We start from the raw sequence: 43,765 nt of genomic DNA, 5'->3' as shown, positions 1-43,765 counted from the left end.
GTGTAAGAAGTCAGTGATACATAGTCTTCAGCTTTCAGTCCGAGTGATTCAGCGAAAGTTTTCGGAGTATATTCCTTACCGTTGTAAGTGAAGTTTTCCGGGCATGCTCCCAGATAAGTATCGTAGATAGCGCTAAGACCTTTTTTCCATACCGGAGTCAGCTTAGTGAGTTTACCTTTGGCGATAGCGTTGATGTAACCTTCTGCTACGGCATCCAGTTCGTTGTGTACCGGCAGTGAATCACCGTACATGATACCCGGCATTGCTTCCTGCGGAACAAGACCGTAGTTCTTCATACAGTAAATAATGTCATAGAAACTTCCACCGGGAGAGAAAGAACTGTCGCCATGATAGCGTACGTAGTTTGCTCCACGGTCTTCCATTGTTTTGTGTACAACAAACATTTCCGAAAGGTCATATTCGCCTTTACCTAAACGAAGTAGTTCTGATTCCAGAAATCCCAAAGCAGAGAAGCTCCAGCAGGTGCTCGAACGGTTCTGGTTTTTGATGGAGGTAATCGGATTTTCTTTCACTGTTGTGAAAACGAAGCCCTCTTCGGGTTTTGCGTCTTGTGCCATTGCGCTCAGGCTGAACAAGCCTAAGGCAGCGATAAGGATACTCTTTTTCATTCTGATGAAATTAATATTAAATTGTTTTGGCTACAAATATACGGATTCCTCTCTTGAAATCCGTCTTTTTGTACTCAAATTGCATAAAAAAAGAATGAATATTACTGTATCTTAGCGCGATAGGTCCGTTCGGAGAAGGTGATATTTAAGAACAAAGAGAAGCTGTTTTCTTTTTGCATACCGTTAGGGACCTTCATCTGACCTTTGTATTTCAGGCCGAAAGAGAGTACATTATTATTGCGTAATCCGAAATTTAGTCCGGTGCTGATGTAATAATCGGTCGCTTTCTTCTTTTGGATAACGATGTATGAATTGCTGATTCCCGTTCCCAGTAACAGGCTGACCGGGTTACGGTACACATTGCCCGGCGTATATTTTCCTCCCAGGGATAGCCGGTGCTGGTTCTGAAAACTGACGTTGGACTGCGAAGACTCCATCCGGCTCCAGTCAATGTATTTATAGTCGATGGTTGCCATCCAGCGCAGACAGTTGTAGGATGCTCCTACACCGAAAAATTGTGGAAGGCACTGACGGTACCGTTTCAGGCTGCTTTCAATATCTTCTCCTCCTGAACTGCTGCTGACGTAGAGGTTATTCTCTTGCCTGAAGTTCTGTGAGTATCCGTATACGGCTCCGGCAACGAAGAAACGTTCGCGGTCGATTGCCCATTTGTACTGAATACCAAAATCGGCATAAAAGGTATGTTTGTAAGAACTGGTTTCTTCGGTGGCGTTGCCTTGTGTTTCAGTTTGAGTGATCGTTCCTGTGACATAAGAAAGGTTGGTGCCGACGGAAAGACCTTTGTCAAACAGGTACGCCGTGCTGACTCCCATCTTGGAAAGCCCTCCTTCTCCTTGAAAAAGAGAGGAAACGGTGCTTCCATTAGTGCCTGCTATTTCTTCATCCAGTGTGATGGCATATCCTACACTGCTCACGGGCGCCAAAAAAACGGCTCCATACCAGCGGGGGATAATCCGGCAACCAATACTTAGATTGTTCAGGTTTCCTGTGACGGAATGATTGCTGGCTCCCCGTTGTGTATAGTTCTGGTAAGATCCCATAATACCGGCATCTATCTGAAACCGCTGTTCGGTAAGTTCGGTGAGTGATGCGGGATTGGCGGTGTTCAGAAAATTGCTTCCACGCAGGGCGATGCCTGCGCCTCCCAAACCTGCATATTGTCCGCCTTCACCGGTAGAGATTTCTCCCAAGCCGAACATGGAGGTAGGTGAATTGGTGGTATTTTGAGCGATCAGTATGGAGACAGGGCTGTAAAGAGCCAAAATGCAAAACAAAATCTTTTTCATTTTTGATAGGTTTTGTAAAGTATGATAAGTTTGGTGGTTTCTCGGTTGGTCGTGTTATCTCCGTCACCGAAAATGACACCTTGCAGAGTCGTGAAAAACAGATTGTCCGGAAGGATTAGTTGCAGCTTTTGTCGGTTGTAACCGGTCGTTCCCAGATTTGTTTGCAGGAAAGAGGTGAGATCGAATGAGTAATAAGTCTTTTCGTAGGTCACTTCATCGACGACGAGATTTCCGGTTTGTACGGAGTTTCCTGTAAGGTCCGTGATAACTCCCTGCGTCACATTGTCTTTGTTGGCGGTATAAAGTGACAGTGTTTGGGGAAGCGGATACATTCCTCCATAAGTCCCTTTTACCGGATATAATTGTAAGGTGGCACTTTCGATGGTCACCAGGTCACCTTCCATACAAAGATTGTTGAGATGGGGAAAATCAATGGAGATGTACATGCCCGTCATTCCCTGCATATATGCCTGGTGGTTGCTCAGAGAGGTGGATAACGCGTTGTCGTCTCCGCTTTGCAGATCCTCTAGCGGTGTGCCGTTCCGGTCGTACTCTATTTTATTAAAGGTAAGCGTAGTGCTTGCATTGAATACCAGTTCCTTTTCAGTGATGACCTCCGTCAGCGAATGGTAATAGAGCGTGATGCAGAAGCTGGAATCATTCACCTGAAATCCATTGACGCATGCGGCGTTCATATCCGGAATGAAGGCGATACCTTTGAAATAATTCTGAAAAAAGGTTTGTGACTCCATTACCCGGTTGTCTTCCAGCAGCAGGTTGAACCATTCCTTGCCCCATTCGTCGGGCAGGCGGACTTCCAGTTCCTTGCTCCGTCGTCCGGGAGTGGGAGTGAAGCTGAAAGAACTCAGTGGGTTCTGGCTGTCATAAGCTATATTGCTGGTACTATATAAATAATTCGCATCGTCCAGTTGGATATTTTCTGTCAGGGGATACATCGAAATCCGCTGGGTGACCAATGTGTCTCCCAGATAGTCGCCCGAAGAATAAAGGCGGATCGTAATGGAATCGAACAGGTAATCGATACTTTCGTCAAAAGAGACGGAAGGTACTTCATACTCCGCATAAAAGGAAGCGGTGATTTCTCCCCACAACGCGTCCTTGCGGTGTCCTATCTGGCATACAGTATCTCCGGAAGTGGCAAGCGAATCGCTCAGGAGTGTACTGAGCAATACCGTACACGTATCTGTCTGTACATTCCGGAACGAACTTTCCACCCATTTTCCTCCTACTAAAGACGCATCGTTCTGGCAGGCGAAAAAGGAGAAGAATATCAAAATAAAAAGAAGTGTTATCAATGATTTCATGAACAATAATTCAATTGGTTTTGTGGCGGCAAAAGAAGGACATTTAGGGAGGTTCCCCAAAAACTATCGACTAAGTCTGTCTATTTATCGACTTCAATTTTGTTGGTAGACAGAATGTTTCTGTTTGTCGATAGTTTTTTTATTCATAGCCGTTGCCCCCTACATTTGCGGCTGTATTTAACGACAAATTTTAATGAATAAAAAAATGAATAGATTACTTTGGATGCTGGTTGCACTATTGTCGCTGGCTGCATGTACGGAAGATACGGAGTATACAGCCGGAGTTTGGTATCGTCGTTCGGATTTTGACGGAGTGGCGCGTATGGATGCCGCCGGATTTACTATTGGCAATAAAGGCTATCTCTGCGGTGGGTACCGGGGGAGCAAGAAGGAACGCCTGAAGGACCTTTGGGAATACCATATTGACAATGACTGGTGGACACAGTGTGAAGATATGCCCGATGAGGCTATCGCACGGAATGCCGCTACAGGATTTGCTGTAGGTACCAAAGGATATATTGTCGGTGGATATGACAAAGATGCCAATGACTATCTGGATGATTGTTGGGAATACGACCCGGCGACGGGAAACTGGAAACAGATGGACCCCTTCGGGGGAGGTGCCCGTATGTATGCACTGGGATTTGGTATAGGAAATTATGGTTATGTCGGTACGGGGTATAACGATAATTACCTGAAAGATTTTTATCAGTTTGATCCTTCGGCTGCTTCCGGTTCGCAGTGGACAATCATTAATGGGTTCGGCGGACAGAAACGTCAGGGAGGGATGGTCTTTGTCATTGATGATATAGCCTACATCTGCGGAGGCGAAAATAATAATGCGGACGTTTATGATTTCTGGTGTTTCGACCCTTCACAAAGCACGCCCTGGAAACAGTTACGGGATATCAAAGATTCAAGCGACGATGATTACGATGATGATTATACCTCGATTGTACGCTGTTATGGCTGTGCTTTTGTGATTGATGGCAAAGGATATATCGCTTTGGGACAAACATCCTCATCGAGCCTTCGTTCTAATTACTGGATATATGATCCGGCAACGGACTTGTGGGATGGAGAAGACCTGACGGATTTTGAAGGCAGTTCGCGTGTGAAAGCGGTTTGTTTTTCGACAGGTAAACGGGGAATTGTCGCTACCGGTGGCACCGGAACTTCCTCCTCTTCATTCTATGATGATACTTGGGAATTGAAGCCTTATGAATATGAAGAGAAATAAAAAGTGGATAGGTATTGGTCTTATTGTTCTGCTGTTGGGCGGAGGAATTACTTGCTATAAGAAGGTGAACCTCTCTGACCCATATCATTTGGAAGTGATACAAGGTGAAGATAGTATCGGATATGGCTATCAGATTTATAAAGGAGAACGTGTGATTATTGCCCAGCCTTTTATTCCGGCTGTCACCGGGAGAAAGACTTTCCGGACAGAACAGGATGCCCGGCATGTAGGAGACTTAGTACTGGAACGGATCAGAACGGGACAGGATTTTACCGTGTCGAAAGAAGATTTGAAAGGTTTGGGCATTACACATTAGTGCCGCCTTATTGGCACAAGATTATATCTAAAGTGCGGATAATTAGAATTCTATGAAATGAAATTCACGTGATTCTTATTATCCGCACTGATATAATACCTTGGATTTATTCCCCCTTCCTTTGATTTATTATTCTGTCTTGGGTGTCACTACATAGTCCTCTTTTATAAACTCATCATATACCCGTTTCGGATGGTCGAATGCTGCGGTTCCGTTCCTCTGTTCATTGAAGTTCTCCCGGCGGAATTGTTTCAGCTTCAGATTATCTTCGGCATATTCTCTCAATTTTTTATGTTCACGACCATAGAGTGAACTCTCCGTAACATCAGAATCAAGCAGGCTTTCTTTAGGAGTAATGGTTGGTAAGAGCACTTGTTCCAGTAATCCACGATAGGCACCATTATATTCACACCAGACGAGATCGTTGGCTGTAAATATACGGTAGAAGTACTTTGACCAGGCGGTTTTGATTTCTATTGACTGAGCATAAATCTCAATGGTTGCTTCTGAACCATACGCTTGATCACGAATTACCACGGTCGTCCGACCGCTGATTTCTTCCTTCACGGAAGTTTGCCATTTGTCGGAATGTAGAATTTCCTGAATAATTTCCGGCAACTTTTCTTTAATTTCAAACTGTATTCTCATAGTGCTTGCCTGCGGGCAGGACTTTTTTTGAATTTTCCTACTTAAACAATTAAGCTAGCCTAAAGTTACATAGATTGAAGCAAAAAAACAAGATATTGTTTGAATATTTATTATTTTTGCCAAACTATCTGCCTTTTTCGTTTGTTTTTATTATAATTATGCAACAAATAGCAAAAAACAAGTTTATGCCGAATAAAGCCCGGAAGAATTACATCATCTATGTACTTATGCTCCTTCTGTTTGGAGGGCTGATTTATGTTGCTATTGAAGAAGGCGACAGGTTTTCACATCACGCGGCAAATACGTTAAACATGGTACAGGAGGGTCCTTTTGCCATGTTTCTTCAATTTATGCAAGATAATCTGCATCATCCGCTGACGACATTGCTTATCCAGATTATTGCCGTATTATTAATGGTACGTCTTTTCGGCTATTTGTTTAGTCTCATCGGACAGCCGGGGGTGATTGGGGAAATCGTAGCCGGCATTGTCTTGGGGCCTTCTGTCCTGGGATTTTTTTTCCCGGAAGCTTTTCACTTTCTGTTCCCTGTCCACTCGCTGACCAATCTTGAACTGCTGAGCCAGGTCGGATTGATCCTTTTTATGTTCGTTATCGGCATGGAACTGGATTTCAGTGTGCTGAAAAATAAGATTAATGAAACGCTGGTGATCAGTCATGCCGGGATTTTGGTACCTTTCTTTCTCGGTATCCTGTCCTCTTACTGGATTTATGAAACGTATGCCGCCGATCATACGCCCTTTTTACCTTTTGCCTTGTTTATAGGTATCTCCATGAGTATTACTGCTTTCCCTGTGCTGGCGCGTATCATTCAGGAACGAAATATGACCAAAACTCCCTTGGGGACTCTTGCGATTGCTTCTGCTGCCAATGATGATGTAACTGCCTGGTGTTTGCTGGCTGTGGTTATTGCTATCTCAAAGGCGGGTAGCTTTGCCAGTGCACTTTATTCCGTAGGGTTGGCCGTAGTCTATATTGCAGTAATGTTTCTGGTGGTCCGTCCGTTTCTGAAAAAGGTGGGGGAGGTATATGCCAATAAGGAGGCAATCAATAAAACGTTTGTGGCATTTATCCTGTTGATTCTTATCATTTCTTCCTGCCTGACCGAGATTATCGGTATTCATGCTTTGTTTGGAGCTTTTATGGCGGGGGTGGTGATGCCCTCGAATCTGGGTTTCCGCAAGGTGATGATGGAAAAGGTGGAAGATATTTCTTTGGTCTTTTTCCTGCCGTTGTTCTTTGCGTTTACGGGGTTGCGTACGGAGATAGGTCTGATCAACAGTCCGGAACTGTGGATGGTGTGTTTGCTGTTGGTGACAGTGGCTATCGTCGGCAAACTTGGAGGTTGTGCCATAGCTGCCCGTCTGGTGGGTGAGTCGTGGAAAGACAGTCTGACGGTCGGCACCTTGATGAATACACGCGGATTGATGGAATTGGTTGCATTGAATATCGGTTATGAAATGGGAGTACTACCTCCGTCTATTTTCGTAATTTTGGTCATTATGGCGCTAGTTACAACCTTTATGACTACTCCGCTGCTACATTTGGTCGGACGTTTCTTTGTACATCGGGAAGAAAAGTTATCTTTGAAGCGCAAACTTATATTTTGCTTTGGTCGTCCGGAATCCGGACGTAGTCTGCTTTCCATTTATGATTTATTGTTTGGGAAGCAGTTGAAGAAAGAACATGTGATTGCAGCGCATTATACGGTGGGTACGGATTTGAATCCGTTAGATGCCGAACATTATGAAAGCGAAAGTTTTGCTTTGCTCAATCAAAGAGCTGCCGAACTGAATATTCAGGTGGACAATCATTATCGGGTGACGGATAAACTGGTGCAGGAAATGATTCACTTTATCCGCAAAGAACATCCTGATATGTTGCTTTTGGGAGCCGGAAGCCATTACCGTCCCGAAATGCCGGGAACTCCGGGAGCTATTTTGTGGCTGACGCTTTTCCGTGATAAGATTGATGACATAATGGAACAGGTGAAGTGTCCTGTTGCCGTATTTGTGAATCGCGGTTATCGGGAGGGAGCGCTGGTTAGCTTTGTTTTGGGAGGAATGATCGATATATTCTTGCTTTCGTATATTAGTATAATGTTGCAAAACGGTCATTCGGTGCGTCTTTTTCTTTTTGATACGGACGATGAGGAGTTCTGTCGGTGCATGAATGACTTGCAGGCTCGTTATTCCGGTCAGATAACGATAGTACGGTTTGCAGGAGTAGAAGAGTTAGTAACCAGGGAGAAAGATGGATTGTTGGTAATGAGCCATCTTTCGTATACAAAATTATCCGAGGATGAGCTTGTGATGCGGGAATTGTCATCTTTGCTGGTCATCCGCAGGAATAAGAATAAGGGAGAAAAAAATGAAAGACTTGAAATTGGATGAGCATACAGGGTTAGTACTTGAAGGGGGAGGAATGCGGGGAGTATTCACCTGCGGTGTACTCGACTATTTAATGGATCATAATATTCGTTTTCCTTATGCGATCGGGGTGTCGGCAGGAGCTTGCAATGGTTTGTCGTATGCATCCCGCCAGCGTGGGCGTGCTAAGTTCAGCAATATCGACTTGTTGGAGAAGTACAATTATATCGGTTTGAAACATTTGTTCAGGAAACGTAACATCCTTGACTTCGATTTGCTTTTCAATGAATTTCCCGAACATATTCTTCCCTATGATTATGATACATACTTTGCTTCTCCCGAACGTTTCGTGATGGTAACAACGAATTGTGTGACGGGCGAAGCCAACTATTTCGAAGAGAAACGGGATAAAAGCCGCGTGATTGATATTGTACGGGCGTCCAGTAGCCTGCCTTTTGTTTGTCCTATTACTTATGTGGATGATGTTCCGATGCTCGATGGGGGGATTGTAGACTCTATTCCTTTGCAGCGGGCTATTGCTGACGGTTGCACCCGTAATGTGGTTGTACTTACCCGTAATCGCGGTTATCGGAAAGATACCAAAGATATCCGTATTCCATCCTTTGTTTACCGGAAATATCCGAAGTTGCGCGAAGCGTTGAGCCGTCGGTGTGCTGTTTACAATGAGCAGCTGGAAATGGTGGAACAAATGGAGGATGAAGGAAAGATTATCGTCATTCGTCCGCTGAAGCCGGTTATGGTGGACCGGATTGAACGGGATGTGCAGAAACTGACGGAATTTTATGAAGAAGGATACGACTGCGCAAGAAACCTGTTCGAAGTTTAAGTAAATAATAAATGACCTGATTTGTTTGTAGTCCGCATGAGAAATGCGGACTACAAACTGTGATATTTATATATTTCTGTATAATATTTCTACAAATACTCTTCTTTTGCCTCAATTAATTCGATTTTAAGTCATTATTAATTGGTTTTTGTGGTATTTATTAAGGGATGCCCCTTTACTTTGCTGAAAAATAATTTTTGGCAGACTTAATAACATAACATGAAAAATAAAAAAATAACATGGTAAAAAGGTTTGATTGGTTGTTGGTGTATTTATTGTTTTCAATAGGGGTGATGGCACAATCCGGTGGGAAACAGTATAATTCTTACAAAGGATTGGTCATGGCAGGTTATCAGGGGTGGTTCAACACCCCTGGTGACGGCTCGGGCCGTGGTTGGCATCATTATAATGGACGCAACGGGTTCCGTCCGGGCTCATGTTCGGTGGATCTTTGGCCGGAAGTGTCGGAGTATAAGAAACTCTATAAGACCGAATTTTCCTTTGCTGACGGCAAACCGGCTTATGTGTTTTCTTCTCATGATGAATCTACCGTAGATGTCCATTTCAGATGGATGAAGGAGTATGGACTGGATGGTGTCTTCATGCAGCGTTTTATCACAGAAATACGAAATGAAAGCGGATTGAAACACTTTAATAAGGTGTTGAACTCAGCGATGAAGTCTGCTAATAAATACGAACGGGCTATCTGTGTGATGTACGACCTGAGCGGCATGCAGCCGGGAGAAGAGCGGTTATTGCTGAAAGACATCGCAGAAATATCAGAACGCTATTCATTAAAAGACCATGCAAAGAATCCGTCTTATTTGTATCACAACGGTAAACCGCTGGTTACGGTTTGGGGAGTCGGATTTAATGATAATCGCCGTTACGGACTGAAAGAAGTTGCTCATATTATTGATGGCTTGAAATCACAAGGATTCAGTGTGATGCTTGGAGTACCTACTCAGTGGCGTGTGCTGGAAGGAGATACGGAGCCGGACCCCCGACTGCATGAACTCATCCGCAAATGCGATATTATGATGCCTTGGTTTGTAGGGCGTTATAATGAAACGACTTATCCCAAGTACCAGAAATTGGTGGAAGAAGATATTCAGTGGGCAAAGAAGAATCAGGTGGATTACGCTCCGTTGGTTTTCCCCGGTTTCTCATGGGGAAATCTGAAAGGAAAAGATCATAACTCGTTTATTCCCCGCAATAAAGGTTCTTTCCTTTGGACGCAATTGACGGGAGCCATTCGTGCAGGTGCCGAAATGATTTATGTAGCTATGTTTGATGAAATAGATGAAGGGACTGCCATCTTTAAATGCGCCCAAAAGGTCCCTGTAGGGAAAAGTACATTTGTACCTATTGAAGAAGGAGTAGAAAGCGATCATTATTTGAAATTGGTGGGGGAAGCTGCTAAGATTCTGAGAAAGGAAAAAGCGATAGCATATAATACCAGACTGAATCCGGCTGGTCCGAATCCTTTTATCCGGCACATGTACACTGCTGACCCGTCAGCACATGTCTGGAAAGATGGCAGATTGTATGTGTATGCTTCGCATGATATTGCTCCTCCGCGTGGATGCGACTTGATGGACCGGTATCATGTGTTCTCCACCGATGACATGATCAATTGGACGGATCATGGAGAAATCCTGAGTTCTGAGCAAGTGCCGTGGGGACGGAAAGAAGGAGGTTTCATGTGGGCCCCGGATTGTGCTTACAGAAATGGTACCTACTATTTTTATTTCCCTCATCCCAGTGAAACGGATTGGAATGACAGCTGGAAGATTGGTGTGGCTACCAGCAATAAACCCGCAGAAGGATTTAAAGTGCAGGGATATATTGAAGGAATGGACCCGATGATTGATCCTTGTGTATTTGTGGATGATGACGGACAAGCTTACATTTATAATGGCGGTGGTGGCATCTGCAAAGGAGGGAAGCTGAAAGATAATATGATAGAACTGGATGGTACCATGCGGACTATGGAAGGGCTGGTAGATTTCCATGAGGCTACTTGGATACATAAGCATAACGGAAAATATTATTTGTCTTATTCGGACAATCATGACGACGGGGAAAAACACAACCGGATGTGTTATGCAATCAGCGATTCGCCTTTGGGTCCCTGGGAATACAAGGGAATTTATATGGAACCTACCGACAGTTATACCAATCATGGTTCTATTGTCGAGTTCAAAGGACAATGGTATTCTTTCTATCACAACAGTGCACTGTCCGGTCAGGATTGGTTGCGTTCCATTTGTGTGGACAAGCTGTACTACAATCCGGATGGTACTATAAAAATGGTAAAGCAAACTAAATAACAGATACACCGGACCTTCTATTTTTGCTTGTGAATTAAAAATCTGATAGTATGAATATAAAAAGAGACTTGTTAACTATCCTTGCATGCAGTATGAGCCTGCATCTTTTGGCACAGGAAAAGTTTCCGTTCAGAGATCCGCAACTTCCTGTCGAACAACGTGTGGAAGATCTGGTTTCTCGCCTGACGCTGGAAGAAAAAGTAAAGCAAATGCTGAATAGCACACCTCCTGTTGAACGGCTGGGAATCCCTGCCTATAACTGGTGGAATGAATGTCTGCATGGCATCGGACGCACTAAATATCATGTAACCGTATTCCCACAGGCTATCGGAATGGCTGCGGCCTGGAATGACGCTTTGATTAAGGAAGTCGCTTCTTCCATAGCCGACGAAGGACGTGCCATCTATAACGACACACAACGAAAAGAAGACTACAGCCAATATCACGCATTAACTTACTGGACGCCTAATATAAATATATTCCGTGATCCCCGTTGGGGACGCGGGCAGGAAACCTATGGCGAAGATCCTTATCTGACCGCCAGAATAGGTGAAGCCTTTGTTCAGGGACTTCAAGGGGACAATCCCCGGTATCTGAAAGCCTCCGCCTGCGCCAAACACTACGCAGTACATAGCGGGCCGGAGAAAAACCGGCATAGTTTCAATTCGGATGTAAGCACCTACGACTTATGGGATACGTATCTGCCGGCTTTCCGTACATTGGTAGTCGATGCGAAAGTTTCCGGCGTAATGTGTGCGTACAATGCTTTTCAAGGCCAGCCGTGTTGTGGAAATGATTTGTTGATGCAGTCTATTCTGCGTGACAAATGGAACTTTATGGGATACGTCACTTCCGATTGTGGAGCTATTGATGATATTTTCAATCATCACAAAACACATCCGGACGCAGCGACGGCGGCTGCCGATGCCGTATTCCACGGAACTGATCTGGATTGCGGACACAGTGCTTACCTGGCTTTGGTGAAAGCGGTGAAAGATGGAATTATCACAGAAAAACAGTTGGATGTTTCTGTCAAGCGTTTGTTCACCATCCGTTTCCGCCTGGGATTGTTTGATCCGGTCGAACTGGTAGATTATGCGCGTATTCCCATTTCTATATTGGAATGCCGAAAACATCAGGACTTGGCAAAACAACTGGCACGTGAGTCAATGGTGCTTCTTAAAAACGACCAGTTACTTCCGCTCCAAAAGAATAAACTGAAAAAGGTGGTAGTGATGGGCCCGAATGCAGACAGCAGAGAATCTTTGCTTGGAAACTATAATGGAAATCCTTCCCGCATGTTAACACCTTTGCAGGCTATTCGTGAGCGTCTGGGCGGATGGACGGAAGTCGAATACATAAAAGGAGTGGATTATGTGAACACTATTTCGGCAGATGACCTGAAACAATATGTGAATCGGGCAAAAGGTGCAGATGCGGTGATCTTTATAGGCGGTATCAGCCCGCGGCTGGAAGGTGAAGAAATGCCGGTCAGTAAAGACGGGTTCGACGGAGGAGACCGCACCACAATCGCTCTGCCTGCCGTTCAGACTCAGATGATGAAAGCATTGGTTGCCGAACATATTCCGACTGTATTTGTGATGATGACAGGAAGTGCATTGGCTATACCTTGGGAAGCGCAAAATGTGCCGGCGATATTGAATGCCTGGTATGGCGGACAATACGGAGGGGAAGCTATTGCCGATGTATTGTTCGGAGACTATAATCCTTCCGGAAAACTTCCGGTGACTTTTTATGCGCAGGACAGTGATTTACCTGATTTTGAATCGTATGATATGCAGGGACGTACCTATCGTTATTTTAATGGGAAGGCTTTATATCCCTTTGGTTACGGATTGAGCTATACCAGTTTTGCTTATTCTTCATTGAAATTACCTAAAGTGTGTCGCACCACAGACAAAGAAATAGAGGTAACGGTTACAGTGAAAAACACGGGGCATACCGAAGGGGAAGAGGTAGTGCAACTCTATGTATCTCATCCCGATAAAAAGATACTGGTTCCGTTGACAGCATTGAAAGGTTTTAAGCGGATACAGCTAAAAGCCGGTGAAGCTCAACGGGTTACTTTCTCTTTGTCTTCGGAAGATCTGTCCTGTGTTGACGAAAATGGTATTCGTAAAGTATGGGCGGGTACGGTTAAGATACAGGTTGGCGGCTCTTCACCCGTAGCTACTTTGGCTGCTCCTTTCAAGGGGGTAGGAGCTACGTTAAAGATTACAGGAAATACACACACGATAGATAAACAATGATTTAATAATAGTTGAAAAACAAATATTGTATGAAAAACAAAATGAAATGGATGTTGGCAGCAGGGCTATTGTCATGTTCAGTAGCTATGGCTCAGCAACAAAGCGATATATTATCGGTATCGGCTTCTGCCAATGCAGAAAATGCCGCTTTAGCTTTTGACAAGAATGTAAAAACGATGTGGACATTACCCTCTCAGGCGTTGAAGGCTGAACAGTGGCTGATGTTTACCATTCAGCAGCCCGGGGATGTCTGTGAACTGGACCTTCAGATGCAGGGTGTCGGTAAGAATGAACTGAAAGAGGTGCTGGATATCTTTGTCACTTACGACCCTATGAATTTGGGAACTCCCGTAAACTATCGGATCGAGGGGAATGACAAACAGATGAAAGTCAAGTTTACTCCTAAATATGGTGCCCATGTGAAGTTGAATTTCAAGTCAGGAAGACTGGATAAACCTTTCTCTTTAAAAGAGATTTCTGTACTTGTGGCAGAGAAAGTACTGACAGACAGCAAAGGAGAAGTAACCGACCGTCGCTATATGGATGTATCGCTTCCGGTAGAAGAGCGTGTAGAGAGCCTGCTGGCTGTGATGACACCGGAAGATAAAATGGAACTGATTCGTGAAGGATGGGGTATTCCCGGTATTCCTCATTTGTATGTGCCGCCTATTACAAAGGTAGAGGCCGTACATGGCTTTTCTTACGGTAGTGGCGCCACTATTTTTCCTCAAGCTCTGGCGATGGGAGCTACCTGGAACAAGAAACTGACGGAAGAAGTAGCAATGGTGATCGGTGACGAGACAGTGGCTGCCAATACAAAACAGGCATGGTCGCCGGTGCTGGATGTGGCGCAAGATGCACGCTGGGGACGTTGCGAAGAAACCTTCGGTGAAGACCCTGTCTTGGTTTCACAGATGGGAGGTGCATGGATCAAAGGTTATCAATCCAGAGGACTGTTTACTACACCCAAACATTTTGGCGGACATGGTGCTCCGTTAGGTGGGCGCGATTCACATGACATAGGACTGTCTGAACGTGAAATGAGAGAGATTCATCTGGTTCCGTTCCGCCATGCAATCCGCAATTATGATTGCCAGTCTTTGATGATGGCTTATTCTGATTATATGGGTGTTCCGGTTGCTAAAAGCAAAGAACTGCTGCAACAGATTCTGCGTCAGGAATGGGGATTCAATGGATTCATCGTTAGTGACTGCGGTGCTATCGGAAATCTGACAGCCCGCAAACATTACACGGCAAAAGATAAGATTGAAGCTGCCAATCAGGCACTGGCTGCCGGTATTGCAACCAACTGTGGAGATACCTACAATAATAAAGAAGTGATTCAGGCTGCAAAAGACGGACGTATCAATATGGAAGATCTGGACAATGTATGCCGTACGATGTTGAGTACTATGTTCCGTAATGAGCTCTTTGAGAAGAATCCTTGCAAACCGCTGGACTGGAAGAAGATATATCCGGGATGGAACTCGGACAGCCATAAAGAAATGGCACGTCAGGCAGCACGTGAGTCTATTGTAATGTTAGAAAACAAAGAGAATCTTCTTCCTTTGTCCAAGACACTGCGTACGATTGCGGTAGTAGGTCCCGGTGCAGATGATCTTCAACCGGGCGATTATACGCCGAAGCTGTTGCCGGGACAATTGAAATCGGTTCTGACCGGTATTAAAAGTGCGGTGGGCAAGCAGACAAAAGTGCTTTATGAACAGGGATGCGACTTTACGAATCCGGACGCTACGAATATTCCTAAAGCCGTGAAGACAGCTTCCCAGTCGGATGTTGTAATCATGGTACTGGGCGATTGCTCTACCAGTGAAGCGACCAATGATGTCCGCAAGACATGTGGGGAAAATAATGACTGGGCGACTTTAATCCTGCCGGGCAAACAGCAGGAATTGCTGGAAGCAGTTTGTGCAACCGGAAAACCGGTGATACTGATTCTTCAGGCAGGGCGTCCTTATGATATCCTGAAAGCGTCTGAAATGTGTAAAGCTATTCTAGTAAACTGGTTGCCGGGACAGGAAGGTGGTCCGGCAATGGCAGATGTACTGTTCGGTGACTATAATCCTGCCGGTCGCTTGCCGATGACATTCCCACGTCACGTAGGACAGCTTCCGCTGTATTATAACTTCAAGACTTCCGGACGCCGTTACGAATATGTAGATATGGAATATTATCCTCTTTATCGCTTCGGATTCGGACTCAGTTACACTTCATTCGAATATTCTAATCTGAAAATACAGGAAAAGGCGAATGGAAATGTAGAAGTGCAGGCTACAGTGAAGAACGTAGGAAGCTGTGCCGGTGATGAAGTTGCCCAGCTGTATGTGACAGATATGTATGCCAGTGTGAAAACCCGTGTTATGGAGTTGAAAGACTTCACCCGTATTCATTTGCAGCCGGGAGAGTCGAAGACGGTTTCTTTTGAAATGACTCCTTATGACATATCATTGCTCAATGACCGGATGGACAGAGTCGTGGAAAAGGGTGAGTTCAAAATCATGATAGGAGGAATGAGTCCTGATTATGTAGCTAAGAATGAAATCAAACATAGTGTAGGCTATAGTGATAACAAAAAGGGAGTCACAGGGATGCTCAATTATACGCATGAATTTGGGGCTAATTTTGATCTTACTGTGTCTAAAGTAGAAGAAAATCTTGTAAAGAATCAAAAGACTGTGTGGGTAAGTGTAAAAAACACAGGCACTTTGATGGATATAGGTAAAGTGGAAATGTTTGTTGGTGGTAAAAAGACAGGAGACGCAGTTCATTATGAGTTGGGGGCGGGCGAAGAAAAACTGATTCCGTTCAAGCTGGCGAAAGAGAATAAGGAGCCTGTAGCGTTTACTACCAAATATAAGATGGTATCTTTATAAGTTTTAGAGGGTCGTAAATTGATGATAATTTAGACGAGATAAACGATTATGTATCGTATTTGTTTGGGATTGTTACTGATTATTGCCGGTTTCTATGTAAAAGCAACTGAACCGGTTCATGACGGACTGGTTAAGCTACGAATCAGCAATTTTAAAGATGACAAGGCTGGTGCTGTAAGTTATACGTTCGATGATGGATTGCGCAATCAGTATCTGATTGCCGCTCCCATCATGGAGAAGCTACAGATACCGGGAACATTCTTTATTATTCCCGGACAGGTTTCGGCTACTTTACAGGAAGCCGAAGCTAAAAAGCCGGGAGCATGGGGAGGTGTTACCTGGGATGAGATACGCACATTGGTAGCTAAAGGTTTTGAAATCGGCAATCATGGATATAATCATAAGAATCTGGTGACTCAGGTAAAAGAGCCGGAGGAACTTGAAAATGAGATAGAAAATAGTGCTGATATTATCCGGAGGGAAACGGGAATTTTCCCTGTTTCTTTTTGCTATCCTTATAACAGCTTCAATGAGCAAGTTGGAAAGATTGTAGAAAGGCGTCATATGGTGGCCCGTATTTTTCAGCAAGGTATTGGAGCCCGGGATACCACGGCAAAGAATATTAATCAATGGATGGATAAACTGATTAGCCGGAGAGAATGGGGAGTAGCTATGATTCATGGTCTGACAGATGGATTTGATCCGCTTCGTCCTGATGTTTTCGAATCTCATCTGACTTACGCGAAGAAGCATGAAAAAGATCTTTGGATCGATACTTTCGGTAATATCGGCAGCTACATAAAGCAACGTGACGCGACCACTATAAAAGAGATTGAAATCGGAACCAATTCAGTGTCTTTTACTCTGGACTGCAAGTTAAGCAAAAAACAGGTGAAGGTTCCGTTGACGCTCGTGATCTTAACGGAAAATAAAGTAACTGAAGCGAAGGCAACACAAGGGAGAGAATCTCTGCCCGTAACGATCAGTAATAAACAAATAATGATTGATTGTGTCCCTGATTCCGGACGAGTCACAGTTGAATGGAAATTTAGTGATGTATATATAGACTGATAAATAAAATGAAACGACTTCTTTTAATATCATGGATATTTTTGTTATCCATAAGCTTTGGACTGACAAAAGCAAAAGCCGATGTACGGATGCCGCTGATCTTCGGTGATCACATGGTTTTGCAGCAAGACACAAAGATTGCCATATGGGGATGGGCTGATGCCGGAGAAAACATAGAGGTAGCCTTTGCCGGACAGAAAGTGAGAACGACTGCTCATAGTGACGGGACATGGAAAGTAAACCTGAAACCAATAAAAACGAAGAAAGATGGGCAGACACTGACGATTACCGGAAAGAATAAACTAGCTTATTCGGATGTACTGGTAGGTGACGTATGGGTTGCTTCCGGACAATCGAATATGGAATGGGGAATTAAAGTAAGAAAGGAATATGCTGACGATATAGCCGGTTCGGAAGATCCTTTATTGCGTTTGTTCTTTGTTCCCAAGAATACAGCATTGCAGCCGTTGACTGATATAGAAGTTCCTCAGGGAACGGCTAGTCCCGAGCGGGCTGCCAGATGGGTACTTTGTACACCGGAAATGCTGGCAAAGATCAATGGACAGGGTTTTTCGGCAACGGCTTATTACTTTGCGCGCGACATGCGTGCTGCTAACGGACGTCCGTTAGGAGTTATCCAGTCCGCTTGGGGAGGTACGCGTGCTGAGGCCTGGACCAGTCTGTCCGGACTGAAGCAAGAACCTGCTTTGGCTCACTATGTTACTGCTTATGAGAAGAATGTGAAAGATAATCCGGAAATACTTGCCACTTATCCCCGAAAACAGAAAGAATTTGATGAAGCGGTAAGAGAATGGGATAAGACAGTAGGAAAAGAATGGAATCAGGCGCAAAAAGAATGGGCGATAGCTGTGAAAGCTGCACAGGCAGATGGAAAGCCGGCTCCACCCAAACCGCAGCCCAGAGTACCCCGTCCACCTAATCCACGTAAACCGCATGGAGGAAATAATGGTCCGTCCAACCTGTTTAATGCCATGATCTCTCCTTTGATCCCTTTGAGCATAAAAGGAGTTATCTGGTATCAGGGAGAATTTAATTCCGGTGGTTCTGCAAAGGAATATGCCACTCTGTTCTCGCGAATGATTATGGATTGGAGAGAGAAATGGGGAATCGGTGATTTTCCTTTTGTATACGTGCAGCTTCCTAATTTTGAGCCTGTAGACCAACAACCGTCTGTTGAAGGAAATGGTTGGCGCTGGGTGCGGGAAGGACAGTTGAAAGCCTTGAACCTGCCTAATACGGCAATGGCTGTAACGATTGATGTGGGAGATCCTTTCGATTTACATCCGGTAGATAAATACGATGTCGGACACCGGCTGGCCCTTGCTGCCCGAAGGTTGGCGTATGGGGAGAAGGTAGTCGGTATGGGACCTCTTTATAAAAAAATGTCAGTGAAAGGAAATAAAATCATTCTGGAGTTTACCAATCAGGGTAAAAAGCTGATGATGGGTACTTCTCCGTATATACCGGCAGGAGAACCGCCTCATCCGAAACCGACGAAGTTAACGGGCTTCGGCATTGCGGGTGCCGACCGTAAGTTTGTATGGGCAGACGCAGTGATTGAAGGCAATAAGGTGATTGTGTCCAGCAGCGAAGTTGCTGTTCCTGTGGCTGTACGTTACGGCTTTTCCAATAGTCCTCGTTGTAACTTGTATAATGAGAAGGGTTTGCCGGCATCCCCTTTCCGCACAGACAATTGGGATAAATAACACGGACCGGAAAACAAATAAATGGCGGGCGGCTCAAACGGGAAAAAGGGAGAACAGTTTTCGCACCGCATCCTCCGGTAGTTTATCAATTCTTTATCGAGGGATCGGTAGATGGAAAGATATGAGTGAATCTGACAATCAATATGAAGCACGCTACTTTAACCGGGGATTCGGAATATTATTTCTCAATAACGGCATTTAATGAGAATGGTAATTAAATAATGAAAGGTTGATAATCATGGAAGACGGAAAAAAGATACGAAGAATGATTTCACAAGGTGTTAGATACTGCTTGTTGGCTTGGGCCGGAATATTTTCCGGAACGATGGTTGCACAAACTCAGAAAGTCGTGTTTTCCCGTGATTTTTCTCCGGCGGAAGGTTTGGTCATCCCGCAGGAAAAACCATATCGGGATGAAGTCTGCCTCAACGGACTTTGGGATTTACAATGCGTTGCTGTTCCCGCTTCGTGGAAAAGTGGTTCCGGGATAGCGCCTGAACTAGCTGCTCCTCAACCGGATCAATGGGAAAAGGTAAAGATAAAAATCCCTTCTGCTATCAGTGTAAACGATTGGGGGAGAGGTAGTAAGGTTGGAGAAGGAACACAGCGACCGTATACTCCAAGTTCCGTTTACTTTCCCAGTTATCCGGAACACTGGGTACGTGCCCGTATGGGATGGTTATGCCGTAATTTTCGTATTCCTGCCGATTGGGAACAAAAACGCGTTTTGCTTCATTTTGAGGCAGTGGCAGGTGATTGTGTGATATGGGTGAATGGAAAAGAAGTTTGTCATAATTTTGATGCCCATCTTCCTTTTGAGGCAGATGTGACCGAGTATGTGAATCGTGACGGTGAAAATGAGTTGTTGGTAGGAGTGAGGGATACGAAGCTATTCGATCAGTCGCATCCCGTTTATAAAAAGATGGGGGCAACTTATCCCACAGGTTCCAATACCGATTATTTGCTTGGCATTTGGCAGGATGTGTATTTGTTTGCAGTGCCCGAAATACGGATAACAGACGTGTTTGTACAATCCTGGCTGGATAAGAATGAATTAAAAGTAGAGGTAGAGTTGACGAATTTATCTTCGAAAAAGGCAAATATTACATTGAACGGAGAAGTCAGGGAATGGATCAACCAGGCAGGAAAGGACATTCTGACCGCTCCTGAGATCAAATGGACATTGGGAAATACGGCACTGACCATGCCTGTTACTACGGTTGTGCTTCAAAAAGGAGAGAAAAAGAAAGTCATTATCACTCAGAAACCGGATGATAAGTTAAAGTACTGGACTCCTGATACTCCCGAACTATACACTCTGCTGCTGACTGTAAACGGGAAGAAGCAGATATATGACTGCAAAGCTACCCGTTTCGGATGGAGACAATTTAAAATTGTAGGAGATGAGTTTCAGTTGAACGGAAAGAAAATACAATGCTTCGGGGATATTCAGCATCCTTTCAGTGCTTATATCTGTTCGAGACGTTTTGCTTATGCATGGTATCAGATGATTAAGGATTTTGGAGGAAATGCCGTTCGTCCGCATGCACAACCCTGGCCTCGTGTTTACTATGATCTGGCGGATGAAATGGGCTTGATGGTACTGGATGAGACAGCTTTGTTCGGTAGTTCCATTCGTTTGAATTTGGAAGAAGATATAACCTGGGAGCGTTCGCACCAACATTTGGAACGATTGATCATGCGTGACCGCAATCATCCTTCTGTTATAGGGTGGAGTGTCGGTAATGAGATGTTTGCTATTGCTTTGCTGAACAAACCGGCAAAGGAAGTAGCTGCCGTTTGGGATGATAAATTGGTGGAACTGACATTGAGCGCAAAGAAATATGATCCTACCCGTGACTTCCTTACCTTGGATGGAGACCGTGATATGGACGGACGTCTCCCCGTGTGGAGCAAGCACTTTTCCCATGGTCTGAAACTGGAAGATTTACCCAAGGGATTGAACAAGCCTTTGATTGTAGGTGAGTCCGGAGCGACTTATTACGGACGTCCTCACCAGTTATATCCTTTTGTCGGAGAAAAAGCTTATCTGTCTTATAAAGGGCGGAGTGAGGCACTGGCAATCGATGTTTATCAGAATGTGAAACAGATGGCCATTCCTTATCTTGCATACTATTCCCCTTCGGAAGTATGTTGGTTCGGATTGGAACACATGAACTTGGGATATCACGATTTTAGTCGTCTGCCGAATCTTTCGGATGGTGTATTTGCCGGTAAAGCCTATGAAGAAGGCAAGCCGGGATATCAATATGAACGCATTCCTCCCTATGTCACTACCTTTAATCCGGGGTTAGATACTACACTTCCTCTATATAAGCCGTTGCCTATGTTTAATGCGCTGAAAGCTGCTTTCGGTGGTGGTGAATGGGCACCGTTTAAGGAAGTGAAACATCCGGTAAAGCCAGCCTGTCCGGCTCCGGTTTATACGGTTGCATATTTATTGGGGGAGGCTCATCCGGACTTAATCGATTTTATCACTCAGGCCGGAATCTCATTGACCACCCATCCGAAGAAAGCTGACTTATGGATTGTAGATGCCGAATTAGTGTCTGCATCAGATTTACAACAGATGCAACCGGCATTGAAGAAATGGAAGAAGGAAGGAGGAATGGTACTGGCATTGAGTACCGGACAAAAACTGAGTAATGACTTTGCCCGTTGGTTGCCGGAAGAAGTAAGGCTGACAAATCGCAAAGCCACTGCTTTAGAGATAGACAGTACTTCTTCCTGGAGAAAATATTTTGAACTGCCTGACTTGTACTTTGGCGAAATGGAAGGTGACCGTTACATACTGAAACAAGGTTTGACAGGGGCATTAACTGAGAAGGGGAATGTTATATTAAAAGCTTCCCGCACAGACTGGAATCTGTTTAATACCTCTCCCGAACATTGGAAATGCGCTCAGGTCGTATTGTATGAGGCTCTACAAAAGCCTGAAGGGGCAGCTTTGGTCACATATCCGTTGCAAGATAACACAGACTTGGTTTTGTCGGTCATAGATTATCGTTTGCGGACGAAAGAGGTAACTGCCTTTTGGAACTCGATGTTTCATGTAATGGGCATTGCGACAGACGGGGGTGGTTTCAAATCTCACGATGTGAAGGAGAAGAAACATGACTTGCTGATGGATGGTCCTGTAGATTAATAAAAATAGAAAATAAGGTAGAATGATAATGATGAAGAGGTATAAAAAGATTTTGTTGACAGGTGCTTTGTCTGTGATGTCTTGTTCGTTTATACACGCGCAGGAGTTGTATAAGAATGAAAATGCCCCTGTGCATGAACGGGTAATGGATTTGATTTCACGCTTAACGGTGGAAGAGAAAATAAGTTTGCTTCGTGCAACATCTCCCGGTATTCCCCGTTTGGGTATTGATAAATACTATCATGGGAATGAAGCGCTACATGGAGTTGTCCGTCCCGGACGTTTTACCGTATTTCCACAAGCCATCGGACTGGCAGCTACCTGGAATCCGGAGTTGCAGAGACGGGTAGCCACAGTCATTTCGGATGAGGCGCGTGCCCGCTGGAACGAGCTGGATCAGGGAAGAGCACAGAAAGAACAATTCAGCGATGTGCTGACTTTTTGGTCACCTACTGTGAACATGGCACGTGATCCTCGTTGGGGGCGCACACCGGAAACGTATGGTGAAGACCCTTTTCTGAGTGGAGTGATGGGAACAGCCTTCGTGAAAGGATTGCAAGGAGATGATCCGCATTATTTAAAAATCGTTTCTACTCCCAAGCATTTTGCCGCCAACAATGAAGAGCACAATCGTTTCGTCTGCAATCCTCAGATATCGGAGAAACAACTGCGTGAATATTATTTCCCTGCTTTCGAAATGTGTGTAAAGGAAGGAAAGGCCGCTTCCATCATGTCCGCTTACAATGCACTGAACGATGTGCCTTGTACGCTGAATGCATGGTTATTGCAAAAGGTGCTGCGGAAGGATTGGGGATTTCAGGGATATGTTGTTTCTGACTGTGGGGGCCCTGCTTTGCTGGTAAATGCTCATAAGTATCTGAAGACGAAGGAAGCGGCAGCCACCTTGTCTCTTAAGGCAGGGCTTGACCTTGAATGTGGTGACGATGTTTATGACGGACCTTTGTTGAATGCTTACAAACAATATATGGTATCGGATGCCGATATTGACTCTGCAGCCTATCATGTACTGACGGCCCGTATGAAACTGGGGCTGTTTGATGGTGTGGAGCGAAATCCATATACTAAAATATCTCCATCAGTGATCGGTTCGAAGGAGCATCAGCAAATTGCTTTGGATGCTGCCCGTCAATGTATCGTTCTATTGAAGAATCAGAAGAATATGCTCCCGTTGAATGCCAGCAAACTGAAATCCATCGCAGTAGTCGGTATCAATGCCGGTAAGTGTGAGTTTGGCGATTATAGTGGTGCTCCGGTAGTAGAACCGGTTTCCATACTGCAAGGCATCAGAAACAGGGTAGGCGATCAGGTGAAAGTCGTCTATGCTCCTTGGAAGTCTGCCGCCGACGGTTTGGAACTTATTCAGGGAGAGAACTTTCCGGAAGGATTGCAGGCAGAATATTTTGATAATACCCGTCTGGAAGGTACGCCGAAAGTGCGCAAAGAAAACTGGATCAATTTTGAGCCTGCCAATCAGGCTCCCGACCCGTTCCTTCCCAAATCTCCGCTTTCTGTCCGTTGGACAGGAAAGTTAAAGCCGACCATCTCCGGTCGCTATACTTTCAGCTTTACATCAGATGACGGTTGCCGTCTGAGCATTGATAATCAGATGTTGATTGATGCATGGCAAGCGCATGCCGTGTCTACGGATTCCGCTTCTATTTATCTCGAAGCCGGAAAAGAGTATCAGTTGAAAGCGGAATATTACGATAATCGGGATTATGCTATTGCAAAACTACAATGGAAAGTTCCGCAGATAGGAAAAGCAACCCGTCTCGATTTGTACGGAGAAGCCGGAAAAGCAGTTCGCGAATGTGAAACGGTAATTGCTGTTATGGGTATCAATAAATCGATAGAGCGTGAGGGGCAAGACCGCTACGACATTCAGCTCCCGGCAGACCAGAGAGAGTTCTTGCAGGAAATCTATAAAGTAAATTCCAATATGATCGTTATTCTGGTGGCAGGCAGTTCATTAGCCATCAATTGGATGGATGAGCATGTTCCTGCGATTGTGAATGCCTGGTATCCGGGCGAACAAGGAGGAACTGCCGTTGCCGAGGTACTGTTTGGTGATTATAATCCTGCCGGACGTTTACCGCTCACTTATTACAAATCCTTGGATGAGTTGCCTCCGTTTGACGATTATGATATTACCAAAGGACGTACTTATAAATACTTCAAAGGAGAAGTCCTTTATCCATTTGGCTACGGATTGAGTTATTCTTCTTTTAAATATAGCGATTTGAGAGTAAAAGACGAAGCAGATGAAGTAGCTGTTTCTTTCCGGTTAAAGAATACCGGTAAGAGAAACGGTGATGAAGTTACTCAGGTTTATGTGCGAATACCGGAGACCGGAGGTATTGTTCCTGTCAAAGAACTGAAAGGATTCCGGCGTGTTCCTTTAAAATCAGGAGAAAGCCGTCGGGTAGAGATCAGGTTGAATAAAGAGCAACTTCGTTATTGGGATGTAGGAAAAGGTCAGTTTGTAGTACCGAAAGGCACATTTGACATTATGGTTGGTGCTTCTTCCAAAGATATTCGCCTGCAAACAGTCATTGATTTATAAACTTTATTTAAATTTGAACCAGAAAAAACTAAGAGTCACATGAACTGAAGTGATGCTTTCTGATTGATCAGTCTGTGCCACCTTGTTGGCACAGTTGTGCCATCGCATTGGCACGGTTATGCCAACGAGGTGGCACAGTTGTGCCAATAGGGTGGCACAAGCATGACGCAGTATGGGATTATCTAAGGATATGCTTATTAAAAAATAATATTATGAGAAACAGGTACTTACGGCTTACAGATGTATTACTTCTATTCTGCTTTGTGGCAGGAACTACGATGACGGCTTGCTCCGGGCAGTTTCATCAACCTGCCTTGAAGGCAACTTATAATAAGCCTGCTAAAAACTGGGAAAGTGAGGCTCTGCCTATCGGTAACGGTTATATGGGAGCTATGATCTTTGGTGGGGTCTATGTGGATGTCATTCAGACGAATGAACACACTTTGTGGTCGGGAGGTCCCGGTGAAGATCCCTCTTATAACGGAGGACATCTGAGAACTCCGGAAGTTAACAAGGACTATCTTCACAAAGCACGGGTGATGTTGCAACAGAAGATGAATGACTTTACAACAAACCGTTCTGCTTATATCGACGAGACCGGAAAACTGATTACCCATAATTATGATGGAGACGGTGACGGCACAGAATTACGGAATCTGATTGACAATCTGGCTGGAACGAAGGAGCATTTCGGTTCTTTCCAGACATTGAGTAATATCATTGTAGAGGCCGTTAATCCGCCTATCCCTGTCTTGATAAAAGAAGAAGTACAGACCAATTATGATAATACAAAAAATCAGAGTCAGTCCATCGGCAGTCTTTTCGATCAGAGTACTACCAGCAAATGGTTTGCCGATAATGAACAGTTTTCCGGTGCAGGGAGTTTGCCATGTGTAATCAAGTGGGCATATACCCATGCTCCCAAAGCTGTTTCCTATAGCTTGACCTCTGCCAATGACATGCCTGGCAGAGACCCGAAATCGTGGAAACTTTATGGTTCGGCAGATGGCAAATCCTATGACTTGCTGGATAATCAGTCCGGTGTTTTCTGGGCTGATGGCAATGACGGAAAAAGCGGTCGCAATAAGACGCTGTCATTCCCGTTGAAAACGGATAAATATACATTCTTCAAACTCGAAATAACGGAATTAATAGACAACAGGCAGAAGCCGCAATTAGCGGAGCTCTCGATAGACGCTTCTCTCGAGCTTCCTTATTCCGACTATGCCCGTACACTCGACATAGATAATGCTATTCATACGGTGACATATAAAGAAGGTGGAATCACCTTTAAACGTGAATATTTTATGAGTTATCCGGATCATGTAATGGTGATGCGTCTCACGTCAGATGCGAATGAAGGGAAACTTTCGCGCATCATTTCTCTTGAATCGCTGCACACCGATAAAGTCATTGCAGCAGACGGCAATACGATTACCATGACCGGGTACCCGACTCCGGTTAGCGGGGACAAGCGGGTAGGGGATGCCTGGAAGAATGGACTGAGATATGCGCAGCAATTGGTTGTGAAGAATAAAGGCGGAAAGATTTCAGTAGTGGACGGAGCGAAGCTGAAAGTAGAGGATGCGGATGAGATTATTGTTCTGATGTCTGCCGCGACTAACTATGTACAGTGCATGGATGATTCCTACTGTTATTTTTCAGAAGAAGATCCATTGGATAAGGTGCGGGCTACCCTGCATAAAGTAGCGGATAAGAAGTATACCTCCTTGTTGGCTGCCCATCAGAAGGATTATCATTCGTTGTATGATAGAATGCAACTAAATCTTGGTGAACAGTTGGAAGCACCTGCTGCCACCACCGACAGTTTGCTGAAAGGAATGGATGCGAATACCAATTCGGAACAGGACAATCAATATCTGGAAATGTTGTATTTCCAGTTCGGACGTTATCTTCTGATCTCTTCTTCAAGAGAAGGTTCTTTACCTGCTAATCTGCAAGGAGTGTGGGGGGAAAGGCTTGCTAATCCATGGAATGCCGATTATCATACCAATATCAATGTACAGATGAATTATTGGCCGACACAGCCTACCAATCTTAGTCCGTGCCATCTGCCTATGGTAGAATATGTCAAGAGTCTGGTACCTCGTGGAAAGTATACGGCACAACAATATTATTGTAAACCTGATGGCGGCAATGTTCGTGGATGGGTGACACATCATGAGAATAATATTTGGGGGAATACGGCTCCGGCCAAGAAAAGTACGCCCCATCACTTCCCGGCAGGGGCTATCTGGATGTGTCAGGATATCTGGGAGTATTACCAGTTCAACCTTGATAAAGACTTCCTGAAAAAGTATTATGATACGATGCTTGACGCTGCCCTTTTCTGGGTAGACAATCTTTGGACAGATGAACGGGATGGTACACTGGTAGCGAATCCCTCCCATTCTCCTGAACATGGCGAGTTTTCACTAGGTTGTTCAACTTCACAGGCTATGATTTGTGAAATGTTCGGCATGATGATTAAGGCCAGCAAAGAGCTGGGAAGGGAAAAAGATCCGGAAATCGCAGAGATAGCAACAGCCATGAGCAAACTCTCCGGACCGAAAATCGGCCTGGGCGGTCAATTTATGGAATGGAAAGATGAAGTGACAAAAGACGTGACCGGAGATGGCGGCCACAGACATACGAATCATCTTTTCTGGCTGCATCCGGGTTCGCAGATTGTAATTGGAAGGAGCGAACAGGACGATAAATATGCAGATGCCATGAAAGTGACATTGAATACGCGCGGCGACGAAGGTACCGGATGGAGCAAAGCGTGGAAACTGAACTTCTGGGCACGTCTGCACGACGGAAACCGCTCTCATAAGTTATTGAGAAGTGCCATGAAACTGACTGTTCCCGGAAGTCATGTAGGCGGAGTATATACCAACTTGTTTGATGCGCATCCGCCTTTCCAGATCGACGGTAACTTTGGTTGTACAGCCGGAATCGCAGAAATGCTGATGCAGAGCCAGGGAGGATATATCGAATTGCTTCCCGCTTTGCCCGATGCGTGGAAAGACGGTGCATTTAAAGGGATGAAGGCGCGAGGAAACTTTGAAGTGGACGCTGCCTGGAAAGAAGGGAAAATTACTTCAATAGAAATTCTTTCTAATTCCGGTGCAGAGTGTATTATAAAATATCCGGGTGCAAAGAATCTGAAAGTTTCCGGTGTTAAAGTCAACGTTCTTGATGATAATAGGATTTCTTTCGCGACTGTCAAAGGCAAAAGATATACGATCAGATGATATTTCTTTTATAAGTCTTTCATAACTTAATAACGGCTGTGAAACGGCTGAGGTTGGCATAAAGATTCATTGGAATATGCTATGGGTGAACCAATAAATATCTGTTGACGGTTATTGGATAAATCTTCCGCTTTGATACATCATGAAGAGTAGATTTCACTTTCCAGTGGAATTTGCTCTTCATTTTTTGTTTATCTTGTTTTGTCAGCTAACAATTTAGAGTTTTGCTAAAGTAAGGTTTGACGGTCAAAATAGAAGTATGCCATATCTACTCCATCGTTAAGGAAAAGAAGCCCGACTACATAAGTTTATGCAATTGATTACACTGTTATAATGGAAAGAAAATCCAAAAGAAAGGAGTGGCAATCTTCTGCTACTGTTTACACCCGGAATAAAAAAAGAAGGCAACTAACTTATTGTAAGCTAGCTGCCTTCTTTGGGGAATTTAATAGAACGAATGGAAGATCCATTCTAATATATCAATTACATACCTATTTCAATAATTCGTTCACCATGTTTGCCAACAATTTTCCTGCTATCGGATCAGTCGTTGCTTTTTCCGTGCAGAGTGTCGAAACAAGAGATTTTCCTTTATTGTCGGCTATTTGCAGTAATGTCAATCCACGCATAGACTCGATACGTGCTATACGTTCTTCCGGTTTACCGCCGTCGATGTATGCGTGAATCTTCATCTGGGCAGCAAGTTCCTTCACATTTTCGTGGCGGACAGCTTTCAAGGTGGCAGTGCAGGCTAGTGGAATTTCACGCTTGTTATTATTGAAATAGCGTAATTCCAGTACACCGATTCCGTCGAATACAGAGGCATCGTCATGTTCCATCACCACAATGTCTCCTTCCGTGGGAATGATCCATCCGGTGATGTATTCAGGATAGATTTTTTGTGCAGCCTCTTTGCTGTTCAGAAGGAGCAGGCGACCGCCTTTAGCCTGATATTCACGTAGCAATTTTGCTTCTTCATCCGTACATTCTTTCAGTCCCGATAGGATGCAGAGATTCGCTTTCTGCTTGCTGTTCAGGAGTTCCTTGATGGACGGTACTGTCTGGCAAGCGATGTTCAGGAAGTCAAGGGTGGCTTTCATATTGTCTTTATCCAGTAGAAGGATTTTTTTGTTTTCGGCTACCTGACCGATGTTCCATTCCTTGCGTGCCAATAGTAATCCATATTCATTTTTTGATAAAGTCACGCCGTTTTCTGTAAGTGTGAGTTTCAGTTTTGCATTTACTTTGTCGGCAGGTAGATTGGAAGGCATGTGAATGTTTGGCTCAATATATTTACGGCCATAGTATTCCACAGCCGGGAATTGTTCTGTACCGGATGCCAGTACTTTATCCGTTTCGTCTACAATACTCCAGATTAATGACATTGGTTTCAGGTCACGTCCTTCTTCGTTGTCATTTACTACATAAATACGTGTATGCAATTTCTCACCTGCATAAAGGTTACGTCCCCATAATTCCGCACTGACAAGTACAGGTTGCATAGCACGCTGCATAGCGTAGTATGTGGGATACGGTTGAATATGACGGTAGTCATAGCATTGGCGAAACCAAGTCATATAGGCAAAGTGCATGATACCCGAAGCCTGTTCGTTGGTACGACGGAGCGTTTCGGCCAACTCTCCCGTGATGAACGATTGTGTATTCAGAAAACCTTTGGGATCGGCCCAGTCATAAGCTTCGTATCCGATTAATGAATAAGGATTCTGATGAATCAGCTGATAGGAACGGGTAGGGTGACCGGTTTCGGCATTCGGATAACCCGTACTCATCTCCTGACTGATCAAAGGACGTCCGGGTGTTTTGAATTGTTTCTGAAATTCTCCGTTGAAGAAGCGGAATACCGAATAGTCGTACCAATTATAATAAGCATGGTTGTCATCAATATCTCCGTCATCAACTGTTTTTAGAAAATCTTCGCCGAACCGTTTGCTGGCTTTGTTGTGAAGATAGTTGGAGTCGAAGCATACAGGGCGTGTAGGATCGGTCTTTCTCATATTCTTCACTACATCGGATACAATGCGGAATTTCTCTTTGGCACGTTCCGTATCGGCATCCAAGTCGTAGAATTTCATCTCATTGTTGACTGTCCAGAAGAATACAGAAGGATGATTCCGGTATTTTTTCATCACCCGCAGCCATTCACTGCTCCAAAGATCAAGCACGCCCTTGTCCGGTATCGGGGTAGAGTGTATCATGAGCCATGACCAAGTACCCTCAAAGCTGATCGAGATGCCATTGCGGTCTGCTGCCGATACCCAGAGTTCGTTCCAAGGAGTGGTATGTGTTCGGGTAGACTGTACATTACCTTCCTTCATCAGTTTCATAAATTTGTCTGCCAGAAGAGAATCATTGGGACAGAGAGCGAAAGGAATGTGATTGCCTCCGCGTAGCCAGTGTTTGCGGCCATTCAGGTACAGGAATCCGTCTTTGCTTTCAAAAGTACGGAAGCCGGAAGTTACGGTGATACAGTCCGTCACTTTATTTTTTCCTTCCGTGAGGCTTACGCGAAAGTCATAAAGATTAGGGCTGGCAGGTTCCCAGAGTTTGGGTTTCAGCCCTTTAATATCACAGGTAAATGTTTCTTGTGTACTTGTCGCTAACGAGAGTTTGCTACGTACGGGGGCACCGTAGAGTGTTTCTCCGGTGTGTTTGTCTATGATGTCTACACGGATGTCGAAGTTTCTCTTTTTAGGAGCATAGTTTTTTATGGTGACGTCTATGGATGCACCGTCCAAAGCCGGTTTGATGAAAATATCTTCTACTTTAAGCGGATTGCTGACTACGAGTTTGACAGGCTGCCATATACCGGCAGGGTTGTCACCATAAAATCCGTGAGGAATATCGGTTAATACGGCTTTGTTGGCTTGTTGGTCGTTTTGGTTGTCTTCCACTTCCTTGCGCACCGATGAATAGTAGTTTTCCATGGCATCACTGGTTTGCGCAACTTTCCCGTTGATGTCACGTGTCACTTTCACAGCAATCAGATTGCGGCCCGGGTGTAGAAATCGGGTGGCATCTATCTGGAAATCACCGAACATACCAATGTTCGAACCAGCCGGTTCACCGTTGATGTAAACTTCCGCCATTTTTGATACAGCGTCAAATGAGAGGGTCAGTTGTTTCCCTTTCACGTCAGCCGGTAGTTCCAGCCATTGACGATACCAGGCAGCACCAGTCTTGCGATAGTTGAAAGTATAGTTCTCGCAACGGTCGGTTTCTTGCTGGTAGTAGGTATCTGATACCCCTTTATGTTGCGGGCCGGTAGGCGATGGCATCGTTTCGCCATGTAGCCAGATGCGGATAGGATTCCAGAAAGCAGGGACAGACATCAGATGCCAGTCGTTGTCATCCGTCTGCATGGAGATTGCCTTAGCTTTATCGTTCAGTTGGTATTCAGGCATGAAGAGCCAGTTTCCGTCCAATGATAACTCTGTCCGGTTGTCAGTCAGTTTATCCAGTTTGACGGCAGTGTATTGTGCTCGTTCCTTGCGGCGTTTTTCCTCCTTTTCCTGTGTTGAGAGTGCTATGCGGTACTCTTGTACCTTAACGCCTTTTAGAGCATCTTCTGCTAATGGTATGACAGTGAGATCATCAAATTCCGTGTCTATCCATCCGCCACCCAATGCAACTTCACCGGTAGGAGAGAGATTACTGTTTTTGTCCTCCAAATCGATGTGAGGAAGTTTTTCGTCGTTTACAAAAACCCGGATACGGTTTCCACATACTTCTACTTTCACTTTGTACCATTCTCCCGGCACGGGATGAAAGCCAAGTGGGCGAACGCCTAAGAATTCGTCTGTACCCATATATCCGGTACGCATCAAATAGATATCGTCTTGCAGTCCGCCTTTGATACCCACCACATAGCGGTCAAAACGGTTGTGTGTACGGAACCCTGCCCATATCTGTACTTGTTCGGCGTCTTTCGGGGCACGTGCCTTGAAAGACAAGCTATAATCTTTCCATTCGGGATTACCGAAGAGGGCATAAGCACTGCGCGAATGTAATACTCCGTCGTTAACCCGACAGGCGCCACGTCCCACAATATTCAGTGGTTGGGAGTCATTGGAGAAATCATTGCTCCATACGGTGTGATCTTGGGCTTGTGTCACCAAGCCGGACAGGCTGCAGGCGCAAGCTAAAAATACTTTGCTAATTTGATTCATGATATTATTCTGTAGTTTAAAAGTTCATTGTATTTCAGTTTATGATTTGACAGACTGTAATTCACGGTTTGAGAGCGATAAAATGGTGTGGCAAATATAAAGACAGGAAGTTAAGTGAAAGCTTAATTTTCGCTTAATTGCTTATTAAATATCCCTTAAATGTGGAATTTAAGCAAATAAGTGGGTTCAGGGGATATAAATCTTATCTCCCGGTTATAAATAATCTCGTTACACCTTATTATATATAGAGTGAAGGAAACGTACAATTGAAAGATGGTATCGTAAGAAGCATTTTTGAAAATCAGTAGTGAATGTCGCAATCATAATACTGGAATACATTTTTTATATAATCAGTCAGGTTAATAATTGGATATCTCTTAATTTGTGTTATGTTTGTATATCCTTGTATGGGTTGGTTGGGGCATTACTTTGGCAACCCCGACCGATATAAGAGATAATAGTTGCCTTATTTACCTTTTTAACCTCTTTACTTGAAATTTGCTTCTTTTGCAGGAAGTAACTACTCATTTAGATGAAGAAACAGGGTATGTATCGCATATCACAAAATATAAACTTCCCCCTTTTATAGAAATTAATGCCCAAGTTTGCGGAAAATTAAAAGAAAATAGTATTAGTTTTAAAATTAATTAGAAATTAATCTGAGTTTAATCGTATTTTATAAAAAAACTTAAGCCGTCTCCTGTTACTTTGCATCAGAACTCAAAAATAACCTTAAATATTAAGTTTGTTCAGTCGACGCTTTCTTAAATAATGAATAAAAAGGGTGTTTTCGAGGTGTAACAAACAAGAAATGTATAATTAAAAAAAGAGACCGTGAAGAATTATTTGAAAATCACGATGGGGCTTGTTTTAGCTTCCATGATTGTTAGCTGTTCTGATGAGGACAATAATATTGTTCCCGATATTAATCCGGACCCGGTGCCACCGACAGAAGGGACGTTCATACTCCCTGCTCCTGCGGTAGAGAGTAACATTCCTGAACATGATTTTTTGATGGGGGCATTGTTCAGTTTCCAGAAGAACCTTCGGAATGGGGAGGATGCTGCCAGCGGCGGGACAAATTCTACTACCTTTTATAATAAGCCGCTTTTCGAAGTGAAGGCTTTTGGTGCTACGGAAGCAGAGTGGTGGGATAACCTGGTGGAAGAGATGGTGTATAGTGGGTTGGATTATGTAGCTCCCAACTGCCGTGGACGTTTACCGAAGGCAGATACCGACCCTGCTTATGAAAGAGATCATGGTGACCCTGTTCATATAAAGGAATTCATCGCTGCTTTACAACGCCGGAATGAAGAAAGTCTGAAGATTGCCATCTTCGATGACTGTCCGGCTTCCTGGGCTGCCGCCCGTAATTTTGACTTGTATCAGACTTACGCTACAGTCATCAGTGCCGAGACTCAGCAAAATAAGGGGCTGACGGATGAAGAGGTCATGTATCCGTTAGACAACTTGGACGATATATATAAGTATATATGGGATTACAATATAAAATTGGCTTTCGATCACTTTTATGGCGAGAATAAAGCCAATAACAAGTATCTTCTTCGTATCGATGGCAAGCCTGTACTGTTCCTGTGGAGTATCAACGGTTTCCTTAATGTAGACTATGCCGCATTAGGCAACAAGAAAATAGATTGCAAGGGTAAACTAAAAGCCATCCTGGACAAGATTCATGCTGACTTCAAGACTGCTTACGGCGAAGACCTTTTTATTTGTGCCGACAGGGCTTTCCAAGACCGGGACAAAGAGGTGAACGAATCAGTAGTAGAGTCGCTGAACGATTGGTTCATTGCTGCTGAACATGCTGCTAACCGCAGTTCCTGGACCGTACGTAGTTTTAATGGGAAAACAGTAGGAGTGGCTGTACCGGCTTTCTATACCAATGATAAATCGGGAACCCGGATGTTCTTCGATGCTGATCATGGAAAGCGTTTGACTGACGCTTTGGATGATATGGTTGCGAAGAATACTGATCTGGTTTTCCTGGAAGGTTTTACTGATATGGCCGAAAATGCATCTTATTGGAGAAGCACTGATAACACTTTCTATGATTTTCCTAACCAACGTCTGAATATTCTGCGTAAATACAGCAGTAACAAGGCATGGCCTGAATCATTGCGGATAGAGATGGAAGCTTGTGATAAATTCTTTGATATCTCTAAAAACAATAGTGGTAATCAATACCGTACCGGAGATCTGGATGTCGCAAAGGTGGCTAATGTGGCTTCGGATAAGAACACCGAATGGTATGTTACCCATACAGAGCCCGGTGAATGGCTGGAATGGAAAGAATTGCCTTATGCTGCCGGAAACGTGACAATTAAGGTGTGTTATGCTGCCAAGGCAGATGCTAAGATTCGTTTCGATTTTGGCGAAGGTACACAGAGAAGACAAGGTCCTGTCGTAGAACTTCCTGCTACCGGAGGCGAATGGACCACTGTGGATGCTTTCACTATGAAATGCGATGTAAACGGTTGGCGGCGGACTTTGCTGAACATTGTGGCTGGTCAACCTGATTTGAATTACTTCACAATAACTGTAGAAAAATGAAAATAACTAATTTATTAATTGTAAACTTAAGCTAATATGGAGAAACTTTATCTGAAAAGAAGCTGGAGGATAGGGACATGCCTGATGGTATTGCTCACATTCTTTGCATTTTCGCTTTCGGCGCAAAACCGAAAGGTCACTGGAGTCGTTGTCGACGAGTTTGGTGATCCACTTCCAGGTGCTAATATTACGGTGGTTGGAAACCAAAGTTTAGCTACTGCGACAAATATGGAAGGGCAATTTACCTTAAACAATGTACCGAAAGACGCCATATTGAATGTAAGATTCATAGGCTATGCCGTGCAGACCGTCAGACTGGCTACCTTGAAAAACAATGACCTGTTGCGCATTGTTCTGAGGGAAGATGTCAAAGAACTGAAGGACGTCGTTGTGACAGCATTGGGTATCAGCCGTGAGTCGAAATCATTGGGATATGCCCGTCAGTCCATTGACACGGAATCTCTGTTGGATACACGTGACCCGAACTTGTTGAATAGTTTGAGTGGTAAGGTTTCGGGTGTCAACTTTATTTCGAATGGCGGTCCGTTGTCTTCTACTCGTGTGGAAATTCGTGGTAATAACTCTTTGACGGGAAACAATCAGCCGTTGTACGTAATTGATGGTGTACCCATCATGAATCCGATGGGTGAAGACGGGGATTTGGACTATGGTAACCCTGCGTCAGCAATCAGCCCGGACGATATTGAATCGATAGAAGTGTTGAAAGGCGCCAATGCAGCTGCTTTGTATGGATCAGATGCTGCCAATGGTGTTATTCTGATCACTACCCGTAAGGCTACGAAGAAATCCGGACTTGGTGTTTCTTATGGCTACAACATGCAGTTTACTTTCCTGCGTGAATTCCCGGCTTATCAGAATGTTTACGGTTCGGCCAGTCTTCCGGCTGTCGGTGTGGGTGACGGATTCAACTATTATGGTTCCAACTCGAAGAACGGCTATGCTTATGACCCTAGTCTGCCTTATGGTATTTTTGTATTTAACTGGGCGAATCCGAATCAACGCTCATGGGGGCTGCCGATGTTAGGCTTTGATCTGGTGGGACGTAATAATCAGATACGCTCTTATGTACCTAATAAAGACGGTATTACGGATATGTACGAAATGGGTGTAGCCATGACTCATAGTGTTTCAGTCAATAAGGTGTTCAATGGAGCAGGTATCCGTTTCAACTATACGGGCATCGACTACGACGGAATGCTGAAGAATTTTGATAACATGAAGCGTCACACATTTGACCTGCGTGTGAATATGGATTTGGCTAAATGGCTGTCCAGTGAAATCTCCGTTAACTATCAGTTGGAAACTGCCGATAACCGTGATTATAAAGGTGACAGTAACCGTAACTCGATGCGTGCTATCATGAATATGCCACGTGACGTCGTCATGGAGGAATTACTGCCGTGGAAGCGCGAGTCAGGTGAAGCCTTTACACGAGGTAACGGATTCTACAATCCTTATTGGTTGCTGAACGAAATCAGCAATGGGGATGGCCGCAATAACTTCCGTGGTAACCTGACTCTTAATATCAAACCGATTCAGGGGATGAATATTCGTTTGCGTGCCAGTGTGGAAAAGGCAAACAAGAATGGCTGGAAGTTCGATAATTACTATACCATGTGGGATATTGACGGACAGTACGAAACGTTCCGTGAAGCCTCCAACAACTACAACTATGAAGGTGTAATATCTTACAACCGCAATATCAAGAAGATCAGCCTCAGCGCCAATCTGGGTACTTCTATGCAGAAGAATGACTGGTACAAGCTCAGGAGTCAGGTTTCTCAATTGGCAGCTCCGGATGTGAAGTCATTGTCCAACAATGCTTCTATGTTGAGTGGAACGGAAAGTGTGAATGCAAAAGAGAAACAGTCCGTATTCGGTATGTTGTCTTTGGGATATCATGGTTTGTTTCTCGATGGAACTTTCCGTAACGACTGGTCAAGTTCTTTGCCGAAAGCTAATAATTCTTACTTCTATGCTTCCGGTAGTGCCAGTGCTGTATTAACGGAAATCTTCCCCAGACTGAAGAGCAAGACTTTGTCATTTGCCAAGTTGCGTGGATCGATTGCCCGTGTAGGTAATGATGCCGGTTTCGACCGCTTGATTAACAGCTACAGTTATGGTGGTCTGTTCCGTAATGACATGGCGTGGTTCCAAGGTGACGCTGTACGTAAAAATCCGAACTTGAAACCGGAAACAACTATTTCGAAGGAAATCGGTGCGGAGGTTCGTTTACTGGACGGACGTCTGACGGCAGATGTTACTTACTATGACAAGTACACTCGTGATCAGATTGTGGAGTCAGAACTTTCTTATTTGTCCAATTACCAGCGTGTCATTATCAACTCCGGTAAAATATCCAACAAAGGTTGGGAAATCTCCGTGAGCGGTGTACCGGTGAAGGTAAAGAACTTCGAGTGGAAAACCATTTTCAACTGGTCAAAGAATAATTCCATGGTAGAGTCATTGCCCGAAGGTATCGATAAGATACAGATTGGCAGCGGTGTGTACAACGTGAAATCTTATGCGGAAGTAGGCAAGCCTTATGGCGCTATCTATGCGAAGACATTTAAGCGTGATGCCGAAGGATACATCCTTTGCCAGCTCGACGGTTCTCCGAAAGAAGGACAGGACTATGAATATTTAGGCTGTGTACAAGCTGATTGGCGAGGTGGCTGGAATAACGTGTTCCGTTTGGGCAATTTCTCCTTCTCTGTCATGTTCGACTTCCAGAAAGGTGGTAAGTTCTTCTCTCAGACATCGATCCAGAGTTCTGTAGACGGACAATCCGTTAAATCATTGGAAGGTCGTGACGCGGATTTCTTCTCCAGAAAGATTTTGGGTGAATCGGACGAAGAACGCTATGGCTTCATGCGTCCTCAAAACGCTAACACACCGACTGCGAACGGACAGGTTTATCCTGACTGGGGACGTCCTAAAGGGGTAGTTCTTCCTAATTGTCGTTATGACGAAGACGTAGAAGGTCTGGCAGGACAACAGGTATTGGGTTATTGTACTCCCGAACGCTATTGGATGCACTATACCTCCCGTGATATTTCCCGTTTCATCTATGATGCTTCTTATGTGAAGTTGCGTGAAATCACTGTCAGCTACGATTTACCGAAAAAATGGCTGAGAAAGACTCCGTTCCAGACTTTCCGTGTGGCGGCTGTCGGACGAAACATTGCTACCTTGTTTGCCAATACACCGCACGGACTGGACCCGCAGGCAACAAGTACGACAGGAAATGCACAAGGTTTCGAACGTGGTTTCAACCTGCCTTCCGCAACCTATGGATTTGATATTAAAGTTTCTTTTTAAATTCGTAAAGCATGAAATTGAAAAACAAAATATTACCGTTACTCCTGCTGGCATCAACTGCTGTGGGGTGTACGGACGGTTTCGAAACCATCAACTCGGACCCGAACAAATTGTATGAGGTTAACCTGCAGAGTATTTTCCCCGGTACGGTTTACAAAACAATGAATGCGATCAGTGAATTGAATAATAACCGTATGTGGAGTTATTCACGTTACATTACCAACGTCGCTTTCCAGACACCATGGAACGAAAGGGGAGACGGATTCTACCGTAAGTTTTATGTAGAGATTCTGCGCGATTTGGAAGATCTGGCAAAAGCATACGATAATGGCTCTTTACCTAATAGTCTGGCGGTAGTCAAGACATGGAAAGCATTTACCTATTACCAGTTACTATCGCTCTATGGTCCGGTCGGATTGAGTCAGGCCGGTATGGACGGAGGAACGGACAAGCGTATCTTTGATTATGATTCGGAAGCCGATGCTTATTATTCCATTTTGGGATGGCTGGATCAGGCGGTTGATGCATTCGACGAATCATCCACTGATAAAATTTTGAAAGACCCTGTTTATAACGGAGATGTACAGAAATGGCGTAAACTGGCTAATACATTGCGTCTGGAGATAGCCATGAACATTCAGAATATCAGCGAAGAGAAAGCACGCGAATATGCTGCGAAGTCTATGGGACACGAAGAATGGCTGTTCGGTTCTCTGGATGATGCGTTTGCTCCTAAATACGGAACGGTGATCGACAAAGACTGTTCCTGGTATTACACTCGTTTGTACAAAGAAGAAATTCAGACGAAAGCAAACTGGGGGCTGATACCTTCCATGAACGAGTATTTCGCCATTTACCTGTTCTCGTATAATGATCCGCGTATGGAGACTTATTTTGACGGATCTAATGTTTACTGGCCCGAACGCCAGCCTTATCGTATGACGGACGTGCTGACCCGTTCACACGACTGTGATGTGAGCAATTGTTCAGCCAGCGACCAGCAGGAACACCTGCAGTGGATGATAGACGGATATGAAGTGCGTGATTCGTTACGTGTACGTTACTCCATTCCTTATGTGCCTACACCGGACAATCCGGGTGCCCGCACACCGTTCGGCTGGAGAAGACCGATCGACCCGACCGACCCGAATGGTACAAGGGAAATCCCCGATCCGTTGTCAATGAACGAAGACAACAGATGCTACATCAACCCGAGATATTATGCAATGGACGCTACGATGCCTTTGCTGCGTTGGGCAGATGCTTGTTTCCTCTGTGCTGAGGCGAAGGTGAAGTTTAACCTGGGATCTAAAGATGCACAGACTTATTATGAAGAAGGAATCCGTGCTTCATTTGAAGAGAACGGTTTGACAGCTTCTTTGACTGCCTACATGGCTCAGGAAGGAGTTGCATGGGGAACCAGCCATAAAGGCTTCTATGATACCCGTAAACTGATGACTGCCGACATCAACGGAGCAAATGGCGTGGAAGGACAGTTGGAACAAATCTACAAGCAGCGCTGGTTTGCCGACTTCCTTGATGGTATGTCTGCCTGGCGCATGGAACGCCGTACACGTGCATTGAACCTTCCGCCCTTGTTCCTGAACGGATCTCAGGCTTATGAAGAAGGAGGAAATATGTACTACGGCTGGCCCGAACGCCTTTACTTCCCGGATGCGGAACGTCAGACGAATGCAGAGGCTTATTACAGAGCTATCGATTTGTTGCAGAAGAATAGTCCGAAGCCTAATGCTGCCCGTTGGGGAGACAATATTTTCACGATGCTTCAGTTTGCAAAACCTGTGCCCAATCAGGAAGAAATGATAGCCGGATGGGAGAATAGTGATTATGTACAGTTCAATATGGATTTCCAGGCTAAGAAATACGGACAGACTTATGAAGAGTTTTTGAAGAATGCCCGCGAACTGACCGGTATCAAGGATGCCGAAGAGGCTTTGGACAAAGCATACCACTTCTTGATAGAAGCTACACTTTTAGTTTATAAGGTAGAAAAGTAGTAATTAAGTAATGACTGAAATATGAAAAAGTATAAGATTTTTAATAAGATAGGCCTTGCAATCTGCCTGACGTTGGGACTGGTGGCCGGATCGGCCTGTTCACCCACAGATGACGGTCCTTCCATCGATGATCATTTCTTGAATTATGAGATTCCGCAAATCAGGCCGAGCAGTGATATTCCGGTAGGGGCCATTTATTGGAACCTGGGTAGTGCAGGCATGGATGAAAAGAAGTATGCACGGTTGATTGGTGAATATAACCAGAGTGGACAGTATCCGCAGCTTTGTCCGAATGTGCGTCCGGTACTGGGACGTTATTCGATGGATATCAATAAGCCCGAAACGGCTGACTTGATTCAGCAGCACCTTACGTGGTCGAATAATGCCGGTATCAATTTCCTTATATTGCCGAACATTGGTCTGGACACCAGTAAAGGAGATTTGCTGAATGAAGGTAACGTGAACTTCGTGAACTATATGGCGGGGCTGAACCCCAACTCGGAAGGTATCAATTGGGGAGGCTTGCGTTATGTGGTTTCTATGGATATGAACAACTTTGCAAGCGGACTCAATAACACTTCCATGATAGAAGATGATGCTGACGAGAATGGGGTGTCTGCACGTTGTGAACAACTTTATAGCTTTTTTGTCAGCTTGACAAGCCGTTTCTGTACGAACAACGACCTTTACTATACTGTAGACGGCAAACCGATGATTGTTGTTTGGAATGCTGACAAGTTGTATGCACGTGACTCAGAGAAACTCTATGCTACCATTCGTGAAAGAGTGCGTGAGAATGTGAAAGACGGAAATGGCAATGGATTGGAAATCTATATTTTAGCACGTCAGGAACGTTGGACACCTCCTGCACGCTGGCATAATTTCTTCCTGAGCGGTAAAGTGGATGCTGTGTATATGGATAATATGTACAACCAGACCGACTGGTTCCGTCCTACCTGCTATCCGCAGTGTATTGACCAGAACTTTAAGTATAACCGCGAATATGAATGGGCCAATTATGGAGTAGACTTCGTTCCTACCGTTTCACCTTCGTTCAATCAGTGGATAGATGGTGATGGAACTCAGTTCTATAACTTCCCGGTGGTATTTAAGGATGAAGACCTGTTCCGTAAGATGTGTAACGTTGCCAAGATGAACTTAGGAAAGCGTCCGATGGTTATCATCGATTCTTTCAACCGTTGGAATGTGGATCAGGCTATCGAACCGACTGACCCGAATTACGGGAATGGATACGGTATGAAATACCTCAATATTGTAAAAGAAGAATTTAAAGTGAAGTAAACATGAAAGCGATAAATTTTATCAATTGGAAATATATCGGCTTGGCCGGATGCTTGGTGATGTCATTGCTTGCTGCGTGTAGCGACGATGAAACGGCATCGGAAGTGGTGACGCCGCTCGAGCCTAAACTGGAGATCGTGAACGAATCGTCCACCTTCAGTTTCTCTTCAGCGGGAAATTCCGCTCAGGTGCTGACATTCAATGCCAATCAGAATTGGTATATCGTATTGGATGATTCGGAAGGTGTGGATAATAGCTGGGTGGTATTGTTTGAACGCGAGGGAGCAGCCGGAGAAGGTAACAAAGTGTGGGTGGCTGCCGCAGAAAATGTGGAGCCGGATGCGCGCCGTGCTAATTTTTCTCTAGTCTCCGGTGAGTTCAAGTATGATTTCGTTATCTATCAGGCACAGAAGGATGCTGTTGTAATCACCGACCCGAAGGCATACGAAAATCTGGATGCCGGCGAACACATCATTTCCGTGGAGTTTGGTATCAATACAGGAGAATATAAAACAAGTTTCGTATATTCCGGTGACACAGGCTGGATCATGCCGACAGACGAACGTCCCGCAGGCGAACCGGAGACACGTGCGATGGAAAATCATACGTTGTACTTTAAGGTGCTGCCGAACGAGAAATTTGATATCCGTAGAGGTACCATTGAAATCTCTTCGAAAGATAATGATAATGTAAAGGCTACGATGAATATTTTCCAGACGGGTCTGCCTAAACCGGTGATTACAGTCGACAATAAAGAAATGTTCACTAACTTGGCATCGAAGGAAGATTCGATTCTCCTGAAATATAAGGCAACTAATACCAAGGGACCAAGAGATCTGACGATTGATATTGATAAGAACGATCAGGACTGGATTACGTTCAAGCTTGCCATAGACGCCAAAGGTGATTCTACTTTCCTCGTTTCTGTGAAAGAAAATACCGGTGGCGAACGTACGGCAACTATCGCGCTTTGTGCCGCTGCCGACAAGAAAGTGAGAGAAGAATTTACGGTAACTCAGGCTCAGGCAAGCGATGTGGAACTGGTTATTACCAACAAGAACGATTTCAGAACAAGCTTGGATAAACTGGGTAGTGCCGCTACCGTGAAGTATAGCGTACAGTCTACATTGACCGATCCGAAGAATGAGATTCTGGTAGATATTGTATATCCGGAAGAGAGCGGCTATACGGCAGAGAATGGTTGGCTGCACATGGCAAACAACTCGATGCCCGAACGTGTCATCTTCACGTATGATGTGAATAAGGTGCTGAGAGAACGTCAGGCTACCGTTTACATTTATCGTAAGGGGTATGAAAACAAGAAAGATTATATGGTTGTCCGTCAGGCTGCGGCCACTCAGATTGAAATACCGGCTCCGGGAGGCTTGACGAATCTGTTGCAAAGCATGATTGATGACGAAATTTATAAAGACTGGGAATCTATCACTAGTCTGGAATTGAAGGGAAGACTCAACGATACTGATTTGAACTTGCTGAAGAACATGATGACAGCGGGTAAGGGTTACAATCTGAAGAACCTGGATATGACGGCAGTAGAGAATGAGACGCTGAAGAACGGAGTATTTAACGGTTGTAACCTTCTGGAGAATATAACATTCCCGATGGGATTGCAATACGTACCGAGAGAAGCTTGTCGTAACTGCTCCAAGCTGAGAACGGTAGTTGTGAACGAAGGTCCGACTTATATCGGTCGCCATGCCTTTGGTAATTCGATGGTGAGCGAAGCTTGGTTCCCGAGCACTATGACCTATGTTTACGGATATGTCTTCGATAATGTTACAGCTCTGAAGACTTTGCACTTGAAATCATTGCCATTCCAATGTAAAGAAGTAGCTCGTAGTGATGCTGACGAAGGTGCTACCCAGCCGACAACTTGGTGTACCGTCTTTAAGACATGGCCGAGCACGGTGTATGTACCGATGGAATATCTGGAATACTACAAGAATCCGGACCCGAAACACGTGGTTTCCATGCATTTCCAGGACCTTCTGAATACATTGACATCCGAATCGGAAGAATGGACGAAGGGACCGAAGGTTCAGCAACCTTACTTGAAGTCTAATTCGGCATTGAAGAGTAACTTTACTTGGGGATCATCTGCCACTACTATAATGGGAGAAACTGAATGATATAGAGCCAGGTAGATATACTGTATAAGAGCCGGACTATCACTCGGCGGGAAAATTCCCGCCATTGGTAGTCCGCTCTTTTTTTGAATTACCCCTAAAAATTAGGTGTGGGTTTCTTGTCGGTTCGTTCATCATTCTTCATTCTTCATTTAAAACTTACTCATAATGATTAAAACTGATGTTTTATTGTCATC

22 protein-coding genes are annotated in these 43,765 nt (G+C 44.5%); 17 read left to right on the top strand and 5 right to left on the bottom strand.

Translation table 11 applies throughout. From position 1 onward, the window contains the following. The 3 genes from HMPREF2794_RS14720 to HMPREF2794_RS14710 all read right to left on the bottom strand — a co-directional run. Positions 1-629 (bottom strand): C1 family peptidase (locus tag HMPREF2794_RS14720; protein ID WP_305764434.1); only part of this gene is annotated, 629 nt, incomplete at its 3' end. Positions 630-730: 101 nt separating this feature from the next. Continuing rightward, the gene (locus HMPREF2794_RS14715; protein ID WP_010539010.1) at positions 731-1,936 is read right to left on the bottom strand and encodes a BamG family beta-barrel-assembly machinery protein; all 1,206 of its coding nucleotides are present in this window, start codon (positions 1,934-1,936) and stop codon (positions 731-733) included. Further along, positions 1,933-3,261 carry a DUF4270 family protein gene (locus tag HMPREF2794_RS14710; protein WP_010539009.1) on the bottom strand — a complete coding sequence of 443 codons (1,329 nt, stop codon included), beginning with the start codon at positions 3,259-3,261 and terminating at the stop codon, positions 1,933-1,935. Before HMPREF2794_RS14710 ends, HMPREF2794_RS14715 begins: the two co-directional genes overlap by 4 nt. A gap of 193 nt (positions 3,262-3,454) precedes the next feature. On the opposite strand from HMPREF2794_RS14710, the gene HMPREF2794_RS14705 reads away from it, so the two are divergent. Both HMPREF2794_RS14705 and HMPREF2794_RS14700 read left to right on the top strand, forming a co-directional pair. Next, a complete protein-coding gene (locus HMPREF2794_RS14705) occupies positions 3,455-4,501 on the top strand; it encodes a Kelch repeat-containing protein (protein WP_029425661.1) in 1,047 nt (348 codons plus the stop codon). Beyond that, positions 4,488-4,817, top strand: coding sequence for a DUF4907 domain-containing protein (locus HMPREF2794_RS14700; RefSeq protein WP_224207205.1), 330 nt, complete (start codon positions 4,488-4,490; stop codon positions 4,815-4,817). Before HMPREF2794_RS14705 ends, HMPREF2794_RS14700 begins: the two co-directional genes overlap by 14 nt. A gap of 129 nt (positions 4,818-4,946) precedes the next feature. Here the strand turns inward: HMPREF2794_RS14700 and HMPREF2794_RS14695 are convergent, their stop codons facing one another. After that, a complete protein-coding gene (locus tag HMPREF2794_RS14695; RefSeq protein ID WP_022302514.1) occupies positions 4,947-5,465 on the bottom strand; it encodes a hypothetical protein in 519 nt (172 codons plus the stop codon). Positions 5,466-5,650: 185 nt separating this feature from the next. On the opposite strand from HMPREF2794_RS14695, the gene HMPREF2794_RS14690 reads away from it, so the two are divergent. The 10 genes from HMPREF2794_RS14690 to HMPREF2794_RS14645 all read left to right on the top strand — a co-directional run bounded on the left by HMPREF2794_RS14690 (position 5,651) and on the right by HMPREF2794_RS14645 (position 28,001). Further along, a complete protein-coding gene (locus tag HMPREF2794_RS14690) occupies positions 5,651-7,876 on the top strand; it encodes a cation:proton antiporter (RefSeq protein ID WP_070751784.1) in 2,226 nt (741 codons plus the stop codon). Next, on the top strand, positions 7,854-8,699 hold the full coding sequence (locus HMPREF2794_RS14685) for a patatin-like phospholipase family protein (protein WP_055270631.1): 846 nt from the start codon (positions 7,854-7,856) through the stop codon (positions 8,697-8,699). The genes HMPREF2794_RS14690 and HMPREF2794_RS14685 overlap by 23 nt, the downstream gene beginning before the upstream one ends. A 1,424-nt stretch (positions 8,700-10,123) precedes the next feature. Next, positions 10,124-11,032: a family 43 glycosylhydrolase gene (locus HMPREF2794_RS29945; RefSeq protein ID WP_371490670.1), complete on the top strand. Its 909-nt coding sequence runs from the start codon at positions 10,124-10,126 to the stop codon at positions 11,030-11,032. A gap of 50 nt (positions 11,033-11,082) precedes the next feature. Further along, positions 11,083-13,302, top strand: coding sequence for a glycoside hydrolase family 3 C-terminal domain-containing protein (locus tag HMPREF2794_RS14675; protein WP_070751782.1), 2,220 nt, complete (start codon positions 11,083-11,085; stop codon positions 13,300-13,302). 29 nt (positions 13,303-13,331) lie between these two features. Continuing rightward, positions 13,332-16,196 (top strand): glycoside hydrolase family 3 N-terminal domain-containing protein, encoded by a 2,865-nt coding sequence (locus HMPREF2794_RS14670; protein WP_010539001.1) that lies wholly within the window; start codon positions 13,332-13,334, stop codon positions 16,194-16,196. A 48-nt stretch (positions 16,197-16,244) separates the two neighbouring features. Next, positions 16,245-17,267 carry a polysaccharide deacetylase family protein gene (locus tag HMPREF2794_RS14665; protein ID WP_010539000.1) on the top strand — a complete coding sequence of 341 codons (1,023 nt, stop codon included), beginning with the start codon at positions 16,245-16,247 and terminating at the stop codon, positions 17,265-17,267. Between the two features lie 8 nt (positions 17,268-17,275). Then, positions 17,276-18,994, top strand: coding sequence for a sialate O-acetylesterase (locus HMPREF2794_RS14660; RefSeq protein WP_029425660.1), 1,719 nt, complete (start codon positions 17,276-17,278; stop codon positions 18,992-18,994). Between the two features lie 238 nt (positions 18,995-19,232). Further along, complete coding sequence (locus tag HMPREF2794_RS14655; RefSeq protein WP_070751781.1) at positions 19,233-22,160, top strand: glycoside hydrolase family 2 protein; 2,928 nt, start codon at positions 19,233-19,235, stop codon at positions 22,158-22,160. Between the two features lie 22 nt (positions 22,161-22,182). Continuing rightward, positions 22,183-24,744 carry a glycoside hydrolase family 3 C-terminal domain-containing protein gene (locus HMPREF2794_RS14650; RefSeq protein WP_074759480.1) on the top strand — a complete coding sequence of 854 codons (2,562 nt, stop codon included), beginning with the start codon at positions 22,183-22,185 and terminating at the stop codon, positions 24,742-24,744. 212 nt (positions 24,745-24,956) lie between these two features. Further along, positions 24,957-28,001, top strand: coding sequence for a glycoside hydrolase family 95 protein (locus HMPREF2794_RS14645; RefSeq protein ID WP_010538996.1), 3,045 nt, complete (start codon positions 24,957-24,959; stop codon positions 27,999-28,001). 491 nt (positions 28,002-28,492) lie between these two features. On the opposite strand, the gene HMPREF2794_RS14640 is transcribed toward HMPREF2794_RS14645, so the two are convergent. Continuing rightward, complete coding sequence (locus HMPREF2794_RS14640) at positions 28,493-32,188, bottom strand: glycoside hydrolase family 2 (RefSeq protein WP_010538995.1); 3,696 nt, start codon at positions 32,186-32,188, stop codon at positions 28,493-28,495. 834 nt (positions 32,189-33,022) lie between these two features. Between HMPREF2794_RS14640 and HMPREF2794_RS14635 the strand changes: the two genes are divergently transcribed. Genes HMPREF2794_RS14635 through HMPREF2794_RS14615 form a run of 5 tightly spaced genes read left to right on the top strand, consistent with a single transcriptional unit; the run spans position 33,023 to position 43,571 of the window. Further along, positions 33,023-34,759, top strand: coding sequence for a DUF5010 domain-containing protein (locus HMPREF2794_RS14635; protein WP_022302525.1), 1,737 nt, complete (start codon positions 33,023-33,025; stop codon positions 34,757-34,759). Between the two features lie 36 nt (positions 34,760-34,795). Beyond that, positions 34,796-38,101, top strand: a complete 3,306-nt coding sequence (locus tag HMPREF2794_RS14630) for a SusC/RagA family TonB-linked outer membrane protein (protein WP_070751779.1) — start codon at positions 34,796-34,798, stop codon at positions 38,099-38,101. Positions 38,102-38,112: 11 nt separating this feature from the next. Next, on the top strand, positions 38,113-40,119 hold the full coding sequence (locus HMPREF2794_RS14625) for a SusD/RagB family nutrient-binding outer membrane lipoprotein (protein ID WP_070751778.1): 2,007 nt from the start codon (positions 38,113-38,115) through the stop codon (positions 40,117-40,119). 21 nt (positions 40,120-40,140) lie between these two features. After that, the gene (locus HMPREF2794_RS14620; protein ID WP_010538991.1) at positions 40,141-41,421 is read left to right on the top strand and encodes a glycoside hydrolase family 71/99 protein; all 1,281 of its coding nucleotides are present in this window, start codon (positions 40,141-40,143) and stop codon (positions 41,419-41,421) included. A gap of 2 nt (positions 41,422-41,423) precedes the next feature. Next, positions 41,424-43,571 carry a BACON domain-containing protein gene (locus HMPREF2794_RS14615; protein ID WP_070751777.1) on the top strand — a complete coding sequence of 716 codons (2,148 nt, stop codon included), beginning with the start codon at positions 41,424-41,426 and terminating at the stop codon, positions 43,569-43,571. Positions 43,572-43,765: the final 194 nt, after the last annotated feature.

The sequence above is a fragment of the Bacteroides sp. HMSC067B03 genome, from assembly GCF_001811315.1.
Lineage (GTDB): Bacteria > Bacteroidota > Bacteroidia > Bacteroidales > Bacteroidaceae > Bacteroides > Bacteroides faecis.
This window is presented reverse-complemented; position numbering and strand designations above follow the sequence as displayed.

Coding starts and splice junctions, on each gene's coding strand:
- HMPREF2794_RS14715 (WP_010539010.1), bottom strand. CDS start 1,936: ATGAAAAAGATTTTGTTTTGCATTTTGGCTCTTTACAGCCCTGTCTCC.
- HMPREF2794_RS14710 (WP_010539009.1), bottom strand. CDS start 3,261: ATGAAATCATTGATAACACTTCTTTTTATTTTGATATTCTTCTCCTTT.
- HMPREF2794_RS14705 (WP_029425661.1), top strand. CDS start 3,455: ATGAATAAAAAAATGAATAGATTACTTTGGATGCTGGTTGCACTATTG.
- HMPREF2794_RS14700 (WP_224207205.1), top strand. CDS start 4,488: ATGAAGAGAAATAAAAAGTGGATAGGTATTGGTCTTATTGTTCTGCTG.
- HMPREF2794_RS14695 (WP_022302514.1), bottom strand. CDS start 5,465: ATGAGAATACAGTTTGAAATTAAAGAAAAGTTGCCGGAAATTATTCAG.
- HMPREF2794_RS14690 (WP_070751784.1), top strand. CDS start 5,651: ATGCCGAATAAAGCCCGGAAGAATTACATCATCTATGTACTTATGCTC.
- HMPREF2794_RS14685 (WP_055270631.1), top strand. CDS start 7,854: ATGAAAGACTTGAAATTGGATGAGCATACAGGGTTAGTACTTGAAGGG.
- HMPREF2794_RS14675 (WP_070751782.1), top strand. CDS start 11,083: ATGAATATAAAAAGAGACTTGTTAACTATCCTTGCATGCAGTATGAGC.
- HMPREF2794_RS14670 (WP_010539001.1), top strand. CDS start 13,332: ATGAAAAACAAAATGAAATGGATGTTGGCAGCAGGGCTATTGTCATGT.
- HMPREF2794_RS14665 (WP_010539000.1), top strand. CDS start 16,245: ATGTATCGTATTTGTTTGGGATTGTTACTGATTATTGCCGGTTTCTAT.
- HMPREF2794_RS14660 (WP_029425660.1), top strand. CDS start 17,276: ATGAAACGACTTCTTTTAATATCATGGATATTTTTGTTATCCATAAGC.
- HMPREF2794_RS14655 (WP_070751781.1), top strand. CDS start 19,233: ATGGAAGACGGAAAAAAGATACGAAGAATGATTTCACAAGGTGTTAGA.
- HMPREF2794_RS14650 (WP_074759480.1), top strand. CDS start 22,183: ATGATAATGATGAAGAGGTATAAAAAGATTTTGTTGACAGGTGCTTTG.
- HMPREF2794_RS14645 (WP_010538996.1), top strand. CDS start 24,957: ATGAGAAACAGGTACTTACGGCTTACAGATGTATTACTTCTATTCTGC.
- HMPREF2794_RS14640 (WP_010538995.1), bottom strand. CDS start 32,188: ATGAATCAAATTAGCAAAGTATTTTTAGCTTGCGCCTGCAGCCTGTCC.
- HMPREF2794_RS14630 (WP_070751779.1), top strand. CDS start 34,796: ATGGAGAAACTTTATCTGAAAAGAAGCTGGAGGATAGGGACATGCCTG.
- HMPREF2794_RS14625 (WP_070751778.1), top strand. CDS start 38,113: ATGAAATTGAAAAACAAAATATTACCGTTACTCCTGCTGGCATCAACT.
- HMPREF2794_RS14620 (WP_010538991.1), top strand. CDS start 40,141: ATGAAAAAGTATAAGATTTTTAATAAGATAGGCCTTGCAATCTGCCTG.
- HMPREF2794_RS14615 (WP_070751777.1), top strand. CDS start 41,424: ATGAAAGCGATAAATTTTATCAATTGGAAATATATCGGCTTGGCCGGA.